Source organism: Gemmata algarum (assembly GCF_034097035.1).
Lineage (GTDB): Bacteria > Planctomycetota > Planctomycetia > Gemmatales > Gemmataceae > Gemmata > Gemmata algarum.
On the sequence record NZ_JAXBLV010000199.1, the window covers coordinates 1 to 53688 of the forward strand.

41 protein-coding genes are annotated in these 53688 nt (G+C 68.1%); 32 read left to right on the plus strand and 9 right to left on the minus strand.

Annotation, left to right across the window (positions count from 1 at the left end; genetic code table 11):
* Positions 1–48: 48 nt before the first annotated feature.
* The 3 genes from R5W23_RS21375 to R5W23_RS21385 form a co-directional block, all read right to left on the minus strand.
* Positions 49–1227 carry a DUF1501 domain-containing protein gene (locus R5W23_RS21375; RefSeq protein ID WP_320688033.1) on the minus strand — a complete coding sequence of 393 codons (1179 nt, stop codon included), beginning with the start codon at positions 1225–1227 and terminating at the stop codon, positions 49–51.
* A gap of 81 nt (positions 1228–1308) precedes the next feature.
* Entirely contained in the window at positions 1309–2490 is a 1182-nt protein-coding gene (locus R5W23_RS21380; protein ID WP_320688034.1) for a glycosyltransferase family 4 protein, read from the minus strand.
* A 75-nt stretch (positions 2491–2565) separates the two neighbouring features.
* On the minus strand, positions 2566–3198 hold the full coding sequence (locus R5W23_RS21385) for a TIGR03000 domain-containing protein (protein WP_320688035.1): 633 nt from the start codon (positions 3196–3198) through the stop codon (positions 2566–2568).
* Positions 3199–3474: 276 nt separating this feature from the next.
* Here R5W23_RS21385 and mqnE point away from each other — a divergent pair, with 276 nt between their 5' ends.
* The 15 genes from mqnE (at position 3475) to R5W23_RS21460 (ending at position 23378) form a co-directional block, all read left to right on the plus strand.
* Positions 3475–4617 (plus strand): aminofutalosine synthase MqnE, encoded by a 1143-nt coding sequence (mqnE, locus tag R5W23_RS21390; RefSeq protein WP_320688036.1) that lies wholly within the window; start codon positions 3475–3477, stop codon positions 4615–4617.
* Positions 4618–4839: 222 nt separating this feature from the next.
* The gene (locus tag R5W23_RS21395; RefSeq protein WP_320688037.1) at positions 4840–5766 is read left to right on the plus strand and encodes an ADP-ribosylglycohydrolase family protein; all 927 of its coding nucleotides are present in this window, start codon (positions 4840–4842) and stop codon (positions 5764–5766) included.
* Between the two features lie 417 nt (positions 5767–6183).
* On the plus strand, positions 6184–7308 hold the full coding sequence (queG, locus tag R5W23_RS21400) for a tRNA epoxyqueuosine(34) reductase QueG (protein WP_320688038.1): 1125 nt from the start codon (positions 6184–6186) through the stop codon (positions 7306–7308).
* Between the two features lie 139 nt (positions 7309–7447).
* Entirely contained in the window at positions 7448–9217 is a 1770-nt protein-coding gene (locus R5W23_RS21405) for a GspE/PulE family protein (RefSeq protein ID WP_320688039.1), read from the plus strand.
* Between the two features lie 129 nt (positions 9218–9346).
* Positions 9347–10558 (plus strand): type II secretion system F family protein, encoded by a 1212-nt coding sequence (locus tag R5W23_RS21410; protein ID WP_320688040.1) that lies wholly within the window; start codon positions 9347–9349, stop codon positions 10556–10558.
* A gap of 198 nt (positions 10559–10756) precedes the next feature.
* A complete protein-coding gene (locus R5W23_RS21415) occupies positions 10757–11209 on the plus strand; it encodes a type II secretion system protein GspG (protein WP_261185316.1) in 453 nt (150 codons plus the stop codon).
* Positions 11210–11252: 43 nt separating this feature from the next.
* Positions 11253–11789 (plus strand): prepilin-type N-terminal cleavage/methylation domain-containing protein, encoded by a 537-nt coding sequence (locus R5W23_RS21420; RefSeq protein WP_320688041.1) that lies wholly within the window; start codon positions 11253–11255, stop codon positions 11787–11789.
* Positions 11786–12256 (plus strand): prepilin-type N-terminal cleavage/methylation domain-containing protein, encoded by a 471-nt coding sequence (locus tag R5W23_RS21425; RefSeq protein WP_320688042.1) that lies wholly within the window; start codon positions 11786–11788, stop codon positions 12254–12256. Before R5W23_RS21420 ends, R5W23_RS21425 begins: the two co-directional genes overlap by 4 nt.
* A complete protein-coding gene (locus tag R5W23_RS21430) occupies positions 12253–13821 on the plus strand; it encodes a type II secretion system protein GspJ (protein WP_320688043.1) in 1569 nt (522 codons plus the stop codon). Before R5W23_RS21425 ends, R5W23_RS21430 begins: the two co-directional genes overlap by 4 nt.
* Positions 13818–15449, plus strand: coding sequence for a type II secretion system protein GspK (locus R5W23_RS21435; RefSeq protein ID WP_320688044.1), 1632 nt, complete (start codon positions 13818–13820; stop codon positions 15447–15449). Before R5W23_RS21430 ends, R5W23_RS21435 begins: the two co-directional genes overlap by 4 nt.
* Positions 15450–15542: 93 nt before the next feature.
* Complete coding sequence (pilM, locus tag R5W23_RS21440) at positions 15543–17141, plus strand: type IV pilus biogenesis protein PilM (protein ID WP_320688046.1); 1599 nt, start codon at positions 15543–15545, stop codon at positions 17139–17141.
* A 178-nt stretch (positions 17142–17319) separates the two neighbouring features.
* Entirely contained in the window at positions 17320–19035 is a 1716-nt protein-coding gene (locus R5W23_RS21445) for a hypothetical protein (protein WP_320688047.1), read from the plus strand.
* A 792-nt stretch (positions 19036–19827) separates the two neighbouring features.
* Positions 19828–20010 (plus strand): hypothetical protein, encoded by a 183-nt coding sequence (locus R5W23_RS21450; RefSeq protein ID WP_320688048.1) that lies wholly within the window; start codon positions 19828–19830, stop codon positions 20008–20010.
* Between the two features lie 291 nt (positions 20011–20301).
* Positions 20302–21603, plus strand: a complete 1302-nt coding sequence (locus tag R5W23_RS21455; protein WP_320688049.1) for a hypothetical protein — start codon at positions 20302–20304, stop codon at positions 21601–21603.
* 224 nt (positions 21604–21827) lie between these two features.
* On the plus strand, positions 21828–23378 hold the full coding sequence (locus R5W23_RS21460) for a hypothetical protein (RefSeq protein ID WP_320688050.1): 1551 nt from the start codon (positions 21828–21830) through the stop codon (positions 23376–23378).
* A gap of 78 nt (positions 23379–23456) precedes the next feature.
* Here R5W23_RS21460 and R5W23_RS21465 read toward each other — a convergent pair whose 3' ends face one another.
* The gene (locus tag R5W23_RS21465; protein WP_320688051.1) at positions 23457–26072 is read right to left on the minus strand and encodes an ATP-binding protein; all 2616 of its coding nucleotides are present in this window, start codon (positions 26070–26072) and stop codon (positions 23457–23459) included.
* Positions 26073–26248: 176 nt separating this feature from the next.
* Here R5W23_RS21465 and R5W23_RS21470 point away from each other — a divergent pair, with 176 nt between their 5' ends.
* Positions 26249–26518, plus strand: coding sequence for a hypothetical protein (locus R5W23_RS21470; RefSeq protein WP_320688052.1), 270 nt, complete (start codon positions 26249–26251; stop codon positions 26516–26518).
* Positions 26519–26660: 142 nt separating this feature from the next.
* On the opposite strand, the gene R5W23_RS21475 is transcribed toward R5W23_RS21470, so the two are convergent.
* Positions 26661–27764, minus strand: a complete 1104-nt coding sequence (locus tag R5W23_RS21475) for a hypothetical protein (RefSeq protein ID WP_320688053.1) — start codon at positions 27762–27764, stop codon at positions 26661–26663.
* 36 nt (positions 27765–27800) lie between these two features.
* Entirely contained in the window at positions 27801–28589 is a 789-nt protein-coding gene (locus R5W23_RS21480) for a hypothetical protein (RefSeq protein WP_320688054.1), read from the minus strand.
* A 46-nt stretch (positions 28590–28635) separates the two neighbouring features.
* On the opposite strand from R5W23_RS21480, the gene R5W23_RS21485 reads away from it, so the two are divergent.
* The 7 genes from R5W23_RS21485 to R5W23_RS21515 all read left to right on the plus strand — a co-directional run bounded on the left by R5W23_RS21485 (position 28636) and on the right by R5W23_RS21515 (position 35507).
* A complete protein-coding gene (locus tag R5W23_RS21485; RefSeq protein ID WP_320688055.1) occupies positions 28636–29931 on the plus strand; it encodes a DegT/DnrJ/EryC1/StrS family aminotransferase in 1296 nt (431 codons plus the stop codon).
* Between the two features lie 4 nt (positions 29932–29935).
* Complete coding sequence (locus R5W23_RS21490; protein ID WP_320688056.1) at positions 29936–31555, plus strand: hypothetical protein; 1620 nt, start codon at positions 29936–29938, stop codon at positions 31553–31555.
* Positions 31556–31822: 267 nt separating this feature from the next.
* On the plus strand, positions 31823–32653 hold the full coding sequence (locus R5W23_RS21495) for an MBL fold metallo-hydrolase (protein ID WP_320688057.1): 831 nt from the start codon (positions 31823–31825) through the stop codon (positions 32651–32653).
* A 143-nt stretch (positions 32654–32796) separates the two neighbouring features.
* Positions 32797–32994: a hypothetical protein gene (locus R5W23_RS21500; protein WP_320688058.1), complete on the plus strand. Its 198-nt coding sequence runs from the start codon at positions 32797–32799 to the stop codon at positions 32992–32994.
* Positions 32995–33015: 21 nt separating this feature from the next.
* Positions 33016–33744 carry a hypothetical protein gene (locus R5W23_RS21505; RefSeq protein ID WP_320688059.1) on the plus strand — a complete coding sequence of 243 codons (729 nt, stop codon included), beginning with the start codon at positions 33016–33018 and terminating at the stop codon, positions 33742–33744.
* A gap of 179 nt (positions 33745–33923) precedes the next feature.
* Positions 33924–34592, plus strand: coding sequence for a hypothetical protein (locus tag R5W23_RS21510; RefSeq protein WP_320688060.1), 669 nt, complete (start codon positions 33924–33926; stop codon positions 34590–34592).
* A 42-nt stretch (positions 34593–34634) separates the two neighbouring features.
* Entirely contained in the window at positions 34635–35507 is an 873-nt protein-coding gene (locus R5W23_RS21515) for an enoyl-CoA hydratase-related protein (protein ID WP_320688061.1), read from the plus strand.
* 76 nt (positions 35508–35583) lie between these two features.
* Here the strand turns inward: R5W23_RS21515 and R5W23_RS21520 are convergent, their stop codons facing one another.
* The 3 genes from R5W23_RS21520 to R5W23_RS21530 form a co-directional block, all read right to left on the minus strand.
* Positions 35584–37908, minus strand: coding sequence for a site-2 protease family protein (locus R5W23_RS21520; protein ID WP_320688062.1), 2325 nt, complete (start codon positions 37906–37908; stop codon positions 35584–35586).
* Positions 37869–39074, minus strand: coding sequence for a 1-deoxy-D-xylulose-5-phosphate reductoisomerase (locus R5W23_RS21525; protein WP_320688063.1), 1206 nt, complete (start codon positions 39072–39074; stop codon positions 37869–37871). Before R5W23_RS21525 ends, R5W23_RS21520 begins: the two co-directional genes overlap by 40 nt.
* Before the next feature lie 154 nt (positions 39075–39228).
* Complete coding sequence (locus R5W23_RS21530) at positions 39229–39465, minus strand: hypothetical protein (RefSeq protein WP_261187224.1); 237 nt, start codon at positions 39463–39465, stop codon at positions 39229–39231.
* A gap of 712 nt (positions 39466–40177) precedes the next feature.
* Between R5W23_RS21530 and R5W23_RS21535 the strand changes: the two genes are divergently transcribed.
* The 9 genes from R5W23_RS21535 (at position 40178) to R5W23_RS21575 (ending at position 53478) form a co-directional block, all read left to right on the plus strand.
* Complete coding sequence (locus R5W23_RS21535; protein ID WP_407936154.1) at positions 40178–41026, plus strand: HAD-IIA family hydrolase; 849 nt, start codon at positions 40178–40180, stop codon at positions 41024–41026.
* A gap of 500 nt (positions 41027–41526) precedes the next feature.
* Positions 41527–41901 (plus strand): carbon storage regulator, encoded by a 375-nt coding sequence (locus R5W23_RS21540; RefSeq protein WP_261187225.1) that lies wholly within the window; start codon positions 41527–41529, stop codon positions 41899–41901.
* 296 nt (positions 41902–42197) lie between these two features.
* Positions 42198–42830: a YHS domain-containing protein gene (locus R5W23_RS21545; RefSeq protein ID WP_320688064.1), complete on the plus strand. Its 633-nt coding sequence runs from the start codon at positions 42198–42200 to the stop codon at positions 42828–42830.
* Between the two features lie 159 nt (positions 42831–42989).
* Positions 42990–44648, plus strand: a complete 1659-nt coding sequence (locus R5W23_RS21550) for a DUF1800 domain-containing protein (RefSeq protein WP_320688065.1) — start codon at positions 42990–42992, stop codon at positions 44646–44648.
* Between the two features lie 129 nt (positions 44649–44777).
* Positions 44778–46148, plus strand: a complete 1371-nt coding sequence (locus R5W23_RS21555; RefSeq protein WP_320688066.1) for a DUF1501 domain-containing protein — start codon at positions 44778–44780, stop codon at positions 46146–46148.
* A gap of 168 nt (positions 46149–46316) precedes the next feature.
* Positions 46317–48248 (plus strand): hypothetical protein, encoded by a 1932-nt coding sequence (locus R5W23_RS21560; RefSeq protein WP_320688067.1) that lies wholly within the window; start codon positions 46317–46319, stop codon positions 48246–48248.
* An 89-nt stretch (positions 48249–48337) separates the two neighbouring features.
* Entirely contained in the window at positions 48338–49603 is a 1266-nt protein-coding gene (locus R5W23_RS21565; protein WP_320688068.1) for an alpha/beta hydrolase family protein, read from the plus strand.
* 157 nt (positions 49604–49760) lie between these two features.
* Complete coding sequence (locus R5W23_RS21570; RefSeq protein WP_320688069.1) at positions 49761–51275, plus strand: TIGR02996 domain-containing protein; 1515 nt, start codon at positions 49761–49763, stop codon at positions 51273–51275.
* A gap of 190 nt (positions 51276–51465) precedes the next feature.
* Positions 51466–53478, plus strand: a complete 2013-nt coding sequence (locus tag R5W23_RS21575; RefSeq protein WP_320688070.1) for a hypothetical protein — start codon at positions 51466–51468, stop codon at positions 53476–53478.
* The last annotated feature ends 210 nt before the right edge of the window (positions 53479–53688 follow it).

Below are 53688 nucleotides of genomic sequence, written 5' to 3' on the forward strand. Positions count from 1 at the left end.
CACATGGGCGGGAGCCCTGTGCGCCCGACGCGGTGCGCTCTTTCGCGATCAGAACAGTTCCGCGACCGGCGTGCCCGGGTACACGTTCACCGGTGTGCCGTCCGGCCCGGGGATCGTAGCGTTGTGGGGAACGCCGAGCGCATGGAAGACGGTGCTGACGAGTTCCTGCGGCGTAACGGGCCGCTCCGCGGGTTCGCTGCCGGTGGCGTCGGAGGCGCCGATCACCTGACCGCCCTTCACCCCGCCGCCGGCGACGAGCGCGGTCCAGCACCCGGCCCAGTGGTCGCGCCCGCCGTTGCTGTTCAGCTTCGGAGTGCGCCCGAATTCACCTGTCGCAACCACGAGGGTCGATTCGAGCAGGCCGCGCTCTTCGAGGTCCGTGAGAAGCCGTGCGACAGCGGTGTCGAAGCTCGGGGCAACGATGTCGCGCACGTCCGCGAGCGTGGTACGAAGCGAGCCGCCGTCCGCATGGCAGTCCCAGGACGGCGAATCGAAGACGGTGGGGAACTGGTTGATGGTGATGAACCGACCTAGAGGGAATTTGGTGAAGGATACGGGACACCCGGCGCAGTTTTGGCCGAACGCAGTCATCCCGTAGCCGGGATTAAGGTCGAAGCGCCGGGCGAGCCCCTTATTTGTGAGAGATTGTTCAGTCCAGCCAACCTCAACGTAACGAAACGGAACACGTTCGCCGAGGTAACCGGGGCCAAAGCCGCGCCCGACTCGGATGCCCGTTTCGACGTGTGGTTCTGGACAAACGAAGTGGCGTGACGCAAGAGGCATTAACTCGGTGTCGCCGTTGAGAAACTTCCACACACAACCGACGCTCGGCCACTCGGGGCCGTCGCGAAACAGTCGGCCGGTGTTCAGCAACTGGAACCCGCTCTCGTGAACCGGCGGGGCGTCGTGGTACATCGACCGCACCAGCGCGAACTTATCGCTCACCTGAGCGAGCTTCGGGAAGAGCTCGCTCAGGTGCAGGCCCGGCACCTTCGTTTGAATCGGGCTGAACGGCCCGCGCACGTCAGAAGGCGCGTTCGGCTTGGGGTCGAAGGTGTCGAGGTGCGCCGGCCCGCCCACCATGTTGATGAAGATGCACGACTTCGCTTTTCCGATGGCGAGCGGGGGGCGTGAGCCCCCCGAGGCGCTCGCTGCGAGGGTCAACCCGGCGGCTCCGGCGGCGGTGGTGCGGAAGAAGTCGCGGCGGGTGGGGTGCGTGGCTGACATGGCGCGGTCCGTCCGGTGGGTGCGGGGCGGGTCGAAGTGGCCCCATCGTACCGAACTGAACCGCGGATGCAATCAGGCGGCTTACTTCTTCCGTGCGGCGAGCGACTGTTCCAGCCCTTCGGACGCGGTCCGGGCGGCGGTGTCCCAACTGTGGTGCCGGACCACCCACGCGCGGGCGGCCGTGCCCGCCGCGACGCGCGTCCCGGCATCGGACCACAGTTCGCTTAGCGCACCGGCCCAGTCTTCCGGCGATTTGGCGAGTCGCGTGCCGCTCTCGGACGGGCTGCGGAGGCCGTTCAGCGCGACCGACGAGCAGACGATGGGCTTGCCCATCGCGGCGGCTTCGAGGAACTTGTTCTTGATGCCCCCGCCGCTCACGAACGGGAACACCACGACCTGATGCGACGCCACCGCGGGACGCAGATCCGGCAAATCGGGAATCAGCTCGATGCCGTCGCGACCCACGAGCGCCCGCACCGCCGGGGTGGGGCTGAAGCCGTAGACGGTGAACGTTGCGTCCGGGTGGGCGGCGCGGACCCGGGGCCACACCTTCCCGCAGAACCACTCGAGCGCCTGCACGTTGGGGCCGAAATCGAGCCGCCCCCAGAAGGTGCAGCTCCGCTCGCGCTGCGGCACGTCTTGCGGCTTGAAGTGCTCGGCGTCCACGCCGTTGGGAACCACGTCGATACCGCGGACGCCCGCGACCAGCCGCATCGCGCGGCGGTCAGCGTTGGTGACCACCCACACGCGGTCCAGCATGGAGCGGTACGCACGCTCGTAAAGTCCCTTGACCAAGGCTTGCTTGAATTCGCCCCACGTATGGCGCTGGAACAGCCGCACCTGCGAGGTGTGGTGCCAGGCCCACTCGTCGGCCGCGTACCACACCCGGAGCTTCCCCTTCACCGCTCCCAGGTAGGGAAGGACGTTCAGCCCCACCACGACCACGCCGTCGGCGCCCATGTCGAGCGCGGACTGCCCGACGCACCGCACGCGGTTCTCGTCGATGCCCCAGTAGCCCTGGAACTTGCGCTGGAGCCAGCGGTAATTGGGTACTGGCCCGTCCGCCGGTTCGCCCCGCTTGGGGAACGTGCGCTGGAAGCTGAGCGGGAGCCCTGCGACCGCTTCGGGAAGTGGATCGGCGGCGGTGAGGAGGCCGACTTCGTGGCCCAGGCGGGTGAGCGCCTGCATCATGTGGAAGCAGTGAACGTCGTGCCCGCTCGACCGCGGCCAGGAGAGCGAGTCTTTAACGAACAGCAAGCGCATTGAAATCCCCATCGCGCCCCCGGTTCGTTCGCGCGAACCGGGGAACGCCGCTGATCCGTTACCGCCGCGCCGGGGTCACTTCGCGCCGGCGGTCGCGATGCCGGTCGGCGCGAGGGTCACCTGTGCGGTTTCACCCGCCCGCACCACCACCGTCTCGGTGACGCGCTCGGTGCGGCCGTCGCGGGTCACCTCCGCGGTGAGCTCGTACCGGTAGCTTACGCCCTTCTGGAGTTCCGGCGTGCGGAACGTCCGGACCGCCCCGGTCCCGGGCGCCGAGGCGCCGTTGAACAGCAGCTTCGCGTCGGCCGGCAGGGTCACCGCCACCTCCGCCGCTGCCGTCCCGGGGTCGGCCTTCGGCGCGTCCTTGTGTTCGGCCGGCGCGGCCGGCGCCACGTCGCCGCTCGTGTGCCCGCTGAGCGGGTAGTTGTAGTACCCGGCCGGGCCGTGGTCCGTGTACCCCGCGTACCCGCCGCCCGCGGCCCAGTTCGCGTACGGGCCGGAGCTGAAGTCGTAGTACGCGTACCACGGGTAGAACCACTGGTGCTTGTACGTGTTCGTGTACCAGCCCGGCGGGTTCGCCGACGGCCACGTCACCGAGCTGACCACCGGCTGGTGGGGCCGGTGGTGGCGGTACTGCGCGTCCGCAGTGCCCGCCGCACCCACCAGCCCACCGCCCGCGAGCACCGCCGCCAGTAGCAACTTGCGCATGAGAGCCTCCGTGATGCCTGTTCGCGTTGAAATGCGCGCACCAACCCGATTCTGCGCCATAACCCGGCGGGTTCAATCAGTTCGCCCAGAGTTCCGGGCTTCTCGCGTGCCGGAGATAGGGGTTAACCCTCCGGCGCCGATTGCGGTTAGCGCGGGGAGCGATAAAACATCGTGGAGCGTTTCAGGTTCTGGGTTCCAGGTTCCGACCGGGCGCCGGCCCCGCCCGGGTCTCGACTTGTGACGCCCGGAACGTGGAACCCGGAACTCGGAGCGCACATGACCACGACCGCAGCCCGGCTCGCCGACATTCGCGACAAGGTCCATTCGGGCACGCGCCTCACGTTCGACGACGGGCTGTTCCTCGACCGGAGCGCGGACCCGTTCACCCTCGGCGAGCTGGCCAACTTCGTCCGCGAGAAGAAGAACGGCAACGTCACGTACTACAACGTGAACCAGCACCTGAACCCGACCAACGTGTGCGTCTACCGGTGCGCGTTCTGCTCGTTCCGGGCCGACCTGAAGTCGCCGTCCGGCTTCGTGATGACCGACGAGCAGATCCTCCAGCGCGCCCGCGAGGCGAGCGCCCAGGGGGCCACCGAACTGCACATCGTCGGCGGGCTGCACCACCTGCTGCCGTACGAGTGGTACCTGAACATCATCCGCAGCATCCACCGCGAGTTCCCGGACCTGCACCTGAAGGCGTGGACGGCGGTGGAGTGGGACTGGTTCGAGCGCATCACGAAGCGCCCCACGAAGGAACTGCTCGCGGAGATGAAGGAGGCGGGGCTCGGCTCGCTCCCCGGCGGCGGGGCGGAGATCTTCCACCCCGAGGTGCGCTCGAAGCTCTGCGATTACAAGGCCGACGCGGACCAGTGGCTGCGGGTCCACCGCGAGTGGCACGAGCTGGGCGGGAAGTCGAACGCCACGATGCTCTACGGGCACATCGAGACCGCGGAGCACCGCCTCGACCACATGCTCCGGCTGCGCGAACTTCAGGACGTGACGGGCGGCTTCCAGACGTTCATCCCGCTGGCCTTCCACCCGACGAACAACCCGCTCGGCAAGGACATCCCGAAGCCCAGCGGGCTGATGGACCTGAAGGTGATGGCGCTGGCGCGGCTGATGCTGGACAACTTCCCGCACATCAAGGCGTACTGGCAGATGCTGACGGTGAAGGTGGCGCAGGTGGCGCAGAGCTACGGGGCGGACGACATCGACGGCACGGTGGTCCACGAGACGATCTACCACGCCGCCGGGAGCGATTCGCCCCAGGAGCTGACGGTCCGCGAGTTGCGGCGGCTGATCGAGGAGGCGGGCCGCGTGCCGGTCGAGCGCGACACGCTGTACAACGAGGTGGTGCGTCAGGCGCCCGCCGAGAAGAAATGGGCGACAGGACGGAAGCTCGTTCCGTTAAACTGATGCACGTCGGCCGCACAGGGCGCCCGCCCTGTGCTACGTCCGCCGGCCCCTCCGGGGCGGAGATCAAGTTAAAAGGCGAAAGTGCAAAGACAAAAGTGCTGCATCCTTTTTGACTTTGCTCTTTTGCCTTGGTCTTGCACCCCGGAGGGGTCGCCGAGCGTAGCACAGGGCGGGAGCCCTGTGCGGCCGATGCGAATCGACCTCCGAACCGGAGAACGCCCAATGACAACTCTCGACCGCTACCGCGGCTGCCTGCTCGGGCTGGCCGCCGGAGACGCCCTCGGGACCACCCTGGAGTTCGAGCAGCCCGGCTCGTTCGAGCCGCTGACCGACATGGTCGGCGGCGGCCCGTTCAACCTGAAACCGGGCGAGTGGACCGACGACACCTCGATGGCGCTGTGCCTCGCGGAGAGCCTCGTTACGCGGCAGGACTTCGACCCGGTTCACCAGCTCGAAACGTACTGCCGGTGGTGGCTTGACGGGCACCTGAGCGTCAAGGGCCGGTGCTTCGACATCGGGAACGCGACCCGCGGCGCGCTGGCGCTGTTCAAGCGGAACCCGCACCCGTTTTGCGGCGACCCCAGCCCGACCGCGGCCGGGAACGGGTCGCTGATGCGGCTGGCGCCGGCCCCGCTGGCGTTCGCCCGCGACCCCGAGAAGGCGACTCACCTTGCTGGCGAGAGTTCGCGCACCACGCACGCTGCCGCCGAGTGCGTCGAGGCGTGCCGGTACTTCGCGGGCTTGCTGCTCGCGGCCGTTAGCGGGATGCCGAAGGCGCAGATCCTGAACAACAACTACGAGCCGGCGCTGGCGCACTTCCTCCGCAGCCCGCTGACGGGCAAGGTCGCGCAGATCGCCGGCGGGTCGTTCGCGGCGAAGGAGCCGCCGCAGATCCGCGGCAGCGGGTACGTGATCCATACACTTGAGGCGGCGCTGTGGGCGTTCCACGGCACCGACACCTTCCGCGACGGCGCGCTGAAGGTGGTGAACCTCGGCGAGGACGCGGACACAACGGGCGCCGTGTACGGGCAGATCGCGGGCGCGTACTACGGAGCCGACGGCATCCCGGCGGAGTGGCGTGCGAAGCTGGCGATGCGCGACCTGATCGAGCAGCGGGCCACCGAACTGCACCAAATGGGGCTGGGGTGACCGGCGCATGTGCGGGCTCGGTCGCTGTCGCTCAGATGGAAAGGCCCAGAAGATTTTGACAGGATCGACAGGATAAACAGGATTTCAAATTGATCTCAGTCATTTCAATTTCGGTCCGCATATGCGTGTACGGGGGGCCTCAGTGTGGTCCGCTCACTCCGTGAGCGGTCGCTCCGGGGCTCGGATGTGCGTTGCGCACAACGACCAAGCCGGCGACGCGCGGAGCGGACCTGATCCGCGGAGCAACCGCTCACGGAGTGAGCGGACCACACTCCAGGGCAGAACTGCGGCGCGAAGTTGAAACGACTGGATCTGCCTTCATCCTGTTTATCCTGTCGATCCTGTCAAAATCTGTCTTCGTGAACACGAGGGCTGAAACGAAGCCACGGTCATGCGCCCCTTCCGCCACCAGTTCTTATGGGTGACCTCGAAGAACGTCTGAAGGCCGAGGCCGCGCGGCTGGGGTTCGCATTGTCGGGCATCGCCCCCGCGACCGACGCCGACGGCTTCGGGCGATTCGCGGCGTGGCTCGACCGCGGGTTCGCCGGCGAAATGAGTTACCTGCCCAAGCTGCGGGCGGAGCGGCAGCACCCGCGGAGCGTGCTGGACGACGTGCGCAGCGTGTTGATGGTGGGGCTCGAGTATTCTGGAGTGCGGAATTTGGAATTCGGAATTCGGAGTGAAAACGAAACCCAAGAGAAAGCCGAAACGAGCAGCACGAATTCCCCTTCTGCTGTTCCGCATTCCGAATTCCGCACTCCGCATTTCGGAAGGGTCGCGGCTTACGCCGCCGGGCCGGACTATCACCGGTACATCTGGGACCGGCTCAACGCCCTCGCGGCGTGGCTCGAAGAGCAGGTGCCCGGATCGCGCACCGAAGCGGTCGCCGACACCGCCCCCCTTCTCGAACGCGACTTCGCCCGGCGCGCCGGGCTGGGGTGGGTCGGCAAGAACACGATGCTGATTAACACCCGCCGCGGAAGCTTCTTCTTCCTCGGCGCGGTTCTCACGACCCTCGAACTGGCACCCGACCCGCCTGCTACCTCTTCGCACTGCGGAACCTGTACCCGGTGCCTTGAGGCGTGCCCGACCGGCGCGTTCACCGAGCCCTACGTCCTCGACGCGCGCAAGTGCATCAGCTATTTAACCGTCGAGCTGCGGTCGGAAATTCCGGTCGAACTGCGCGAGCCGATGGGGCACTGGCTGTACGGCTGCGACGTGTGCCAGGACGTGTGCCCCTGGAACCGGAACGCGGGCGAGCGAACCGTTGCGCTCCCGCACGACCCGGACCTGGCCTGGCTCGACCCGATTGAACTGCTCGGGCTCGACGCCGAGGCGTTTCGCAAGCGCTTCAAGAAAACGTCACTGTTTCGCAACCGCCGGCCCGGTCTCCTACGGAACGCCGCCGTCGTTTTAGGTAACATCGGCGACTCGCGGGCCGTTCCGGCGCTGGAGCAGGCGCTCGCCGATTCCGAAGAAACGATCCGCGAAGCCGCCGCGTGGGCGCTGGCGCGAATCCGCGCCCGGATGTGCCGGTCGTAAGCCCTTACGGTTTACCCAGATTCAGCGGGTTCTCATTTCTTCCGGAGTAAAATCGGTTACGCTCGAAACACCTCCGACACACCACAGGTAACGATTCCCACCCGCCAACGGATTCGTGTGGGCGGAGGTAGGTATTAATATGCAACTACTTCAGACCCTCGTTCACCGCGGCCTCCTCCCCGAGGGCGACCGGTTCCGCGCCAGCGAAGCGATCAAAGCCAGTCCCGACTACCCGCCCCACCAGATCCTGATCGACAAGGGGTTCGTTCGCGAGGACGCGCTCCTGCCGGTTCTGGCCGAGGAGTTCGGGCTCGAACAGGTGGACCTGTCCCACGCGAAGATCGAAAAGGACGTGCTCGCGGCCATGCCGCAGAAGCTGGTCCACCGCAAGAACCTGATGCCGGTCGCGCGGCACAACGGCACCCTGGTCGTCGCCACCAGCGACCCGTTCGACGTGTACGCGCTCGACGAGCTGCAAACGCTCACCGGGCTCCACGTGATGCCGGTGCTGGCGCCGGCCCGCGAGATCTCCCGGCTCATCAAGCAGTACTTCGGGGTCGGCGGCGACACCGTCGCGGCGCTCGCCGAGGAGGCCAAGAACCAGGACGACGTCGAGCTGCTCGAGGCGCTCGAGACGGACGACTCCGAGATGGCGAAGGCCGCCCAGGAGGCGTCGGTCGTCAAGCTCGTGAACCAGATCCTCGTGGAGGCCGCCAACGAGCGCGCCTCCGACATCCACGTCGAGACGGAAGAGAAGGGGATCCGCATCCGGTACCGGATCGACGGGCTGCTCCAGAACCAGAACCTGCCGCCGGAGATCAACCGGTTCGCCCTGGCGATCGTGAGCCGCCTGAAGATCATGGCGCGGCTCAACATCGCCGAGAAGCGGCTCCCGCAGGACGGCCGCATCAAGATGAAGGTGCAGGGCCGCGAGATCGACGTCCGCGTGTCCATCATCCCGATGATCCACGGCGAGGGGATCGTCATGCGGCTGCTCGACAAGGGCCGCATGTCGTTCAGCCTCAAGACCTGCGGGATGCTGCCGGACATCTACGGGAAGTTCAAGCAGGTCATCGACCGGCCCCACGGGATCGTGCTCGTCACCGGCCCCACCGGGTCCGGGAAGTCCACGACCCTCTACTCCGCGCTCAACGAGATCAAGGACGAGGTCACCAAGATCATCACGGTCGAGGACCCCGTCGAGTACAACCAGGAAGGCATCTCCCAGATCCAGACGCACGCGAAGATCGGGCTCACGTTCAGCCACGCGCTGCGCTCGATCCTGCGGCACGACCCGGACGTGATCCTGGTGGGCGAGATCCGCGACAAGGAGACCGCCGAGATGGCGATCCAGGCGTCGCTCACCGGCCACATGGTGTTCAGCACGCTGCACACCAACGACGCGCCCAGCGCGTTCACCCGCATGATCGACATGGGCGTCGAGCCGTTCCTCGTGTCCTCCACCGTGGAAGGGGTGATGGCCCAGCGGCTGGTGCGGACCATCTGCCCGGACTGCAAGACCACCTACGTGCCCGACCCGGACGAGCTGCCGCTGGACTTCCCCGGCCGCAAGGGCGCCCCGCAGCCGGCCCCGGACATCGCGATCCAGCAGGGCCTGGTGGAGATGATGAACACCGGCCCGGTGGCCGACGGGAAGCTGTGGAAGGGGATGGGGTGCCGCGCGTGCCGCCAGGGCGGGTACCGCGGCCGGACCGGCATCCACGAGCTGATGATCAACAACGACGTGATGAAGGAGCTGGTGGTCCAGCGGGTGAACTCGAGCGTCATCCGCCTGGAGGCGCTCAAGGCCGGGATGATCACGCTCCGCCAGGACGGGTGGCGCAAGGTGCTCAACGGCACCACCACCGTCGACGAGGTGACCCGCACCACCGCGGGCGACATCTCATAATTCGGAACGCGGAGTTCGGAATTCGGAGTGAGAACACGCGCCGAGTTTCGCGTTTCGCAATCAGCCTGTACGCGGCTTGGGACTTTGTTTTCGTTCCGCACTCCGAACTCCGCATTCCGAATTCGCGCTATGCCTGACTTCACCTACGAAGCGCTCGCCCGGACCGGGGCCAAGTCCACCGGGACGCTCACCGCCAACAGCGAGCGCGAGGCGGCGCTGATCCTCGACGGCCGCGGGCTGTTCCCGCTCAAGATCAGCCTCGCGAAGAACCAGGCGGCCAGCGCCGGCGGGTTCTTCGCGGGGGTCAGCGGGCGCCAGGTGGCGACCATGTACGCCCAACTCGCCGACCTGCTGCACTCCGGCGTGCCGCTACTCCGGTCGCTGGAGCTGCTGGAGCGGCAGAGCTCCAACAAGACCCTCAAGTCCGTGCTGCGCGACGTGCGCGCCCGGGTGGCCGACGGCACCGGGCTGGCGCAGTCGATGGCCGCGCACCCCAAGGTGTTCGACGAGCTGGCCGTCAGCATGGTCCGCGCCGGCCAGGAGGGCGGGTTCCTCGAGGACGTGCTCAAGCGCATCGCCGCGTTCGTCGAGAACCAGGAGGACATGAAGTCCAAGGTGGTCGGGTCGCTCGCGTACCCGGTGTTCCTCGCGGTCGCCGGGTTCCTCGTGCTGAACGTGCTGGTGATCTTCTTCGTGCCCAAGTTCGAGAAGGTGTTCGAGAAGCTCAAGGAGAAGGGCGAGCTGCCGTCGGTGACGGTGGGCCTGATCGCGCTGAGCCACTTCCTCCAGTCGGCGGAGGGCGTCGTGTCCGCGGTGCTGGCCTTCGCGGCGGTGATCGGGTTCTTCGTCTGGACCCGCCGCGGCGGGCGCACGTGGGCGGACAAGATGCGGCTCCGGCTCCCGCTGTTCGGGCCGGTGTTCCGGAGCCTCGCGCTGTCCCGCTTCTGCCGCATCCTCGGGACCATGCTGCACAACGGCATCCCGATCTTGAAGGCGCTCACGATCGCCAAGGACTCGACCGGCAACCGGGTGCTGTCGCTGGCGATCGAGAAGTCCGCGGAGAACGTGACCGCCGGCCAGAAGCTCGCCGACCCGCTCCGCAAGTCCGGGTACTTCCCCTACGACGTGGTCGAGATGATCGCCATCGCGGAAGAGGCCAACACCCTGGAAACGGTGCTGGTGCAGATCGCCGAGGGGCTGGAGAAGCGCACCTCGCGCAGCCTGGAGCTGATGGTGAAGCTGCTCGAGCCGCTGATGCTGCTGGTGATGGCCGGGATGACGCTGGTCATCGTCGCCGGGCTGCTGCTGCCGGTGTTCAAGATGGGCAGCACGGTCGGGTGAGCGGTGCGGACGGTAACAGGCGCAACACGCCGCGGGCCGCTGCGCCCGAGTGTTTTGCGCCTTTTTACTTTTCCGTTTGCCTCTTGCGAAGCGCCAGTTCTCATGGCGGGTTAACTGCTCCGCAGCTTATACTGATGTTGTAGTGTCGGCCACACCGTCCCGCCCCAGAACCCGCGAGTCGCGGGAGGAGAATGGATCATGCTGCTTACGACCGCTGCCCGTAAGTCCGGCCGCCGCGCCGCGTTCACCCTGCTCGAAGTGCTGGTGGTCGTCGCGATCATCGTCATCCTGGCGAGCGTCGCCACCGTCGCCACCACGCGGTACCTGGAAGACGCCAAGAAGACCAAGGCCCAGCTCGCCTGCAAGGCGATCGTGCAGGCCATCGACTCGTACAAGCTGAACCAGGCGAACACGATGCAGGAGGCGCCGAGCGACCTGAGCCAGCTCCTCAACCCGCCGTTCGGCGGCACCGGCTTCCTGAAGAACGGCCAGGAGGACCTGATGGACCCGTGGGGGCAGCAGTACCAGTTCAAGGAGATCCAACAGGGCGACGGGTCGAGCACGACGCTCGTGTTCACCCACGCGAAGGACGGCACCAACACGCCGATCAGCCAGTACGGCACCGGCCAGGCGTCCCGCGTGAGCCAGTGACCGCCCGCGGGCCGTCGCCTCAACCCCATCCCGAGTACGAGCCGTGAAACGACACCGACCGCGCCGCGGCTACACCCTGTTCGAGCTGGTCGTCGTGCTGGCGCTCCTGCTCCTGCTCGCGGCCGTCGTGCTGCCGGGGATCGGGGTGTTCGAGGGCGACACCCGGCAGCGGGCCGGGGCCGACGCCGTCCGGGCCGAACTCGCCCAGGCGCGGGCGCGGGCGCGGGACGAGAGCAAGCCGTACCGCGTGGCGATCAGCGAGGACGGGCGGCGGCTCCGGCGCGAGGCCGACGGCCCCGACTTCGGCTCCGCGGCCGGCGAGCCGGGCTCGGGCTCGGCCGCGTGCGTCGATCTCGAGTTCGAGCGGGTCACCGCCGAGGTGCAAACGCTCGACGGCGGCGCCGCCAGCGGCGAGAGCGGCTGGATCACGGTCGCCACCGTGCTGCCCGACGGCTCCTGTCGCGAGGACGGGGCGCTGGTCGTTTTTAAGGACGGGAACAAGACCCCGCTGTACGTGCAGGTGCGCGGGCTGACCGGCTCGTCGCGGGTGGTGCCGAACCCGAACGGGACCGTCAAATGATCACCCGCTCCGCCCGCCGGCCGCGCCCACGCCGGGGGCTCTCGCTGATCGAGGTGCTCCTCGCGCTGGCGATCCTGCTGCTGTCCATCATCGCCATCGGGCGGCTGGTGGACGTCGGCACGGACCACGGCAACGCGGCCCGCGCGTCCACCCGCGGCTCCCGGCTCGCGCAGAGCAAAATGGCCGAGGTGGAGGCCGGGGTGGTCGCGCTCACCGGCGAGGCCAGCGGCGCGTTCGACGGCGACGACGCGGCCTGGAACTACACCGTCACCCCGGAGGCGGCCGGGCCGCCGAACCTGTACACCGTGACGGTCAAGGTGAGCCGCACCATCGACGGCAAGTCGTTCGAGCTAGTGCTCACCCAGATGATCTTCGACCCGACCATGACCGGGTCCGCCGCCCAGGCCGAGCGCCCCGCGGAGCCCGAGCCCGCCGACACCACCACGACCGGAGGGACCACCCCGTGAGGCTGCGGAGACCTACCCCCGGCCGGGCCGGGTTCACACTCCTGGAACTGCTGCTCGCGGCGGCCATCGCCACGCTGCTCATGGCCGGGCTGTACATGGCCCTCAACATGACCCTCCAGCAGACCCAGGCGTCGCGCAACGCGGTCGAATCGGAGGACCTGTCGCGGGGGCTGTTCAACAAGTTCACCGCGGACCTGAGCGGCACCATGGCGCCGCTCCCGCCCAAGTCGGGGGGGAACTCGGCCGCCGGTGGCGGCGCGGTGCTGACGGCGTCGGGAAGTTCGGGGAGCACCGGCAGTTCTGGTGCCACCGGCGGGACCAGTAGTGCGGTCGCCGCAGGCGGCACCGGTGCGACCGGTACTGCGGCTTCGGCAACGGGTGCGGCCTCCGGGGGCGGAACCTCCGGGGCGAGCGACACCGGAACCGACGCCTCGACGCCCAGCACGACCGATACTGCTACAGCGGTCGCCGCGGACTACTCGTTCCAAGGGGGCATCTCCGGCACCGAGAAACAGTTGACGGTGTTCACCGGCCGGACCCCGGAAACGTTTACCCGGTTCGGGAACCCCGGCACACAGGTCCGGGCCGACCAGCGGCAGGTGATTTACTGGATCGGGCCGGGCGGCGGGTTGTACCGCCAGGAGCGCCCGTGGATCACGGCCGACGGCGTGCGCGACTCGGTCGATCCGGACCCGTCCGCGTCCGACGCCGTTCTGCTCGCCGAAGAGGTTGTGGACGTGTCGTTCGAGTACACCGACGGCTCGACCTGGGCGACCGAGTGGGACGGCACCGCGCCCGGGCCGGACGGGGTCACCCCGCTGGGGCCGCCCCGCGCGGTCCGGGTGACGCTCACGCTGAAAGTGCCGACGAGCCGGACGGAGTCCATTGAAAAACAGTTGTCGCAAGTGATCCCGGTGCGGGCCGCCCCCGGCACATACACGGTGCCGCTGGTCGAGGCGCCGACGGACGGTGCAACCGGCACCACCGACAACGGCACGACCGGTACGACGGACGGTGGCACCGGCACCACGCCGGCGACCGGCGGGAACACAGGGACGGGAGGCGCTGCCGGTAACCCGATGGGTGGCGGCGGTGGGCGCGGTGGCGGCATGGGCGGAGGTGCTGGCGGCATGGGTGGCGGTGCTGGCGGTGCTGGCGGCGTTGGCGGCGCTGGCGGTGGTCGCGGCGGCGGCGGTGGCGGGGCCGCTGGAGGCGGCATGGGCGGTGGTGGTGGCCGCGGTGGAGCTACTGGCGGTGGTGGAGGCGGGAACGGAGGTGGCGGAGGCGGGCGTGGTGGAGCCGCCGGTGGCGGAGGTGGGATGGGCGGCGGCGGCATGGGTGGTGGTGGTGGTGGCGGACGTGGCGGAGCTACTGGCGGTGGTGGAGGCGGGACGGGCGGCGGCGGTGGTGGAGGAGCAATGGGCGGTGGTGGTGGTGGTGGCGGACGTGGCGGTGGCGGCGGTGGCGGCGGTGGCGGCGGTGGTGCCGGCGGCGGAGGACGCGGCGGAGCTACTGGTGGAGGCGGCGGGGGCGGGGGCGGCGGACGTGGTGGAGGCGGGCGATGAAGTTGCACACACGGGGCACCGGGCACGACGCACGGCCCGGTTACGTGATCTTCGCCGTGCTCATCGTAGTGGTAGTGCTGGCGCTGATGGCGTACCGGTTCACCGACGCGATGACCGCCGAGTACCGGGTCGGCGCCCGGGCCAGCGACGACGCCCAGGCGAAGGCCGCGGCGCTGTCGGGGCTGCATTACGCCGCCGCGGTTCTGTCGGACCGGGCCACGTTCGCCAGCGAACTGGACAGCAACCCGTTCGACAACTCCGACATTTTCGAGCGCGTCGAGGTGCCGGCGGCGGCCGGCGGCCCGACGCGCAAGACGGCGTACTTCGACATCCGGTGCGTGGCCGCAGCCGACGGCGGGGTCGAGCAGCGGTTCGGGGTCATCGATGAGGGCGGCAAGCTCAACATCAACAGCATGATCGCGCTCGACCCCACCGGCGAGGTGCTCTACAACGCGCTGCTGAAGATCCCCAACATGACGCCCGAGATCGCCGACGCCATCGTCGATTGGGTGGACGCCGACGACACGAAACGCGCCAGCGGGGCCGAATCCGCCGACTACGGTTCGCTGTCGAGCCCGTACAAGGCGAAAAACGGGCCGCTCAACTCGCTCGACGAGCTGCTGCTGGTTCAGGGGGTCACCCCGGAACTGCTGTACGGCGGGGACCGGAACCGGAACGGGGTGTACGACGACGGGGACGACAGCACCGACCGCGGGTGGGCCGACTACCTCACCGTCTACGGGCGCGAGCTGAACGTCGCCTCCGACGGGCAGGTGCGGACGTACCTCAACGGCGAGAACCTCACGACGCTCCAGCAGCAACTGGGGCCGCAGTTGGGCGACGAGCTGACCGCCTACGTGCTCGCGTCGAAGCTGTTCACCGTGACGGCGGCCAGCACCGCCACGACGACCGTGTCCGGTACAACCTCGGGCCGCTCGACCCAGATGACGGTGACGGTTCAGGCCGGGAGCAGCACTGGGAGCACGTCCCAGCGGGCCACGCGGGCCGCGACGCTCGACGAGTTGCAGGCGGCGGTGTCAACGAAGATGGCGAACACGTTTACCGGCGGCAACCGGGTGAAGTCGGTGCTGGACCTCGTGGGCACCAGCATCAAGCTGCCCCGCGCGGCGGACGCGAAAGACACCGACCCGGACGTGGTCGCGTACTCGCCGCTGAGCGACGCCAGCAAGCTGGACGCGCTCGCGACTCTGATGGACCGCACCACCACCAAACAGGCGGTGGAGATGGTGCCGCGGATCAACGTGAACACCGCGCCGCGCGAGGTCCTGATGGCGATCCCGGGCATGACCGACGCCTACGCGGACGCGATCGTTTCGGCCCGGGCGAGCGTGCTCCCGAGCGACCCGGCGTACGCGTCGGCCGCCTGGGTGATCACGTCCGCCGGGATCCCGCCCGCGACGTTCAAGACCTTCGAGAAGTACGTCACCGGCAGCACGATGGTCTACCGGGTGCAGTCGGTCGGGTACTTCACGGAGGGCGGCCCGGTGGCCCGGATGGAGGCGGTGATCGACACGAACCAGGGCGCCCCGCGGTTCCTGTTCGTCCGCGACCTCACGGACCTCGAGAACCCGCGCGGGTTCGACCCCGCGAAGACGACGAAGCCATGACGTGTTTCGGGGCTGGTGCGGAGCGTCCGGCGAACCGAACGCACCGCGCCAAGCACCCAACACCCCAACGCCAAACACCCGGACGGGCGCCACGTGTCCAACTTCATCGCGATCGATCTGGAAGCGGGCGGCGTGTACGCCGTGTCCGGGAGCACCCGCGGCGGCGCAAAGGTGCTCCACGCGCTCGCCTGGACCAGCACGGACGAGGACCCGCCGCCGCCGCTGTCGCTCGAGACCGCGAAGGCGTTCGGCGAGGCGCTCCGCGCGAAGCTCAAGGCGGCCGGCCCGCCCGCGCCGGTGCTCGTGACGGTCGGCCGCGACCGCGTCATCCTCAAGGAACTCAAGCACCCGCCGGTGCCGCCGGCCGACGAGCCGGCGATCATCCGGTTCCAGGCCGTCAAGGAGATGTCCGAGGCGCCGGACGACGTGGTCCTGGACTACGTGCCGCTCCGGAGCGCGAGCGCCGACCCGGCGGCCGAGCGGCGCGCGATGGCCGTGATGGTCCGCAAAGAGGTGTTCCAGGCGATCCAGGCGATGACGGCCGCCGCCGGGCTGAAGCTGGCGGGGGTCACCCCGCGCCCGTACGCCGTTGCCGCGGGTCTGGGCCGGGCGTTCGCCCTCGGCGCGGCGCCCGCCCCGGAGCAGAAGTCCGACACCGTCGCGGCGCTCACGCTCGGGCCGGGCGGGGGCGAGTTCACGGTGGTCCGCGGCGGCGAGATGGTGCTGACGCTCGCGATCCCGGCGCCGGTGATGGCCAGCGAGGCCATGCTCGTGGCCCAGCTCCGGCGCAACCTGACCGTCTACGCGGGCCAGAACCCGGGGCACCCGGTCACGGCCGTGTACCTCGCCGAGGTCGGGCCGGGCTGGGCCGGGCGGCTCGAAACCGCGCTGGGCGTGCCGGTTCACGACTACGACCCGCTCGCCGGGGCGGTGCCGAAGGTTCCGGAGCACCTGCGCGGGCGGTTCGCCGGCGCCGTCGGGCTGCTCGCGGCCAAGGCCCACGCCGACGACCTGCCGATCAACTTCGCCGCGCCCCGCCAGCCGCGGGCCGGCGGCGACCCCGGGAAGCGGCGGCTCCTCTTCGCCGGGCTCGCGGCCGTGCTGCTGGTCGGCCTCGCTCTCGGGGGCGGGATCGTGTTCCGGACGCTGACCGCCGGTACCGTCGAGACCCTCACCGCGGAACGGGACCGGCTGAAGGAGCAGCTCGAGAAGGGGGCCACCGGCGCGAAACAGGCCGACGCGGTCGACGCCTGGACCAAGCGCCGGGTGGTGTACCTGGACGAGCTGCACGACCTCGCGGACCGGATGCCCGCCGACGACAGCCTGCGGGTCGTCGAGTTCAAGGCCACTCCCGGCGCGATCACGAAGGACGGCAAGCAGCCCATCCAGGCGAACGTGGACCTGCGGGTGGCCGCGGTCGCGGCGCAGCCGGTCAACAATCTGGTGTCCGCGTTCGAGCACGACAACCCGCGCCCGGTGCGGGGGCAAACGGTCAACAAGTACTACACCGGCACCACCACCACCGGGGGCGGGGCGCTGACCGGGTCCGGCCTGGGCCGGCACACCCAGGGGTTCAACGTGAAGACCCAAGTGAGCTACCGCGAGCCGAACAAGTATGACCGGGCGCCGGTGTTCACCCCGCCGAAGAAGAGTTGGGGGCTGCCCCCGCCCGCGAGCAGTTCCGGTTCTTAGGACTTCCGGTCAAAAGTCCGCTCGTCGAAGGTCGTAACGTCACAAATTCAGCCGCGGCAACGCCTCGTGACTTTACGACTTGTTGACCTAACGACTTCTGACCGGAAGTGCTTAGCCCGCGCCGCCCGAAATCGAACACGAACACGCCCCGAACCACCGCGAAGAAGGCCGACCCCCGATGACCCCGCGCGACCAAAAGCTGGCACTGCTGCTGATCGGCATCATGGCGCTGACCGTGGGCCTGCTCGGCGGCTACTTCCTCGTGTTCGACCCGATCGTGAAGAACCGGGCCGCCGAAACCGAATTGCAGGGCGAAATCGCGGACCTGGAGGACAAGGTCAAGCAGCAAGAGGCCCGGCTGAAACTGCTCAAGATCCAGCAGGCCCAGAGCCTGCCGGTCGATCAGACGGTCGCCAAACAGGAGTACTTCGTCGCGCTCGAGTCGCTGGTCGATCAGGCCATCCACGCCGCCGAAGCGGCGGGCGTAGCCAAGGGCGAGATCAAGGCGACGGTCAAGGAGAAAACGGACAACACCGTCCGCGGCATACCCGAGTTCTCGAAGGGTAAGCCGATGTACACCAAGCTCGCGTACACGGTGGTAATCAAGAAGGCCGACATGTGGGTGGTGCGCGATGTGCTGAAGGCGTACTACGATCTCGACCTGCTGCACCAGATCACCCACTTCAGCTTGAAGAAGGAAGACGAGAACACGAAGGGGGCGGTGAAGCGGAACGACCTGACGCTCGAGTTCACCTCGGAAGCGATCATCCTGGAAGGGGCAACGAACGGGCCGCAGTACCGGCGCACGCTGATCGCGGTGTCCAACGCGTTCGGCGCGGCCGGCGGCGGGACGCTGATGCAGACACTGGAAAGCAGCAGCAAACTCGGGCGCGGGGCGTCGGCCCGGCCGTCCCAGCCTGTGCTCGCCACCAAGCCCCGCGACTACAGCCTGATCGTGCTCAAGGACCCGTTCAACGGCCCGCTCCCGCCGCCGCCGCCGTTCTCGCTGGAGCCGGTCAAGGACGTGATCATCAAGCAGAACGACACCCGAGCCGCGACGGTGAAACTGGCGTCGAAGGGCGAAGGGGCGGCGGGCGCCACGTACCGGATGATCGTGTCGAACGTGTCCGGCCAGCCGTTGCCCGAAGGCGAGATCAAGGGGCGGGGGCCGACGTTCGAGCTGCCCAAGACCTCCGCGGGTGAGGGGACGGCGAAGGTCGAGGTGATCGCCAAATCCGCCGAGGGCAAAGAGGCGCGAGCCACGTTCCGGGTGAAGGTGGAGCCGGAAGAAGCCGAGGAAACCAAGACGGTAATCAAGGAAGACGTGTCCCACGCGATCATCCTGACCATGCTCACGATCCGTCACGAGGACGGCACCGCGTCCGCCGCGATCCGCGACGGGGCCAACCGGCAGCGGTACGAGATCGAGATCGAGGGCAAGAAGGTGACCGTCTCCAAGTTCTACTACATCAAGGACAAGAAGAAGGAAGACGAGGTGGACAAGAGCGGGGTGCTGCTGATCTCAGACGACAGCAGCGGAACCAAACGCACCTTCAAGGTGGTCGGGGTGGACGGCGAGGGCTTGATCCTCGAAGACCTCAAGCCGAACGGTGACGCGCCGAAGGCCGAGGCCCCGCGACCGCGGGGGCCGGGCGGGCCGCGCGGCGGCCCGGCTCCGAAGCAGGGGCCGGCGAACCCGGTGGCGGCAATGGGCGGGAACATGGCGTCCGGGGCCGGCATTGTGGCCAGCGCGCCGAAGCTCTACCGCTGGACCGTCGGGCAGTCGCTCTACACGATGACCAAAGAAGGGCCTCTGAGCGAACGGGACGCGCAGAAGGTTCTCAAGCAGGCCGCCGATAGCGGTCCGATGCTCGAAATCGCCGCGAACCGGTAATCGGCCCCGCGCCTTGTCGGCACGTCCCACGCTCATCGGATTTGAAAGTCACGGCGTGCCGTGACTTTCTTCTTTTTCCGCGCAAGCTGATCCACGAACCCGTCTACGGTGTCGCTTGTGTTGACGAGCCGCGACCGCCCGAGAACAGGGCACGAAATCGCGGTAGGGGGAACAAGACGATTTTGACAGGATCGACAGGATGAACAGGATTTACGATCGACTTGTCTTCATCCTGTTCATCCTGTCGATCCTGTCAAAAACTGTCTTCAGAAGCGTGCGGCCCGCACGGGTGCAACGAAGCCGCGACGACCCGCCCGCTCTCATACCCGGGTCCGTCTGCGGTGATGCTCTCTATAACGAGCCGCGACCGCCCGGGAGCAGTGCCACGTATCCCGCTCCCGGGCGGTCGCGGCTCGTTAAGAGAGCATCACCGGATACGTGTATGAGACGCATCTGGAGCCGGATTGCGGGCTCGGTGTTCCGCCCCGCAACGAGCATTTTTTCAGCCCCGTCCTTGCGATGTAAAAGCTTCTAGCGCCCAGTTCGCGGCACTTTTCCACCTTCACAGCCGGTTGTAATTCCCTCCCCGTGCGAATGTAGACTTTCTGTTAAGTCGAAACGGTTACAACGGTCGCGCAGGTGACGGTGATGCGTGCCGCTCAAATCTCGAAGCCTCAAAAGGCTTGAAATCCTAGCGTTTCGTGACTTGATGCCGGAAAAGCGCCGCGAGTGGCACGCGGTCTGCTTTTAAACCTCTCATCGAACGAAACTCAACCGCAAGGAAGCATAAAGATGACCCCGAACACCACCGTCACCCGCACCGCCGCGACCGCCCAAACCGCCGAGGCCGAAACGCTGCTCCGCGATCTGGCCTACGTCCTCAAACTGACCCGCCGCGTGAAGGAAGAGATGACCGCCGACCGCGCCCCGGTCCAACCCAAGCCCGGGACCGCCGACCGCGCTCTGGTTGCCTGATGCTCCTGCTCGATCCCCCACAATCCGCTCCGCACGTCCTCGTAACACAGGAGGAACGCGAGAAGCGGGCGGAACCCAACGGTCTACTCCCGCCGTTGCGAGTTCCGCCCGCTTCTTCTTTTTGCCCCCCTCTCACCTCCCGCGCTTTCGCAGAGTCCCCACCTTCACCGCTCCGGTCGCTCCGGTTTTCACGTCTGCACCGCACAATCTGGGTTTAATCAAAGTTCGCGTTGCGCCCTTGCCGAAGATTTTTCTGAACAGGATCGAGTCGCTGGGCTTTCGGGGGGAAACATGAAGCGTACCGCGACCACACTAGTGCTTCTGGCCGGCTTCGGCGGCGGGTGCGTGAGCCCCGAGTCGCAGGCCAACAAGCAGCCGCAACGGCCGGGCGGGTTCGGGACGGTCACCCGCCCGAAGGAAGTGCCCGGGGTACAGGGGCCGGGCGGCGAGCCGGTGGTGGCCATGCGCGGCGCCACCCCGGGCGGCGTGCGCCCGGCCGGCGCGACCACGCTGGTCGGCAGCAACGGGTACGTCCGCCCGGTGTCGGGCGACGGCCCGAACGTCGTGACCACGGCCGAGGGCTGCACCAACTGCGCGGTGCCGGGCGTGGGCGGAAACGTGATCCGCGACTCCGGCCCGAGCTACGGGTACGGCGCGATGGGGCCGTACGGCCCGCACAGCAACAAGGGCATCGTGCCGGTGCCGACGATGGGGCCTCCGGGCGCCGTCGCCTACGTCGGCCCGATGGGGCCGGGTGCCGCGGCCCGTCAGGGGCTGCCGAACGGGCGCACCTCGATCAACTTCACCGGCCCGGCCGGCATGAAGGTGACGTGGCAACTGCCGGACGGCACGTTCAACGACGAGGCCACCGCGCTGACCGCCCCGAAGGAGTACAACTTCCTTCAGGGCTCGGTGTACCGGCTGCGGCTCACCAGCATCCTCCCGGACTTCCCGGGCAAGTCGTTCTACCCGACGCTCGAGATCGCGCCGGCGAACCCGAAGAGCCTCGTGTTCCTGAGCCACTCGTCGGTGCCGCTCACGTTCACCGCCGAGGACTTCGCCCAGGCGAAGGCCGGGAACCTGGTGGTGAAGGTGGTGTACCTGCCGGACCCGATCAACCAGACGTTCAACACGGTGCTGAACGCCGAAGAAGTGGTCTCGACCAAGCTCGAGCCGGGCGCCGACCCGGTGGCCGAGGCGCAGCGGATGGGCACCATCCTGGCGATCGTGCGGATGGGTAACATCGACCTGGAGAACCGCGTGTCCCCGTCGATGACCGCCGTGCCGGGCGGCGGCGTGGTGCCCCCGGGCGCGATCCCGCCGGGCGCGGTGCCGGTCGTGCCGGGTGGCCCGGGCGCTCCCGCCCTGCCGAAGAAGTCCGACGCGCCGGCCCTGCCGAAGAAGTCGGACATGCCCCCGGGCGCCGCGAGCGTCCGCCCGCCGGCGGCCCTGCCCGACCTGCCGACGGCCCCGGTGGACCTGCCGCTGGCGCCGCTGCCGCCGGCCTCCGGGGCGAGCATCGCGGCCCCGGTCGATCTGCCCGCGCTGCCGGCGGCCCCGGTCGGCCCCGGGGCGAAGCCGCCGGTGAAGTAACGACCGCTTGATCCCGCACGGGGCACGAGGCCCCGTGCCAAACGCGCCGGCCCCTCCGGGGCGGGACGCAAGGTAAAGGCGCGAAGGCAAAAGGTAAAAGAGGTGCTCCCTTTTACCTTTGCACTTTTGCCTTTTCGCTTGTCCTTCCGCCCCGAGGGGCCGGCTTCCGTAGTGCGGGGCGCGGGCCCCGTGCCGACGACACGGAACATCCACGGAAGGTAGCCATGAAGGGCAAGGCGCTCACGCTGGTCGGTGCGCTGGCGGTCGGTCAGGGGCTGACCGCCCAGCCGGTGCCGGTGCCGTCGCAGGGTCCGGTCGGCGGGATCGCCGGCGTCGGCGTGCCGCCCGCCGGTCCCCTGGGCGCCCCTCGTATGGTGGGGCCGCTCGAACCGGGCACGGGCGCGCCCGTCATCGCCCCGCTGGCGGCCGTCAAGTTCCTCGTGCCGAAGGACGTGCGCGTCACCGCGTTCCCGGGCACGCCGCTCAGCCGCATTTATAATGCCCCCGCGGTCATGGGGCTGCGCCCCGGCTACGCGTACCGGTTCGAGCTCTCGAACCTGCCGTACCTGCCCGGGAAGACGCTGTACCCGGAGGTAGAGATCCGCGGGACCCTCGTGCCGCGCCCCGGCATGAAGTACATGGACTACCCGCTCCCGATCGCCTTCTCGCAGACCGATATCGAGCGCGTAATCAAGGGCGCGGTGATCACGAAAGTGGTCTACCTCGAAGACCCCGAGAAGGCGCTGCCGACGGAAGTGAGCCCGAACAACCCGGTCGAGATGCCGGACCCGACCGACGCCGCGGCGGTCAAGGCCGCGACCGAGAACGGGCGGCTGATGGCGGTCGTGCGCCTGGGGAACCTGAAGCCCACCGCGGACCAGCTCAAGCCCTACGCGGTCGATGGCACGGTGCTGCTCCCGGGCGAGAAGTACCTGCGCGCCCCGGTCGCGCCGCCGGTGTTCCCGTACTACGCCCACCCGATGTTCGACCCGCTGCTGGGGCCGAAGGGGCCGAAGGAAGAGTGCTTCGTTGACGGCGGCGACAAGGGCGACCCGCTGGGGATCGGCCCGGCCGGGCGCATCGCCGGGCTGAACGCGACGGACGTCGGCGTCGAGTACACGATCGGCGGGCGGCGCAAGGTCACGACCTCGAACGTGGTGTGCATCTGCTCGCCGCGGTTCATGATCCGCCGCTCCGAGGTGCTGCCGAGCGGGTTCGACCAGCAGCACAAGCTGGTGGCCCACACCGCCGCCCAGGGGACCGGCCTGTTGCGCGAGCGCCAAACGCCGATGCTCGAGGTCGCGCTGACCAAGCCGGCCGGGTTCGAGGGCCGGGTGCAGCCGTCGGCGTTCGTGGGCAAGGTGGGCACGGCGTTCTTCATCGGGACCAGCCGCCCGGCGGCGTTCGCGAAGGTGGAGAACGTGCAGGTGGTCGGCGTGGTGGTGGAGCCGGAGCAACTGACCGCGTTCCCGTTCCTCGCCCCGCTCACCGTGACCAAGAGCGTGGACCCGCCGGGGCCGAAGGAGCCGGGCGAGTTCGTGACGATCACGATCAAGTACGCGAACACCGGCGCGAAGGCGATCGACGACGTGGTCGTCAGCGACAGCCTGAGCCCGCGGCTGGAGTACGTGGCGGGCTCGGCGCAGTCGGACCGGCCGTCGAACTTCGCGGCCTCGGACAACGACGCCGGCTCGGTGGTGGTGCGGTGGGAGCTGCCGGGCACGCTGCTGCCGGGCCAGAGCGGCACCGTGAAGTTCCGCGCGAAGGTGCGCTAGCCGAAATGTGACCCCTCGGAGCGAAAGGAAACCGCCCGAGGGGGGCGCGCGTTCGCACCATGCTACGCGGACGCGAGTTCAAGTCGCCACTTCCCCGCGCCACTCCGCGAGCTTGCGGCGGGCCGCCTCGGCGTACGGACTTTCGATCTCGGTGAAGATGGCGAGGGTTGACTCAGCAAAACGAATCGCTTCGTCGGCTTGTCCGAGACCGTGGAGCGCAAGCGCCATGTTGAACGACGCGTTCCCTTCTCCGCGTCGGTCCCCGATCTCGCGGGCCACGACTAACGCCTGCTCATAGAACCCGATGGCCTTGCGTGCGTCGCCCAGGGCCGCCCATGCGATCCCCAGGTTCCCCAATGTCGCCCCCTCCCCGCGTCGGTCCCCGATCTCGTGGGCGATGGCCAAGTTCTGCTCGTAGAACCCGATGGCCTTACGGGCATCGCCCAGGGCCGCCCACGCGATCCCTAGGTTCCCCAGGGCGTACCCCTCCCCGCGTCGGTCCCCGATCTCGCGGGCAATGATCAACCGCTGCTCGTAAAACCCAATAGCCTTGCGGCTGTCGCCCAAATCTATCCATGCGGTTCCCAGGTTTCCCAGCGCGCTCCCCTCACCGTGACGGTCCTCGATCTCGCGGGCGATGGCCAAGTGCTGCTCGTAAAATCCGATGGCCTTGCCGGCGTTGCCCAGATCCGCCCACGCGTTCCCCAAGTTCCCGAGGGTGGCCCCCTCTCCAGAACGATCCCCAATTTTGCGGGCAATGGCCAATGTCTGCTCGTGGAACCCAATGGCCTTGCGGACGTCGCCAAGATTCTTCCACGCGATCCCCAGGTTGCCTATCGCATATTCCTCTCCGCGTCGGTCCCCGATCTCGCGGGCGATGGCCAAGTGCTGCTCATAGAATGCGATAGCCTTGCGGGTGTCACCTAATGCGGCCCATGCGTTACCCAGGTTGCCCAGCACGTTTCCCTCTCCACTTCGGTCCCTGATCTCGCGGCCGATGGCCAATGCCTGCTCGTGGAACCCGATGGCCTTGCGTGCGTCGCCCAGGGCCGCCCACGCCAACCCCAGGTTCCCCAGCGCCGCCCCCTCCCCGCGCCGGTCCCCGATCTCGCGGCAGGCGGTAACGGCTTCCTCTGCCCAGTCAATTTGCTCACGTGGAAAGAGGCGAAGGCCAAGGACATAAGCTCCGATCCCTGAGTAGTGACGGCATAGTTCCGCTGCGACGCGCTTTGTCGCCCGATGCTGTACCGCCCAACGTTGCCCGTGGCGGATGTTCGTTGCTTCGCGATCAAAGAGTGCGAGTCCACGCAAAACGTTATCGTTACCCTTCAGGTACAATCCGTTCGTTGCTCCCAGGACGCGGCAATAGAAACCCGCGAATCGCTCCTCGGCCGTTGCGAGGCGTTCGTTCGTACTGGCCTGCAACTCGTGCCCTTCAACGAACTCGAACGCTGTGCGAGCGACCGGTCGCATCAGGTCGTGGAGCGAATAGCGGTCTGTTGTGGTGTCGAACTGCACGAGGCTGCGTTCGAGCAGAGCGGTGAGTTCGCCATCGGCTGCGTCGATATCGAATTTGTTGCCCCTTTTCAGGTCCCAAACCGCAGCAACAGCTTGAGCATCGAAATCCGCGGGGAACACGGACAGCAGTTGCCATCGCTCGGCCAGTTGTGCGTTCTCACGCACGAGTTCGCTTGCGCTCAGCCCCAGGACCGCTTCCACATCACGATCCGGCGACTTGCCCTTCAATCGCTCCAGGCGTTTGGATTCGTCCTGAAGTGCCGTAATGTACTTGGGCAGCGACCAGTTCTCGTGCAACCGCAGGAAGTCGCCGGCTACGCGCAGCGCCAGCGGTAATCGGCCGCACAACTCGGACACAGTTCGCAGTTCCTCGTCCGTACCCTTGTCCCCGATGATGCCGCGCAGCAGGGTAAATGCCTCGTCCACCGGCAGGACGCCGAGTCGGATCGATTCCACGGCGTCGAGTTCGAGGGTGTTCCGGCTCGTGATGACGAACGCCACCGACCGCACGCCCAGCAGCGGACGCACCTGCGATTCGTCCTTTGCGTCGTCCAGCAGCACAAGAGCTTTCTTGCCTTCGAGCGTCTGCCGGTACATCGCCTGAAGGCCCTTCTCGTCGTCAGGAAGCTTGCCCACTTCGGGGTGAAAGTCGCGGATGAGCTGCGACATCGCCTGGACCGCGGTCAGCGGTTGCTCGGACATCCCGCGGAGTTCGACCACGAGTTGCCCATCGGGGAACTCGTCCTTTACCTCCCACGCCGCTTCAATGGCAGTCACCGTTTTGCCGATCCCGCCCATTCCGCGTAACGCCGACGAGATGCCGACCGACTTGCCGACCCCGCGAAGCCGGTCCGTAATGCGGCGCAGCTCATCCTCACGACCGGTAAAGTCGGGCAGGGAAGGCGGAAGCTGAAACGTGCTCCGTGAGAACCCTTGTGGCGCAGCAGCCGGTGGACGAAGTGATTCGGGTGTAACGCCGAGAGCCTCGGCCATGTCCGCAAGCGTTTTCAGTGCCGCAGTGCCGCGCGACTCGATCCGCTCAACTACACGCGCGTCACACCCAACTTCTTTTGCAAATGTCTTTTGTGACCAGCCTTTTGCCTCACGCGCGGCCTTGATTGCCACGACATTCACCGGCACACCCGGCCCACCCTTCTTTGGCGTTGGCTGACTCATCTGTCGGTGTCCTGTCGGGGCTCGGTCGGGTGTGTCGGTGAGTGTCGGTAAGGAGCCGGCGAACGGCTCCTTTTGATTTGATTCAATTCGCACATGTCGCCGTCCGGACGGCGAAAACCAGCTTCCCCGACTGGCCATCGGGGCGCTAATCCCGGAATCGTTTCGGAGTCAGCATCGTGGCGAAGAAGAAACAGCGAACGGCCCGCACGGCACGCCGCGCAACGAAGAAGTCCGCGAAAGCTCGTCGGCCGAAGCAGGCCTTCGGTCTCAGGTTCAGCTTTGGTTATAACAAACTGACGGATTCGTTCAAACTCGAGATGTGTGTGACCGGTGGGCGATGGGTCGGCCGGACGGTGCGAGCGATCGGAAAGGCGATTCGCCCGCGCGTTCTGATCAGCAGCGCGGTGGTAACGTTGGCAGCCGCGCTCGCTCGAATGGGCCTCTGAATAGGCCGGCGTTGACCTTGGTTTTGTGGCACAGACATTCCTGTCTGTGCGCTCCTGAGCTGCGGAACAGCACAGACAGGAATGTCTGCGTCACAAAACCAGACAAGCCACAGGCCTTATGCGAGGCTAACGGGTTTGGGCATCACGCGAACGGGTCTTTGCCGCGGAGCGATTTCAGGTCGAAGAAGTCGTCGAACGGGTCGCGTTTCGGCTTGGGTTTCTTACCCGGCTTCGGCGCGGGCAGCGAGGCGTAGCGGCCCAGGATCAGTTCCAGCACCCAGCACCCGCGGAGGTGCTGCGGTGGCTCCTTTATTCCGACCTCCGTGCCGCGGCAGTGGCGCAGAATCGCCTCCTCGTCGCAGTCGGCGTCGAGGAGCGCGTCCCCCAGTGCCACCATCCGCTCAAAGGCCCGTTCCTCGTAAATCGTCTGCGCCAGCGCCGCCACTTCCTCCGTGCGCCAAGCGGGCTCGAACCGCGGCGGTTTGAAGGCGTTCCCCACGATCTCGCGCAGCACCCGCGCGAGCTGTTTCGCCGCGGCCCGCTCGCGCTTCATCTCGGCCTCGAACTCGTCGTCCTGGCTCTTCCCCTTCCCCTCCTCCAGCTTGCGCACGATCTCGAGCGCCTCGGCCTCCGCCCGCCCCTTGTTCTTCACCCCCGCGGACCGGTCCGCGTGCTCGTCGCCCTCCCCCTTCAGGCGCAGGGCGTTGTTCGCCGACGTGTTCGCCCGGGTGCGGCTGGCGGCGGCCTGCTCGACGAGCGGCCGGATCGATTCCAGCATCTCGGGGCCGGGTTCCTCGAACAGCACCCGCACCGCCGCGGCGGCCTCGGCCACCGCCTCGCCGATGCCCTCGATCGCGTTCGCAGCGTGCCGGCTGGCCGCCTGGAACAGCGGGAACGACGGCGCCGCCTGGTTCGGCTTGCTCAGCACCGGGTCCGCGACCGTGGCGGCGTCCGGGTCGGCGGGCTTCACGATCGCGCGCTGGGCGGCCTGCGCGCGGCTCACGGCGTCGGGGATCGCGGCGTCGATCTTCTTGAGCCACGCGTTACGCTCTTTCGCGCTCAGCGGCGCGAGGGCGAGTTCAGCGGCGTCGATGGCCTGACGGAGCGGGCCGTCGGGCAGCGCGTCCCAGAGCCGGCGGGCGTACGCCGCCGACGCCAGCAGCCATTGACGCGGCGACAGGCGGTCGGCGACGAACTCGAGCATCTCTTCGCCGTCGGCACCGGTCTGCCAGCTTGTTTCATTCATAATCGGTGGGAACCTGACGGCTCGCGGGCTGTTAACCTACTCCCGACCCAGTACCGAATCCACTACCCAGTTCCCGCGGCCGTGGACGCCGGACGGCGCGCGGCACCGCCCCAACATCACTTCGTCCGTGCAGCCGGCGTCTTGCAGCGCGTCGGCCAGAATGGGCACGGCGGAGAAGTCGCCGCTGTCGTCCATTTGCCGCGCGAGGGCGGTCACTGTGTCCGTCCGCCACTCGGGCGAGAAGGAACGGGCGTACTGCGGAGGTGGGAAGATGTCACGGACCAGCTCCGCCTGATGCTCGCGGGCGGCCGAGAACGCGCGGTTCCACGCCACCTGCCACGCCTTCGAGACGGGGCTCCCGCCGGCCGGCGCGGGGCCGGCGGCCCGGGTCGCGAGCGCCTTGGCGGTCTCGCGTGCCGCCTCCACCGGGTTCCAGACGGGGCGCGGCGGCCCTACGGCCCGGGACGGTGCGGCGAACTGCCCGGCCGACGCCCAACCGGCCGCATTGGCCGCCTGATGCTGGAAGGTGATCGGCCCGTAGCGCATCCGCACCGCCGCGGCACGCAGACCCGCTTCTGCCGCCGGGTCGTCGGCGGCCCGCTCGGACAGCAAGACCGCGTTCCGCGCGTCGGGGGGTAGCACATCCCATACCATCCGGGCGCACGCGGCCCCGTACAGGCGCAACCGCCGCACCAGCGGCGGGGGCAGGCTGCGGAGCGCGGCCTCCGCCTGATAGGCCCGCGGGCGCGGCCAGACCAGGTTCAACAGCACGTCGGGGTTGTAAGCGGTGTCCCAGGCGGGCTGGGGATGAATTTTGGTGGCCACGGGCGCGCCTTCGGTTCGCGGAACCCGTTCCAGTATACCTGAACTCATGCGTTCCGAACTACCCGCACTGCTCGGCGGCGCCCCCATCCGGCCCGACGGGCCGCCGGCGTGGCCGCTCCCCGATCCGGACGTTCAGGCCGCCCTGTGCGCCGCCGTCGCGTCGGGCGCGTGGGGCCAGTACCGCGGCGAGCACGTCTGCGCGCTGGAAGCGGAGCTGGCCGCGTTCCACGGCGTCCCGCACGCGCTCACGTGCGCCACCGGCACTCTGGCCGTCGAGGTGGCGCTCCGCGCGCTGCGGGTCGGCCCGGGCGACGAGGTGGTGATGGCCGCCTACGACTACGAGTCCAACTTCCTGACCGTTCACGCCCTGGGCGCCAAACCGGTGCTGGTGGACGTGCGGCCGGACAACTGGCAGCTCGACGAAACGAAGCTCGAAGCCGCGCTCACGCCGCTCACGAAGGCGGTCCTTTGCTCGCACCTGCACGGCGGGCTCGTGAACATGCCCGCCGTGCTCGCCCTCGCCCGGCCCCGCGGCGTCGGGGTGGTCGAGGACGCGGCGCAGGCGCCCGGGGCGGTGCTCGACGGGCGGCCGGCGGGCACCTGGGGGGACGTCGGCACGCTGAGCTTCGGCGGCTCGAAGCTGCTCACCGCCGGGCGCGGCGGCGGGCTGCTGTTCGCGGACCCGGTCCTCTTCCAGCGCGCGAAGGGGCACCTGAATCGCGGGGTGCAGCAACTCGCGCCGCTCAGCGAGCTACAAGCGGCGGCCCTCCGACCACAGTTGCGGAAGCTGCACGAGGCCACGGCGTGGCGTGTGGAGCGGGTGCGGGAACTGTTCCAAATCAACCCACCCCCCAGCCCCCTCCCTGAAGGGAGGGGGAGCCAGGACACCTTGAAACGGCTTAGCGAACTCGGTTCGCAAAGCGGATCGGGCGAACTCCCCCTCCCTTCAGGGAGGGGGCTGGGGGGTGGGTTGTCTTTCTCCCCCCTCGCGCCGCTGGAGGCCGGCGCGCACCTCCCGGCCTTCTACAAGCTCGGGCTCCGGTACGACCCGGCCGCCTTCGGACTGTCGCGCGAGCGGCTCGTCAAGGCGCTGCGCGCCGAGGGCGTCGCGTTCGACGCCGGCTTCAACGCGCTCCACGTGGGGCGCTCGCCGTCGCGGTTCCGCGCCGCAGGCCCCCTCGACCACGCGGCCGACGCGCACGCGCGGTGTGTCGTGCTGCACCACCCAGTGCTGTCGCTCGCCCCGGCGGACGTCCGCCAAGTGGCGGAGGCGGTGGCGAAGGTGTATCGTTACCGGGACGAACTGAACCGCCCCGCCCCCACTCCCGACCCCGAGAGCTGACCTCATGCCCCGTACACTCCTCGTCCTCGCCGCGCTGGCCTGCGCGGCGGGCCTCGGTCGCGGCGCCGACCCGGCCCCGCCCGCCGGGAACTGGAAGCTCACGCTCCCGCTCTCCCGCGGCGAGGAGACCACCATGCTGATCTCGTTCGCCGAGAAGGGCGGGAAGTGGACCGCCGAGTACCTCGGCGCGTCGGACGAGCTGAAGATCAAACCGGCCGTGACCGGCGTCAGCGTCAGCGGCGACCGGGTGTCGTTCACCCTCGGTATCACCGACCGCGAGATCGTCAACTTCGACGGCCAACTGACCAAAGACAAGAAGAAGCTCAACGGATCGCTGTCGGTGGTCGGCGGCCGGCTGCAACTGACGACCCTGTACCCGACCAAGCTGGCGAAGCTCACCGACCCGTTCGAGCTGGCCCGCGAGGCGCTGTCCCAGACCGACGACGGCCCCGAGCTGTTCAACGCCGCGTTCCAGGTGCTCGCGCAGGCGGCCGACAAGAAGCTCCCGGCGGGCGAGGTGCGCGGGGTGGTGGAGCGGGTGAACAAGTCGGCCGGGCTGTTCGGCCCGCGGTGGGAGCGCGAGGTCACACTCCGCACCGTGGAGCTGCTCGCCGATCAGACCGGGCTCGCGGACCTAGCGGTGGCCCAGGCGAAGCGCGCCGAGCGGCTCCTCACCGACGACGACACCGCCGCGGCCCGCATCGAGGTGCTGGAGGCGCTGGTGCGGACACTCCAGAAGGCCGGTAAGCCCGACGACGCCAAAACGTACCAGGCGCAACTGACGAAGCTCGAGCTGCGCGACTTCGTCGAGTACTCGAAGACCAGCCCGCCGTTCAAGGCCGAGGCGTTCGCCGGCCGCAAGGCGAAGTCGGACCGGGCGGCCGTGGTGGAGGTGTTCACCGGGGCCGAGTGCCCGCCGTGCGTGGGCGTGGACCTCGCGTTCGACGGGCTGCTGAAGGCGTACAAGCCGGCGGACGTGGTCCTGCTCCAGTACCACTTCCACGTGCCCGGCCCGGACCCGCTCACCAGCCCGGACGGGATGGACCGGGCCGAGTACTACGGCGACCAGATCCGCGGCGCCCCCACCCTGTTCATCAGCGGGAAGCTGGGCACCGCCTCCGGCGGCGCCGCGGCCGACTCGGAGAAGTTCTACAAACAGTTCCGCACCGCCCTGGACGACCTGCTCGAGAAGCCCGCGGGGGTGAAGCTGTCGCTCGCGGTAACGAAGGGCGAGAAGGGGGCCTTCGAGGCCAAAGCGAAGGTGTCCGACCTGGAGGCCCCGGGGGAGAAGGTGCGGCTGCGGTTCGCCCTCGTGGAGGAACGGGTCCGGTACACCGGCGGGAACGGCATCCGGTACCATCACATGGTGGTGCGCGCGATGCCGGGCGGCGCGAAGGGGTTCGCGCTGGCGAAAAAGGACCACGAGCAGGCGGTGGCCATCGACCCCGAGGCGGTGAAGGCGTCGCTGGTGAAGTACCTGGACGACTTCGCGAAGTCGGAGAGCCCGTTCCCGCGCGGCGCCCGCCCGCTCGCGCTGAAGAACCTCAAGCTCGTAGCCCTCGTGCAGAACGATGCCACGAAGGAGATTTTGCACGCGGTGCAGGCGGACCTGGACGGGAAGTAGCCGGTTGCACGAGGGGGCGGGATTCCGCTCATTAACGGCCCGGGTGGGGCTTCTTGGCTTTGCTTTGATTTTTGTGGCACAGACATTCCTGTCTGTGCCACAAAAATCAAAGCCAATCGGCAGGGCCGGGTGTCAGTTGCTGACGCCGAGAGCGGTTCGCACGCACCACTTGTTAACCGCCCTGTACATGCTCGTTCATTGCTTGCCGAACATCACCCGCGCCCCGGACCGATCAAAGACCCCGACGACACCACCGCGGAGAGACTCATGACCCGGTTGTTCGCTTCTGCTGCTCTGCTGACCGCCCTCCTCTCGGTCGCGCTCACCGCACCGCCCTCGCGCGCGACCGGGCAGGAGCCGAAGGAGAAGTCGATCAAGATCCGGTGGCTCGGGCAGTCGTTCTTCCAGATCGAGTCGGCCGAGGGGCGCCTGATCGCGATCGACCCGCACGGCATCCCGGCGTTCGGCCGCCCCGTCATCCCCGCCGAGTTCGTCCTCGTCAGCCACTCGCACGAGGACCACGCGCTCGTCGAGTTCGTCGAGGCCCAGAAGAAGGACACGAAGCTCAAGGAGGCCGACATCTACCGCGGGGTCGTCGAGACGAAGCCCGGGAAGCAGGAGTGGAAGACGTACGACGAGAAGCGCGGCAGCATCCGCGTGCGCAACGTCGCGACCTACCATGACACCGTCAACGGGATGCAGCGCGGCAAGAACAGCATCTGGATCATCGAGATGAACGGCCTGGTGCTGTGCCACCTGGGCGACCTGGGCCACGAGCTGACCGCGGAGCAGGTGAAGGCGATCGGCAAGGTGGACGTGCTGATGGTTCCGGTCGGCGGCATCTATACCATCAACGGCGAGCAGGCGCAGAAGGTGACGGAGCAGATCAAGCCGCGGCTGTACGCGCTCCCGATGCACTACGGCGTGCCCGGGTACGAAGACCTCGCCGGCCCCGACGAGTTCCTTGAGGGGGTGAAGAAGGAGCGCATCACCAAGACGCCGGAAACCAACGAACTTGTCATCCCGCTCGACGCCAAGGCCGGGGAGTACCAGATCGTACTACTCGGCTGGCGCAAGGGCGAAGCGAAGAAGAAGTGACCCCGGCCGAAGTATTTGTGGGTACTCGGGCACCAGGAGAGCCGCGCAACGCCCGTGTAACGCGGCAATCCTTCTCGCCGCCTGTCGCGTCTTGGGGACGGTAATATGAGGTTCGCCCGCTCCCACGCGCGGAGGTCGTTCCCATGCCTCGGTCCCTGTTTGCGCTCGCCGTAGTCGCCCTCGTTGCGGCCCCCGGCGGCGCCGCCGAAACCTGCGGCCACGGCACGAAGCTCGACTTCGTCGGTAGCCCCAAGGAAGCGGCCGCCGTCGCCAAAAAGGAACAGAAACTCGTCCTCGTGCTGCACGTCTCCGGTCACTTCGAAGACCCGGACCTGACCTGAAACAACGCCGAAGCGCTCCGTGTGGGCGCCCTGAACAACGCGGCGGTCGGTGCGTTCGTGAACGAGTACTTCGTGTCGTCGTACCAGAAGGTCGCGACCTTCAAAATCGTGGGCGGGCAGAAGCAGGGCGGGAACGTGGCCGCGTACTTCTGCGCCCCGGACGGCCGCGTGCTGCACTGCGTCGCCGGCCCGGTGGACGCCCAAACCTTCCTCCGCGAAGCGAAATGGGTCGTGGAGACCACCAAGACTTGCATGCGGGACGCGAAGAACGACGGGGCCACGTTCAAGGAGCTGTTCCGCAAGGCGCATGCGGAGAAGTTGCGCCGGGAGTTCGGCATCGTGGTCGAAGCGGTCACCTACGACCCGCCGGACCCGATGGACGAGAAAGACGCGCTGACCTACCGCGACCCGACCGGGCGCCCGCTCGCGCCGAAGCTCCCGCCGCCGCCGATCGACGGCCCCGATGTGACCCTCGGTGCCAAGAAGTTCGAGCAGATGCAGAAGGACGCGGCGGGCGCGCCGGGCAACCGCGTCGTCGCGTGCGGTAAGGGGGGCCGCGTGGTGGTCACGAACCAAGGGCTGGTTCACCAGATCATGGCCGCGCACGCAATGATCCCCATCGAGCGCGTGTACGGAACGGTTTTCGAGACCATCCTGGGCGAAAAGATCTCCACGAAACCGGTGGACGTGGTCCGGCCGTTCACGTGGGTCGATAAGGACGGGAACCGGTTGCGCCCGGGTGGCCCGTAACAGTGCATCGCACTCCGAACGACGCGACCATGCGGTCAACGTGCCGCGGGGGCGCGTCGTTCGGCCTTTACCGATTGCGCGTGTCGGGAAATTACGGTTACATTTTGTGGCCCCGCGAACGGGTACAAGTTCCGCATCTCCCCAGGATTATGTTGGGAACGCCACCCGGAGCCCGAGCCATGTTCGCTTGCTTCACCGCCCTCTCCTTGATCGGAACCGTGCCGGCCGCCGAGTGTGCGTCGGACTCACGGTACTATTTCGTTCTGTTCGGGGGGCAGTCGGTTCCGTTCAAGCCGCGCACCGCGCACACCTGGGCGACGTTCGTGAAAACGACTCCGACCGCCGACGGACGGTTAGAAGTGGAGCAGGTCACCATCAGTTGGCTGCCCGCGTCCGGCCCGGTGCAGCCGCTGCGCATACGCCCCGTTGAGGGGAAGAACTACACGCTCGACGAGACGTTCGCCAAGATGACGGCCAACAACGCGCAGGTGTCGGTGTGGGGGCCGTTCGAGACCGACGCGCAGCGGTACGAACTCGCCGTGCGCCAGGCGAACACGCTCGGCAGCGGCGCCGTGACGTTCCGGAGCGTCGATTCGTTCCGCGGCAACCGGGCGGTGCAGAACTGCGTCCACGCGGTCACCTATGCGGACCCGAAACTGCAATCGCTCCGCCAGCCGGTGATCCGCGTCGGCGAACCCGGTACGAGCCGGCTCGCGGCGATGTACGTGGACGGCGGCGCTGTCGCCGGGCCGCAAGCGCACCCAGAGGTGCTGGCCTTGATCGGTGCGGACCGCTACCCGACGATTCCGCGTGCCGCCGGCGAGCGCCTCCGGCGCCAGTGGCGCTGAGGTACAATGTTCCTCATCGCTACACGCAGGTGAGGCCCCATCATGTCGGCGATCACGGTTGAAACGCGCCCGGACGGCGTCGCGGTGCTCACGTTCGACCAGCCCGGGAGCAAAGCGAACGTTCTCACGCGCGAACTGTGGACCGAGTTCGGCGACGCGCTCACGTCCCTCTCAACGCGCGCCGACGTGCCCGGGCTGGTGCTCGCGAGCGCGAAGCCGGGCATCTTCATCGCGGGCGCGGACCTGAAGCTCCTGGCGAACGCGCCCGCCCCGAACGCCCCCGAGGTGCGAGCGTTCATCGAGCAAGGGTTGCGCGTTCTGGAACAACTCGAAGCACTCCCGTTCCCCACCTGCGCCGCGATCGACGGCGCCGCGCTCGGCGGCGGGTTGGAGGTGGCACTCGCGTGCGACTGCCGCATCTGCGGAACTAACCCGAAAGTGCAGTTGGGGCTGCCGGAGGTGAAGCTCGGACTGATCCCGGGGTGGGGCGGAACCCAGCGGCTCCCGCGCGTCCTTGGTGTGAGCGGAATGCACCAAGCAAGCACGATGCTCACGACCGGCCAGAGCCTGGACTACCACGGAGCCGTGGCTCACGAACTGGCCGATGTGGCCGTTGAGCCCGCCACGCTGGTTACGCAAGCGGCGTACTACGTGCTGCGTGTGGACCGCAAGGACCGCCGGGCGCGCAAGTTCTCCCCGCTACAGCCGCCGTGGGAGCGGCAACGCTTCAAGCCGCTTCAGGAGCCGGAACCGGGGGCGGCAACGGAAGCCGTGCGCGTACTGTACGAAGGGGCGCGGCTGCCGTTGCGACAAGCCATTCCGCTCGAAACCGAGGCGTTCATGCAACTCGCCGGCTCCGAGGAGTCGAAGCGGCTCATCGCGGAGTTCTTCAACCGCAAGGGCACCCGGGGATGACCCGGGTGCCCTGGTTGGTTTCGGCCCCAACGGGGCCGCGGGAAATAGCCCGGGGTGAAAGCCCCCGGCCAGCCGATCAGAACCAGCCGAAGAACAGCCGGCGCACGTCCATCGCGATCACGAACACCATCAGCGACAGGATCAGGAACAGGCCGGTGTACATCGCCACCGCGAACAGTCGCTCCGGCACCGGGCGGCCCAAGACCTTCTCCAGCAGCAGGAACACCATGTGCCCGCCGTCCAGCACCGGGATCGGCAGGAAGTTCACCACCGCCAGGTTCACCGAGATCATCCCCAGGAACAGCAGGAACTGCCAGAAGTCCTCGCCCGCGAACCGGTACGACACGGTCGCGATCGTCAGCGGGCCGCTCATCGTCTTCACGCTCACCCGCCCGAACGCCATCGCGTACAGGTTCATGTACACGACCTTGATGAACCGCGTCGTGCGTTGAGCCCCCAGCCGGATCGCGTCGCCCACGTCCGCGGCCTTCTGGACCTGGTTCTCGGTCTGGAAGATGAGCCCGCGGTCGTCGGTCGGGAAGTCCTTGTGCTCGGCGCCCGTGAGCGTGAACTCCTTCACCTCTTCGCCGCGCTTCACCCGGATGTCGAGTTCCGGCGGGCCGGCCTGGTACGCCGACTCGGCGGACGCCCACTGGTACGACTTCAGGTCCTCCTTCCACTCGCCCGCCTTCAGGTTCCCGGCCGCGTCCCGGGACTTGAACCGCACCGCGACGATCACGTCGTCGCGCTGGACGCCCGCCGCCGCCGCCGGGCCGCCCGGGGCCACCTCGTCGATCCCGGCGTCCACCCAGTACGCCAGCCCCAGACCGCTGATCGGAATCGGGCTGTTCGGCAGCGTGCAGCTCTCGCGGTCGAACCGGTACGACGGGTCAAACTCGACCTTCAGCCGCTTCGACACGTCGGTGTGACTGGCCGCGTCCTCGCGCAGCACCACCAGCTCCACCGCCACCGGTCCCGAAAGGCCGTTCGCCCACTGGTTGAGCTGGTGCGGGAGCAGCAGCGGGTCGAGCGGCTTTTGAACGACCTTCTTCGAGTCCTCGACCGCGAACTCGGGCTTGGTGAAATCGATCGGCCCGTTCACGAACCAGACCCGCGCGCCGCTCGCGTCCGGGGGCAGCAGGACGGCTTTGATGCGGTCGCCGCGGGTGGGGTTCGTGCCCTCGTTGTGCGCGATCACCCCGGCCTTCTCCGCGTTCCCGCCGGCCCGCAGCGCGACGATCTCGTTCATGCGCATCCGCAGCCCGAGGTCGTGCCGGTAGGTGGGCCTGACCGTGATCGCGACCGGCTGCTGGTCGCCGTCGGCGCGAACGACGTGGAACGTGATGTCCTTACCGGCCAGCAGCACCATCCGGCGCTGATACTCCTCGAAGGACGCAACATCTGTAACGGGCAATTCCTGCGTAACCGGCTGTTCTTTCTTGGAGGGTTTGGGCGGCTCGGTCATCTTGACGATCTGGTCGCCGGCCATGAACTTGGGCTCGGTCGCGGCGGCGGGGGTGCCGGGCACGGTCGGACTGAACGCGGCCCGCTTCGGGATCGTCATCAGCTTCAACTGCGACGGCGGCGAGACGCCCAGTTGCGGGAACCGCTGCCCCTCGTCGCGCAGCGGCGAAACGGTGGTTTCGGGCTGGGCCACACCGTCGCGGGTCCAGGCGATCGGCACCTTCTCGTCCTTCTGCGTGCCCATCACGATCGGTCGGATGTCGTCGAAGAACGGGTTGACGCGGTCGTCGATCCGGGTGATGTGGTCGCCGGTGCGCATGCCGGCGCGCCACGCGGCCCCGCCGCTCTCGACGGTCCCCACGGCCGCGGGCTTCTCCTGCACGCCGTGCAGGTACGCCGCCACGAAGCAGGCCATCCCGAGTATGATGTTCATCACCACCCCGGCGGAGATGATGAGCATCCGCTGCCCCACCGTCTTCTTGCGGAAGCTGCGCGGGTCGTCCTCGGCCTCCTCGCTGTCGGCCCCGTCCCCCTCGCCCACCATCTGCACGAACCCGCCCAGCGGGATGATGCCGATCTTGTACGTGGTCTCGCCCCACTTGTACTGGCAGAACGGCACCGCCGGGCCGAACCCGATGCTGAACATGTTGACGTGAACGTCGCACCACTTGGCCGCGAGGAAGTGGCCCAGCTCGTGGATGAAGATGATGAACCCGAGCCCGAGCACCACCTTGAGGGTGTCGAACGGGTCCAGGTACCGGCACACGAGCGCGATCACGACGGCGCTGGTGACGAGCGAGAACGCGTTCTCGCGCACCCACCCCTTGAGCGCAGACACCTCCTGGCCGTGGTCGGGCGCGCCGGCCGCGGCGTTCGGGTCGGTCGGCGGCGGCGGGTTCATGCTGTCGGGGCTACCGGCGTTCGGGGTCGGGTCCAACGGGCCACCTCCTGCCGCGCCCACCGGTCGAGGGCCAAAAGCCTCTCCAGCGTGGGTCGGGTTTCGTAGTCGTGCGAAGAGAGAACCGCCCGGCAGCACCGGGCAATGTCGAGAAACGCCAGCTCGCCGTTCAGGAAGCGGCCCACGGCCGCCTCGTTGGCCGCGTTGAGCACCGCGCCGCACGTCCCGCCGCGCCGCACCACCTCGAAGCCCAGCTCCAGGGCCTCGAACGTGTCGCGGTCCGGCTGCTCGAAGCGCAGCGCCGCGAGCGCCTTCCAGTCGAGCCGCTTGGTGGGGCCGGGCACGCGGTCGGGGTGGAGGAGGGCGAGCTGGATCGGCAGCCGCATGTCCGGGGGCGAGAGCTGGGCGAGGACCGAGCCGTCCCGGAACTCGACGAACGAGTGGACGACCGACTCCGGGTGGACGATCACGTCGATCTGCTCGGCGGTCAGCCCGAACAGCCAGCGGGCCTCGATCACCTCCAGCGCCTTGTTCATCAGGGTCGCGGAGTCGATGGTGATCTTCGGCCCCATCTGCCAGGTCGGGTGCCGCAGCGCCTGCTCGCGGGTGACGCCCTCCAGGTCGCAGGCGCGCTTGCCGCGGAACGGCCCGCCGCTGGCGGTCAGGACGACGCGGTCCACGTCCCCCGCGGCGTGGCCGGTGAGCGCCTGGAAGATCGCGGAGTGCTCGCTGTCCACGGGGAGGAGCTTAGCGCCCCGGCGCGCCGCCAGTTCGGTCACGAGCGGCCCGGCGACGACGAGGGTTTCTTTGTTCGCGAGCGCGACCGTCTTGCCGCTCTCGAGCGCGGCCCAGGTGCCGGCCAGCCCGGCCGCCCCGACGACGGCGGAGACCACCACGTCGGTGTCGGGGGCCGTCGCGATCCGGTGAACGCCGTCCTCGCCACAGAGGAGTTCGGTTCCCGCGGGGAAGGATTTTCGGTCGGCCCGCTGGAACGCTTCGCGGTCACAGAGGACGGCGAACCGGGGCCGGAACTCGCGGCACTGTTCCGCAAGCTGCTCCCACTTCGAGTGGGCGGCGAGGCCGGCGAGTTCGAGCCGCTCGGGCAGGTGCCGGACCACGTCGAGGGTGCTGGTCCCGATGCTCCCGGTGGACCCGAGCACGGTGACGCGGCGCGGGCGATCGGCTCTCGGTTGTGGTGACTGCATCGCGCCCGCGGGAAGGAACCGCGGGCGCCCGCCCGCGAGTGATACCGGGCATTGTACGACCGGGCGGAACGGGGCAACAAGATGGCCCCGCGGCGCTCCACTCTCCACACGAAGTGGGGCGCCGCGGGGCCGTGATCGGGGCGCAACGAACGGCTCAGTCCCCGTTGCCCAATTCAAGGTAGTCGGAATCGAGATCGGCGCGGCGCGGGCGGGCGGGCAGATGGGGGGCCGGGGCGGACGGCGCCGAAACGCGGACCTGGGCCGGGATCAGGCGCAGTCGGATCGGCAGCGGTTCCTCCCCGGGCCGGTCCACACGAACGCTGATGTCGCGAGCCTCGGCGAGCAGGAAGCCCACCGGAACGACCACTTGCAGTTCGGATTCCGAAACCATCGGCGGTTCCCCTTAGAAAAGGGTGACAGGAAAGAGAGGCCGGCGCGCCGGCGCAGACGCCGTACCTCGCCGGAGGCACGGGGGCGGGCGGTGAGGGCTGGGAGAGGGGCCCGCCGCGAGAGCGACTGATGCGGGTTAAGCGATTAAGATAACGCGCACCGACTGGGCGTCAAAGAAGTATTTTTGCGATTTCCGGACGACTCTTATGGCCATTCGCTCAGGCGGGCGCTGCGAGCTTGAGTGAAACCACGCAAGCAATTTAGCGCGGGGGCCGCGGTCGCGCCACACAGGAAAGCGGAAAATGTTACAAGTTCAGACATCCGCAAGACCGGTCGGACGGCGTAGGTAAAGTGGCCAAATGGCGGCCCATTTCCGGTCACGCTCTGGATGAGCCGAGCGTGCGAACGCGAGACAAGACACGTTGCCAACGTTCCGGTTGATCCTTTCGCACAGGGGAGAAGGCGGTCGAAGTGCCCGCTCTTTACGCACCTGACGAGTCTTCATCTCGATTACACATCATGCGCAAACCGTTTCCATTTATAGTTTTATATACCGTTGCGGGCTAATCAGCGGGTGTGGCACGCCGGATGCATTAATCCCTTCCATCCTCCTCCTCACCGTCACCTCTCGACGGCTTCTCCTCCTCCCGTTCTCCGGAACTCGCCACGGGTACGAAACCCGTTTGGCCTGATTTTTCACCACTGAGGAATGAATGGTGCCGCACAGCACACCGAAATTCGGCTTCTTGATTGATATGGATGGCGTCCTTTACCGCGGAACGGATCTCATCCCCGGCGCAGACCGCTTCGTGCGCGAGTTGCGCGAACGGGACATCCCCTTTCGGTTCTTGACCAACAACAGCCAGCGCACCCGGCGCGACGTTGTCGCGCGTCTCGTCCGCCTGGGGCTCGACGTGGAAGAGGAGCACGTCTTCACTAGCGCGATGGCGACGGCACGCTTCCTCGCCCAACAGAAGCCGGGCGGCACCGCTTACGTGATCGGAGAGGGCGGGCTGCTCACCGCGTTGCACCAGCACGGGTACGCGGTCGTCGATCACGACCCTGACTACGTGGTTGTTGGTGAAGGTCGCACGTTCAACCTGGAACTGGTCGAGTCCGCGGTGCGGATGATCCTCGGCGGGGCGAAACTGATCGCCACCAACATGGACCCGAACTGTCCCACGCAAAACGGCACGCGGCCCGGGTGCGGGGCGTTCGTCGCGCTGCTCGAAACCGCCACCGGCGTGAAAGCGTTTAGTGTTGGGAAGCCGAGCCCGGTCATGATGCGGGCGGCGCGCAAGGAACTCGGGCTCACCACCGATCAGACGACGATGATCGGCGACACGATGGAGACGGACATCCTCGGCGGGGTGCAACTCGGCTTCCACACGGTGCTTGTGCTCAGCGGCGGCACGAAAGCCGAAGACCTGCCCCGGTACGCCTACCGTCCGGAAACGGTGGTTCCGTCACTCGCGGAACTCGCTGATCTGTTCGACGAGCACGATTGGCTGCCACCCTGGAAAGTGGTAGCCGGGCGGCCGCGCGTTCCCGCCCTCGTGTAACAGTGGCTTGTCTTGTATGGGGGGAGTGGGCGGTGGGTGTTGAAACGCCCGCCGCCCACTCCCCGGACGTTTCCAGTCAGCACCGAAATGAGCATCAAACTTCCCAAGCTTCCAAAAGCCCTCAGCTTGCCGGCCGTTAGCCTTGACAGCACCTGTCGCGTTCGGTTAACTTTTTCTCTCAAATCTGGCTCCAGTGAAATCGCACCTGTTGTTGAGGTGCCCGGGAGCAATTTTCTTTTTCCTGTTGCAAACGTTTGCTCTGTTTTTTCGTCTTACTTGATATCGGCGCCTAAATTGCTCAAGTTTATGCGGCCGACAACCGACATGGCGCGAGGGTCGAGCGGACCGTAACGTGTCGGTAACAGTGGGGCCGAGCTTGAGAAAAAAATGAGCTCGGCCTGCAAGATGCGACAAGTTGTGTCGTAGAATTAGTACGAGGACCGCTGGCGAGGGCAATTCAACCTGCCCTGTCTGCCGGCACCATCCAGGAGGGACATCTGATGCTTGTTCTCACCCGGCGCCCCGGCGAATCCATCATCATCGCTGGCGACATCAAGCTTACCGTAGTTAGCGTCGGCCCCGGCCGCGTCAAGATCGGAATCGAGGCCCCGTCGCACGTGCGAGTGGACCGCCAAGAGATTCACGACAAAATTGAGCAATCGTCGGACGTACTGGCTACGGTCGGCCAAGCGGTCAACAATGGCACGCACAACACGATGGTTAACACGGGTGGCGACACCGCGATGATTGTGTCCGGCGGCGCCCCCGTCGAAAACGCTCCTCATGCGGTCGCTGTTCCGAAGCCCGAAGTTCCTGTAGCCGCATCGGTTCCGCCGGCCGGTAAGCTCAGCAAGTACCGCAAGCCGCGCGTGTGATACACGCAGTGCTCACGCACTTCAACTCCAACTTCTCCACCGAGAAGCGAATGCCCGCGCGTTTGCGCGGGCTTTCTTCGTTTCGCCTCTACTAATTGATCCTGTTGAAAGGGCTGGCCTGTCGCGTCGTCTTTTTGGAGAACCACCCCGGGGCTCCGCTACCTCGCGAGGAACCGGCCATGACCGCTGCTGCTCTTTTGGTCGCGTGTGCGATTTCTGATCACACTGCGCGCGACTGCGACACACCTTTTGTGCGTTACACGGCTCCTGGGGACAATGTGGCCCCGAAGGCAGCGTTGCAACCGTTCAACGTGCTCGTGGGCGGATGGAAAGGGAGTGGGGCACCCGAAGGAACGAAAGAGGAGCGCGCCGCCGGCGCCTGGGAAGAAAAGGTTACATGGGAATGGAAATTTAAGGACCAGGACGCGTGGCTGGCGGTGACATTCGACAAGGGTAAGCATTTTGCAAAAGGGGAACTGCGTTACACACCTGAGAAGGACGCTTCCGAACCGAAGTTCACCCTCACACTCACGACCGCGGACAAATCGACCGCCACCTTCACCGGCACGTGGACCGACAAGGGAAAAGTTCTCACGCTGACGCGCACGAACGCCCCGGCGTCCGAGGAGCAGCGACTCGTGTTCAGCCTGCTCCACAGCAACCGGCACCTGTACCGGCTCGAGAGCCGGCCCGCGGGGACGACGGTCGCGTTCACGAAGAAGTACCAAGTGGGCGCGACCAAAGAGGGCGAGCCGTTCGCCAGCGTCGCCAAGGGGCCGGAGTGCATCGTCAGCGGCGGCCTCGGTACAATGAAAGTTACGTACAAAGGGAAAGACTACTACGTGTGCTGTTCGGGGTGCCGTGACGAGTTCAAAGAGAACCCCGAGAAATACATCAAAGAAGCCGAAGCGAAAGCGAAGAAGCCGTAATTCAAGAGCTGCAAATTCTGACCGCGTTTGGGGTTACTCGCCTCCGGTCCGGGAACCCGGAACTTGAGGCTTGGAACTCCGGCCTTTCATGGCAATAATGCGGTCGCCAGTCCGAACCTCCTCCCGGCATCCCGCCGGTGCTTCACGAGGAACGCGCCCGTGGCCGAGTCCCTTCCAGCCGATCTGAGCAACGTTGATCCCGCCGACGCGTGGCGGCCGTGGCAACCGGCCGCGGGCGAGTGGAACCGCAAGTGGGTCGCGCACCTGTACCGGCGCGCCGGCTTCGGGGCCACGCCCGCCGAGATCGATCAGGCGCTCGCCCAGGGGCCGACCAAGACGCTCGACCGGATCCTGACCGGCGAACCGGACCAGGCCGACCGGCTCGAGTTGCTCACCGAGAGCGGGAAGTTCTACACCGAGCCGGCGAACCTGCGCGTGTGGTGGCTGTACGCCATGACCGAGGGCGGGCACCCGCTGCGCGAGAAGCTGGCGCTATTCTGGCACAACCACTTCGCCACCAGCTACGCCAAGGTCCGCAGCACGAGCCTGATGTACGAACAGAACGTCACCATCCGCAAACACGCGCTCGGGAAGTTCCGGCCGTTCCTGCTCGACATGAGCAAAGACCCCGCGATGCTGGTGTGGCTGGACTCGAACCGCAACGTGAAAGGGGCGCCCAACGAGAACTACGCCCGCGAGGTGATGGAACTGTTCTCGCTGGGCGTGGGGAACAACAACTACACGGAGAAGGACATCCAGGAGGCGGCCCGCGCGCTCACCGGCTGGCACCACGACGCCGAGGTGAAACAGTTCGAGTTCAACCGCGAGTTGCACGACGACGGCACGAAGACCGTCTTCGGGAAAACGGGCCGGTGGACCGGCGAGGACGTGGTCCGGCTCTGCTGCGACCACGCCGCGTGCCCGAAGTTCCTGGTGTCGAAGCTGTACACGTTCCTCGTGAGCGAGGAGGCGCCGCCCAAGGGACTGCTGGCCCCGCTCGCGGACCAGTTCCGGAAGTCCGACTACGACATCGCGGCCCTCGTCCGAACGGTCCTCGGGTCGCGGCTGTTCTTCAGCGCACACGCGTACCGAAAGCGGGTGAAGTGGCCGGTCGAGTGTGCCCTCGGCGCGGTGCGCACCGCGGTTGCCACCCGCGTGCCACTCGCGGACCTGCTCGAGCCGCTCGCGAAGATGGGGCAAGCGCTGTTCTCACCGCCGAACGTGAAGGGCTGGCGCACCGGCACCGACTGGCTCAACAGCGCCACCCTTCTGTCGCGGAACAACTTCGCGGAGAAAGTGGCGACGGGCCGCTGGAACCAGAACCCGCGGCCGGGTAGCCGGGACGAAGTGTTCACGACCGTCGGCGAGCCGGCCAAGTCTGATGGCCCGAAGGCGGAGGAACCCCCGCCCCCGCCGCCGGACGCGAAGTTCGACGTGTGCGCCGCCGTTTACGCTACCAAGCCAAAGGACGTGGCGGCGGTTGTGAAACGGATGGGCGAACTGCTGTACGGTGAGGCCGTTACGCCGGCGCAGGCCAAGAAGATCGAAACGTTCCTGCTGACGCCCGGCCCGGCGGCCCCGGCGCCGGCCGACCCGAAGGGACCGGCTGCGAAAGGTAAGGGGGCCAAGATCGCCGCGTCGTCTCCAACAGCGGGAGCCTCGAAAGACGCCCCGAAGGAGGAAAAAAAGGACGCGAAAAAAGAGCCGCCCCAGCCGCTCGACCCGAAGGACGTGAAGCTCGATTCTGCCGACTTCAAGGCCCGCGTCCGCGAGGCGTATCACGCGATGATGTGTCTGCCGGAATACCAACTGAGTTAGAGCATTTTTTTTCACCGCAGAGAGCACGAGAGGGCATAGAGAGAATTACGGCGAGATCGGAATCGTTCTCGCTCGTGTGCCGTTCTCTGTGCCCTCTCCGGTACGTTCCCTTCTTTTCCGGAGTCTTCGATGCCCACGAGACGCGACTTCCTGAAGACCACCCTCGGTACGTCGAGCCTGTTGGCCGTCGGCGGGGTGGTGCCGGAGTTCCTCGCCACCACCGCACTCGCCGCGGAGAAGGACGAGAAGAAGAAGGACACGGTCCTGGTCGTGGTCGAGCTGACCGGGGGCAACGACGGGCTCAACACCGTCGCCCCTTACGGCGACGACCTGTACCAGAAGGCCCGCCCGACGCTCGCGTTCGCCAAGAAGGACGTGCTCAAGCTCGACGATTACCACGGGCTGCACCCGCGACTGGGCGAGCTGAAGCGGCTGTACGACGAGAAGCGGCTCGCGGTCGTTCAGGGGGTGGGGTACCCGAACCCGGACCGCTCGCACTTCGAGTCGATGGACATCTGGCAGCTCGCCGACCCGAAGCGGGCCGGCACCAGCGGGTGGCTCGCCCGCGCCATCCCGGGGATGCGGGTGAAGGACGCGGGCGTGCCGGGCATGTACCTCGGCGACGACCGGCTGCCGGTCGCGATGCAGGGCGCCGACGGCGGGGTCATCAGCCTCGCCGACCGCGCCAGCTTCAAGCTGCAACTGACCGGCAACCGGTCGAGCCGCAAGTCGCTCATCGAGAGCCTGAACGGCGACGCGGGCGGCGGCGCCGACCTCGCCGCGTTCGTGCGGAAGCGCCAGCTCCAAACGTACACCAGCCTCCAGAAGATCGAGGACGCGCTGCGCGAGGCCGGGAGCAGCGGGCGCGGGCAGACCCGCGAGTTCGTGGACGGCCGGTTCGTGACCACCGACCCGGACTCCCTCAACACCCTGAGCGGCAAGCTCGGGCTCATCGGCCGCATGATCCAGAAGGGGCTCGGCACGCGGCTCTATTACGTGCAGCTCGGCGGGTTCGACACGCACTCCGGGCAGGCCGAGGCGCACGCCAAACTGCTCGGCGAGCTGTCGGGCGCGCTGGGCAGCTTCTTCAACGCCCTGACGCCCGAGCACTCGGAGCGCGTGGCGGTGATGACGTACTCCGAGTTCGGCCGGCGGGTGAAGGAGAACGGCTCGCGCGGCACCGACCACGGGAGCGGGTCGTGCATGTTCGTCGCCGGCTCGCAGGTGGTCGGCGGGCTGGTGGGCAAGCACCCGAGCCTCTCGGACCTCACCGACGGGGATGTCAAGTACCATACCGACTTCCGCAGCGTGTACGCCACACTGCTCGACGACTGGCTGGAGGTGGACAGCCGCGGCGTGCTGGACGACACGTTCGAGAAGCTCCCGCTGATCGACCGCAAGAAGAAGGCCCCGAAGGGCGCCCCGACGCCGCCCGCCGTCCCCCCGGGAAGCGCGCCGCTCCCGCTGGTCGAAGAAGTCCCGCCACCGGTCGCGAAATAGCCCCGGGCGGGCGCGCCGGCGTGCCCCCAGTCGCCGTTAACTCACACCACCCGAACGTTTGCTCGGGTGCCGAGTGCGGGTTGCAGTTCCAGAATTCGATCGCCGTTAACTCACATCACCCGAACGTTTGCTCGGGGGGCTCACGCCCCCCGCTCGCCAGGAGCATTCATGACCCGCCCGTTCGCTCTTGCCGTCGTCACGTTCGCGCTCGCCGCGCCCGCGCGCGGTTCCGACGCGCCCGAGACCTTGCTCGCCCCCACCACACAACTGTACGTGCGGTGGGACGGCGTCTCCGCGCACAACGAGGCGTACAAGAAATCGGTCTGGGGGCCGGTCATGGCCGGGCCGACCGGCGACAACGTCCGCGCGCTGCTCGCGAAGGCGCCGCGGCTCTTCGGCTCCCCCCTCGTCGCCGACCCGCTCCTCTCGGGGCGCGAGCCGGGCGAGCTGAAGGCCAACCTCGCCGACCTCAAGGCCGCCGACAAGCTGCCCGACCTGCTCGCCGACCGGGGCGTGATCGTCGCCGCCGAGGTGCGCGAGCCGGCGCCCAGCCTCAAGGGCGTCGGGAGCGCCGTGACCGGGCTGCTCGGCGGGAAGATGCCCAAAGCCGAATCGCTGGTGCCGGACGCACACCTGCTCATCATCGTGCCGGGGGGCGCGGACAAGGCCGGCGCCCTAAACGGCGCCGTCCGGCTCCTGATGCGCCTCGGCGAGAACAAGGTCGAAGCGTTCGCCGCGAAGGGGCGCAATGGTTACCGGTTCGTGCTCCCGAAGGAAGGCGCCCCGCCGTTCCCCCTGTTCGCCGCGTGGTGGGGTGAGGGGGCGCACTTCGTGTTCTACGCCGGCACGCGGTCGCCCGAAGCGGTCATGGACGAGTTCACCGCCAACGCCGCGAAGGGCGGGCTCGCCGGCAGCCCGCTGTACCAGCGCGCGGCGAAGCTGGGCGAGTTCGAGAGCGTCGCGCGCGGGTTCGTGGACACGGGCCGGGTGGTCGGGCTGGCCAAGAGTTTCGCGGGGCCGTTCGTGCCCGGGTTGAATGACCGGCTCAACGGCGTCGGGCTCGGGTCACTCAAAGCGGTGGTGTTCTCGTCCGGGTTCGACGGCAAGGAGTCGCGCTCGGTCTACGAGCTCGACACGCCGGGCGAGCGCAAGGGGTTCGCCCGGGCGCTCAAGAACGAGCCGCTGGGCCTGAACGACCTGCCCCCGATGCCGCCGGACGTGAGCCGGTTCTCCGCGCTCCGGCTCGATCCGGCCGCCACCTATGACGCGAGCCTGAGCCTGATCGAGTTCCTCAAGGCCGGCGGCGCGTTCGGGGTGGAGGACGACAAGAAAGGTCTCGTCCCGGCGCGGAAGGAGTACCTCGCGAGCGAGGCCGACAAGTTCCTGGGCGTCCGCGTGAGGGACGACGTCCTCCCGTACCTCGGGGACAAGCTGGTGCTGTTCCAGAGCCCGACGGAGGGGCTGTCGCTGTTCGGTCAGGTGGTCTGTGTTTCGTGCAAGGAGCCCGCCAAGATCAAGGCCGCGACGGACAACATCCAGCGCGCGCTCGAGGGCATTGCGAACAGCCCGATCAAGGTGCGCAAGAAGGTGTTCAAGGGCGTGGAGGTCCGCGAGTTCTACGCCCGCGGGTTCGGGGTGGTCACGCCGACCTACGCCATCGTGGGCGAGTGGCTGGTGGTGGGCGGGCACCCGCAAACCGTACAGGGGTTCGTTCTCCGCGCGAAAGGGGATTTGGAGCGTTGGACGCCGGACGCCGGGACCGCGAAGCGGCTGGCGAAGATGCCGCAGGACGGGTGCGGGCTCCAGTTCTGCAACCCGAAGTCCACCACCCAGAACCTGTGTTGCGTCGGACCGATGTTCCTCAGCACGCTCGAGCTGCGCAACCGGTTCCGCGAGAACAACGAGTCGGACTTCGACCCGATCGACGTGGGAATGGTCCCGAACGCCCACGAGCTGAGCCGCCACCTGTTCCCGAACCTCACGGTCACCCGCGACGACGGTAAGACGATCCGGATCGAGACGAACGAGTCGTTCAGCCTGCCCCTCGAGTTCCTCGGGCTGGAGCCGCTCGCGTTAGCCGCCGTGTCCGCGCTCAACTGAGCCCGGACCGGAATTCGCCTCACACTCCCGCCGCGTTTGGTGTACCTTCGGGGGCTTCGGCCCCCGTCGCCGTTTCTGGAGCGGTTCACATGCGACTCTCCCTCGCGAGCCTCGGCCTTCTCCTCATGAGCGCGCTTGCCATCCCAGCCGATTTCCCGCCGCCGGACAAACTTCCCTCGGCGGCGGAGCTTCCGGACGTGCTGACCGCGCGCGACGGGACCAAGGTCACCACCCGAAAGGAGTGGGAGGAGAAGCGCCGCCCCGAACTGAAGGCGCTGTTCGAGCACTACATGTACGGCCGGTTCCCGGAAAAGCCCAAGCAGGTGACCGCGAAGGTGCTGTTCGAGGACGCGAAGGCGCTCGACGGTAAGGGGACGCTCCGCGAGGTGGAGTTGACGTTCGGGCCGCCGGAGTGGCCGAAGATTTACCTCCTCATCGCGACGCCGAACGACAAAACACCGGCGGCGTGCTTCGTGGGGCCGAACTTCGGCGGCAACCACCTGCTCACGGACCACGAGCAGGTGCGCGTCCCAACGGCGTGGGTGCCCGCGAACTACCCTGGCGTCGAGAAGGGCACGAACAAGGCGACCGCGGCGGGCCGCGGGAAGCAGGCCGACACGTGGCCGCTCCGACAGGTCGTGGAGAAGGGGTACGCGGTCGCGACGTTCTACTGCGGCGACGTTCAGCCGGACCGCCCGAACGTGCGCGAGGGGATGCGCGCGACGCTCTCGTCCGCTGAGGGCCGGGCGCCCGGCGCCGGGACCGCGACGGTCATGTGGTGGGCCTGGGGCTGCCACCGAGCGGTGGACTTCCTCGTTACGGACAAGGCCATCGACCCGAAGCGGCTGGCGGTGGTGGGGCACTCGCGCCTGGGCAAAACGGCGCTGCTGGCCGGCGCGTTCGACGACCGCATTGCGGTGGTGATCCCGCACCAGTCGGGGTGCGGCGGCGCCGGGCCGAGCCGGAGCAAGAACCCGAAGGCCGAGCCGGTGAAGCGCATCACGACCGTGTTCCCGCACTGGTTCTGCGGGCACTTCAGCGCGTTCGGCGACGACACCACGAAGCTGCCGTTCGACCAGCACAGCCTGATCGCGATCTGCGCCCCGCGCCCGGTGCTGCTCACGAACGCCGAAGACGACCAGTGGGCCAACCCGCCGGGTCAGTTCGACATGCTGGCCGCCGCGGCCCCGGCCTACAAGCTGTACGGCGACGACCGACCCGTTGCAGCGAAGGTGCCCGAGCAGGGCAAGTTGAGCGACGAGCGGCTGGGCTACTTCATCCGCGCCGGCAAGCACGCCATGACGCCCGACGACTGGAACGTGTACGTGCAGTTCGCCGACAAGTGGCTCCGCTAAGAACCGCAGGCCGGGGCAAAGAGCGGAACCAAAGGTCACCCAAGCGCGAGGGCTCGAAGCGGTGAGGGCCTTCGTCCGCTCGGTCTTCTGGTCCCTGCTTCCTACCTTCGGTCCACTCTGCTACAGTGCAACGGTCTCATTTCTTCGGGGGCGTCCAATGCTGTCCGACCGCGACGCGTTGCTGGCCGCCATCCGCGTGCACCCGGACGAGGACACCCCACGGCTCGCGTACGCCGACTGGCTCGACGAACACGGCGACGCCGCCCAGGCCGAGTTCATTCGGGCGCAGTGCGAGCTGGCCGCCGCCGCGGACGAGTACGGCGGCAGCCACGCGATGTACGAGTTCCTCCGCGACCGTTATCATCACGGGCTGCTCACCACCGACTGGTCCCGCATCGACGCCGGCGTTCACCGGCTCGTGACGCTCGAAACGCGCGCCAACGAGTTGCTGAACCGCCACCGCGGCGCGTGGGAGCCGCCGGCGGGCGGGTCGGCCCGGGTGCGGTGGGCCGATCGGGACGACGACGCGACGCGGCTGAACGGGTTCGCGCGCGGGTTCCCGCACCGGTTGGCACTCGACGAGCCGACGAACATTAAAAACGCCGCGCGGCGGCTCCGGGAGGTGCCGCCCGTCACGCTCGTGGCGCACCACGGGTTCTCGGCCAAAACGGTGGAGCGGCTCGCCGAGGTCGGGCTGACGGGTTGGGTCACCGGGCTGGACCTGCGCGGCGGCTGTGCGGACGGGCTGCGTGCGTTCGGGCACCTGCCGGCGGCCGGGTCCGTGCGCCGGCTCACGGTCCGCTACACGGACGCGCCGGCGACCATCGCCGCGCTCGCCGACGCCCCGCACTGGACCGGCCTTCGCGAGCTCGATCTGTCGGAAACCGAGGTGCGTGCCGACGCGCTCGAGGGGCTCCTGGCGGCGGGGCGGCTCGGCGGGCTGCGCCGGCTCCGGCTCCGCGGCGGGTACGACTGGCGTCCCGATCACGTCCGCGCGCTCCTCGCCGCCGACCTGTCCGCCCTCAACTCGCTCCGGCTCACGCACTGCAACCTCGACGACGAGTCGGCCGAGTTGCTCGCGCGGGCGCCGGCCCTGGCGGGCCTCCGCGACCTCGATCTGGCGCACAACCGCGTCCACGGCCCCGGCGCCACGGAGCTGCTGTGCTCGCCGCACCTCCGCGGGGTGGCGTATCTGGGGCTCGATTTCAACCCGCTCTCGGGGCTCGACGCCGGGCGGCTCGAAGCGGCCCCCGCCGCCGCCCTGCGGTTGCTGAACTGTCACGGCGCGCGGCTCCGGACCGCGGACGTGCGCGCCCTGGTCCGGTGCCCGCGGGTGCGCACCGTCTGGTACCTGGACCTCGACGACAACGGCCTGGGCGTGCAGGGGGTGCGCGAGCTGGTGCGCGGGTGCGGGCGGTGGTGCCCGCCGCTCCTGTGGCTGATCCGCAACCGCATCGACGACCGCGCGGCCGAACTGCTGGCCAACTGGAAGGGCGCGTCCGGGCTGGTGGCGCTGCACGTGAAGTACAACCCCCGGCTCACCGACACCGGGCTCAAACAGTTGCTCGCCAGCCCGCACCTGGCGGGCCTGGGGGCGCTCGGCGCCTCGCCGGGCGGCGCGCGAACAGAGGCCCAGTTGCGGAAGCGGTTCAAGCACCGGGAGGAATACTGATGACGTGTCGCGCGAACGTTCACTGACGGGCGAAGTTTATCGGCACGGCGGGTGCCGATCCGGAACGGTCAAGTGCGGTCGTGCCGCACGAGTCGCGGATCGGCTCACCCGTCTTTCCAGGTGGTGGCGTGCGGTTGGGTAACTCGTATCTTGACCGGACGCGCCGTCCCGTTTCACCCGATTACGCCACATGCGTGTTGAACTCTGTTGCCCGTGGCGGTCGGTGTGGGCGGCCCGGGCGCTCGCCGCGGTCGCTCTGGCCGTCGGCGTGCCGCTGTTCCTGCGCATGCCCCCGTGGTGCGACCTCACGCTCTACCAGATGGCCGCCCGCAACCTCATCGAGGGCGGCACACACTACAAGGACATCTTCGACACCAACCTCCCGGGGTTCGTTTGGGCGCTCACGCTGATCCAGTGGGCGTTCGGCGAGAGCGTGGTGGTGGTGCGGGCCGCCGACCTGCTGATCGTGACCGGGGTGGTCGCGCTGATCGACCGGCTGGCGAAGCTCGGCGGGGCGCCGCCCGCGGCGCGGTGGTGGGCCGTGGCCGGGGCGGCGGCGCTGTACCCGTTCACGATGGAGATGTCGCACGCCCAGCGGGACACCTGGATGGCGCTCCCGGGGCTGGCCGCCGTGCTGCTCCGGGTGCGGCGGGGGATCGGTGGGCCGGAACCCCTGCCCTCAAACCCGCACGTGGGGAGCGCCTCCGCGGTTCTGGGTGCCGGGCTTCAAGCGCCGCACGTGCCCGCGGGGAGCGGGTTCGCTCCCGCCGCCCTGGAGGGCGCGCTGTGGGGCGCGGCGCTGTGGGTGAAACCGCACATCGTGCTCATGGCCGCCACCGTCTGGCTGCTCACCGCCCGGCGGCTCGCGGGCCGGCACCCGCGGCCGTGGCGCGCCGCCGCCTTCGACCTGTTGGGGAACCTCGTCGGCGGGCTCGTCGTCGGGGCGGCGGGCGTGTTGTGGCTGGTCGCGTCCGGGGCGTGGGGGCCGTTCCTCGAGGTGTTCACCGAGTGGAACCCGGACTACCTGCGGCTCGTGCGGCAGGAGCTCGCCCAGCGGAGCGACCAGCAGCTCGACTGGTTCCCGGGGTGGAGCCTCGGGCCGTTCGTCACGGTGCCGCTGGCGCTGCTTTCCGTGATCGACATGGCGCCCTGGGCGAGCCGGCGGGCCGCGGGGGCGGTGCCGGGGCGCGCCGGCCCGCTCGGGTACTGGCTGCCGCGGCACCTCTGGGACAAGCAGGCGGGCGCGGACGCGCGGTTCGTGCGCGGGGCGCTCGGCGCGCTGTACCTGGTTTGGCTGGTGCAGGCGTTCTTCCTCCAGCGCGGGTTCCAGTACGCGCACGTGCCCGAGACGCTCCTGATGCTCGGCGTGTGGGCGTCGCACCGGTGGGCGTTCACGTTCGCGCTGCTCGTGTGGTTCGCACTGGTGGCCGTCGTGTGGGGGGCGGCCGGGGGCAGCCCGCAGGCGCAGGCGTGGCTGAGTTCCGTTCCGGAGAAGGTTCACGAGCGGTACCTGCCGCGGCACGTCGCGTTCAACACCGAGCGGCTGAAGCAGTGGCCCGTGTGCTGGCGCACGAACCTGAGCGACGCGGAGCGGTACGCCCTCTGGGACTGGCTCCGGCTGCACCCGCCGCACGAGGCGGTGGTCGGGTGGGTCGAGATCGCCGAGGTCGCCGAGTACCTGCGCGCGCAAGGCGCCCGGGACGGGGAGGTGGTGGCGTGGTTCGACTCGCCGCACGTGCTGTACATCATCATGCACCTGAAGCCCGGGCTCCGGTTCATGCACGTGTACACGGCCATCTCGATCGGTCAGGGGCCGGACGTGCCGGTCACCGGCCAGGAGCGGGTGATGGCGGAACTCGCGGCCGCGCCGGCGAACCGCCGGTTCGTGGTCAGCGACCTGGAGTGGGTTGCGCTGCCGGCCACGGACCCGGAGGTGCGGGCGCGACTGCTCGGCCCGCCGGGGCGCCCGCACCCGCACCACCTCTTGCCCGCCGAGTCGCCGTACCCGGCGTCGTTCCCGTTCAACCAGCCCACCCTGTTCCGCAGCCGCGGCGGTCGGGGCCGGTACGTGGTCCACGAGCTCGGCTCGCGGAGCGACGACAGCACCGAGTATTTTTTGCTGTGGTCTGGTGCGTGGTCGATCGCCGATGGGGCGGACACGTGCCCGATGCCGCGTCCCAAGCAGCGCTTGATCCTGCCGTAACGCGAGCGATGTGACGGCTCGTCGCACCGGTGATTCGGAGCCCGGGCCGCTCGCACGCGCCTCCGCCCGCTTCGCGCCGTGGTTTCGGTAGCTTCGAGTTTGTTGGCCGTGCGAAACTGCCGACGCAAGCGGTTCGACCGTGACTGGTCGAACGGCCCGCGGGCACAAGCGGGTGCAACCCGGGGCGATTCGAGCCAACCCGAACCATAC

Excerpts from the sequence above, each read along its gene's own strand:
- R5W23_RS21375 (WP_320688033.1), bottom strand. The coding sequence starts at position 1,227 with ATGTCAGCCACGCACCCCACCCGCCGCGACTTCTTCCGCACCACCGCC.
- R5W23_RS21380 (WP_320688034.1), bottom strand. The coding sequence starts at position 2,490 with ATGCGCTTGCTGTTCGTTAAAGACTCGCTCTCCTGGCCGCGGTCGAGC.
- R5W23_RS21385 (WP_320688035.1), bottom strand. The coding sequence starts at position 3,198 with ATGCGCAAGTTGCTACTGGCGGCGGTGCTCGCGGGCGGTGGGCTGGTG.
- mqnE (WP_320688036.1), top strand. The coding sequence starts at position 3,475 with ATGACCACGACCGCAGCCCGGCTCGCCGACATTCGCGACAAGGTCCAT.
- R5W23_RS21395 (WP_320688037.1), top strand. The coding sequence starts at position 4,840 with ATGACAACTCTCGACCGCTACCGCGGCTGCCTGCTCGGGCTGGCCGCC.
- queG (WP_320688038.1), top strand. The coding sequence starts at position 6,184 with ATGGGTGACCTCGAAGAACGTCTGAAGGCCGAGGCCGCGCGGCTGGGG.
- R5W23_RS21405 (WP_320688039.1), top strand. The coding sequence starts at position 7,448 with ATGCAACTACTTCAGACCCTCGTTCACCGCGGCCTCCTCCCCGAGGGC.
- R5W23_RS21410 (WP_320688040.1), top strand. The coding sequence starts at position 9,347 with ATGCCTGACTTCACCTACGAAGCGCTCGCCCGGACCGGGGCCAAGTCC.
- R5W23_RS21415 (WP_261185316.1), top strand. The coding sequence starts at position 10,757 with ATGCTGCTTACGACCGCTGCCCGTAAGTCCGGCCGCCGCGCCGCGTTC.
- R5W23_RS21425 (WP_320688042.1), top strand. The coding sequence starts at position 11,786 with ATGATCACCCGCTCCGCCCGCCGGCCGCGCCCACGCCGGGGGCTCTCG.
- R5W23_RS21435 (WP_320688044.1), top strand. The coding sequence starts at position 13,818 with ATGAAGTTGCACACACGGGGCACCGGGCACGACGCACGGCCCGGTTAC.
- R5W23_RS21445 (WP_320688047.1), top strand. The coding sequence starts at position 17,320 with ATGACCCCGCGCGACCAAAAGCTGGCACTGCTGCTGATCGGCATCATG.
- R5W23_RS21450 (WP_320688048.1), top strand. The coding sequence starts at position 19,828 with ATGACCCCGAACACCACCGTCACCCGCACCGCCGCGACCGCCCAAACC.
- R5W23_RS21455 (WP_320688049.1), top strand. The coding sequence starts at position 20,302 with ATGAAGCGTACCGCGACCACACTAGTGCTTCTGGCCGGCTTCGGCGGC.
- R5W23_RS21460 (WP_320688050.1), top strand. The coding sequence starts at position 21,828 with ATGAAGGGCAAGGCGCTCACGCTGGTCGGTGCGCTGGCGGTCGGTCAG.
- R5W23_RS21465 (WP_320688051.1), bottom strand. The coding sequence starts at position 26,072 with ATGAGTCAGCCAACGCCAAAGAAGGGTGGGCCGGGTGTGCCGGTGAAT.
- R5W23_RS21475 (WP_320688053.1), bottom strand. The coding sequence starts at position 27,764 with ATGAATGAAACAAGCTGGCAGACCGGTGCCGACGGCGAAGAGATGCTC.
- R5W23_RS21485 (WP_320688055.1), top strand. The coding sequence starts at position 28,636 with ATGCGTTCCGAACTACCCGCACTGCTCGGCGGCGCCCCCATCCGGCCC.
- R5W23_RS21490 (WP_320688056.1), top strand. The coding sequence starts at position 29,936 with ATGCCCCGTACACTCCTCGTCCTCGCCGCGCTGGCCTGCGCGGCGGGC.
- R5W23_RS21495 (WP_320688057.1), top strand. The coding sequence starts at position 31,823 with ATGACCCGGTTGTTCGCTTCTGCTGCTCTGCTGACCGCCCTCCTCTCG.
- R5W23_RS21500 (WP_320688058.1), top strand. The coding sequence starts at position 32,797 with ATGCCTCGGTCCCTGTTTGCGCTCGCCGTAGTCGCCCTCGTTGCGGCC.
- R5W23_RS21510 (WP_320688060.1), top strand. The coding sequence starts at position 33,924 with ATGTTCGCTTGCTTCACCGCCCTCTCCTTGATCGGAACCGTGCCGGCC.
- R5W23_RS21515 (WP_320688061.1), top strand. The coding sequence starts at position 34,635 with ATGTCGGCGATCACGGTTGAAACGCGCCCGGACGGCGTCGCGGTGCTC.
- R5W23_RS21525 (WP_320688063.1), bottom strand. The coding sequence starts at position 39,074 with ATGCAGTCACCACAACCGAGAGCCGATCGCCCGCGCCGCGTCACCGTG.
- R5W23_RS21530 (WP_261187224.1), bottom strand. The coding sequence starts at position 39,465 with ATGGTTTCGGAATCCGAACTGCAAGTGGTCGTTCCGGTGGGCTTCCTG.
- R5W23_RS21535 (WP_407936154.1), top strand. The coding sequence starts at position 40,178 with ATGGTGCCGCACAGCACACCGAAATTCGGCTTCTTGATTGATATGGAT.
- R5W23_RS21540 (WP_261187225.1), top strand. The coding sequence starts at position 41,527 with ATGCTTGTTCTCACCCGGCGCCCCGGCGAATCCATCATCATCGCTGGC.
- R5W23_RS21555 (WP_320688066.1), top strand. The coding sequence starts at position 44,778 with ATGCCCACGAGACGCGACTTCCTGAAGACCACCCTCGGTACGTCGAGC.
- R5W23_RS21560 (WP_320688067.1), top strand. The coding sequence starts at position 46,317 with ATGACCCGCCCGTTCGCTCTTGCCGTCGTCACGTTCGCGCTCGCCGCG.
- R5W23_RS21565 (WP_320688068.1), top strand. The coding sequence starts at position 48,338 with ATGCGACTCTCCCTCGCGAGCCTCGGCCTTCTCCTCATGAGCGCGCTT.
- R5W23_RS21570 (WP_320688069.1), top strand. The coding sequence starts at position 49,761 with ATGCTGTCCGACCGCGACGCGTTGCTGGCCGCCATCCGCGTGCACCCG.
- R5W23_RS21575 (WP_320688070.1), top strand. The coding sequence starts at position 51,466 with ATGCGTGTTGAACTCTGTTGCCCGTGGCGGTCGGTGTGGGCGGCCCGG.